Here is a 57671-nt window from a genome sequence, read left to right on the forward strand (position 1 = left end):
ATAGTGAATGATAAAAAAAATTCAAAGAAAACACCTGTTCTTTTTAGGCGTGAGTTTTTGAAAAAAACATTCTCATGTCTAGTATATTTAACATTTTGTTACTTTTTGACTGAAACGAATGTAAAAAAACCGACATTTAAGGGCTAATCAAGGGTTAGAAAACGGTTTCTCAAAAATAAAATCCTGTTTTTTTAACTTTTTTTCGCAAAATATAAACAGGATAATATCAAGCTTCCAGCAGCTTTTTATTACAAAATGTAACAAAACCGACATTCTAGTAATAAATTGTCACGAGATATTCACCTACGGCCGGCCATTCGATGATAAAGTATGTGAAGTCGTTTCGATAAAGCGAAGCAGACGTGGTTGTTGCCGAGTGCTAAGAGCAACAATCAAATATTTTTAATTACAAAGGAGAAACATACATGAAATCAATCAAAACGATTTTACTTGGAACAACTTTGGCCGCAGGTTTAGGATTATTCTTAGGAACAGACGCAAACGCAGAAAGCTTATATACAGTTAAAGCAGGAGATACTTTATCAACAATTTCTCATCAATTTGCAGGAGACAATAGCTTAATTCAAAAAATTGCTTCTGATAACAAATTGCCAAACCTTGATTTAATTTTTGAAGGAGAACAATTAGTTATTCGTTCAGAAAAAGAAGTTGCTAATACTCCAGCACCAGCTGTAGAAGTTGCACCAGTGCAACAAGTAGTTGAACAACCTGTTGCACAACCAGTACAACAAGAAGTACAACAACCTGTTGCTCAAGAAGTAGCGCAACCAGCAGCACCTGCCGCAAGCAGTGATGCGAAAGAGTGGATCGCACAACGTGAATCTAGTGGTTCTTACGATGCAACAAACGGCCAGTATATCGGTCGTTACCAATTATCTGCCTCTTATTTAAATGGTGACTATTCACCTGCCAACCAAGAACGCGTGGCAGATCAGTACGTAGCAGGTCGCTATGGTTCATGGGATGCAGCTAAATCATTCTGGTTAGCAAATGGTTGGTACTAAAATTAAATAAACGAAGTAATCTAATTACTTATTAAAAACCATAAACAAAAAAACAGTAACCTGTAAAGATTACTGTTTTTTTTGTCGATTTGTTAAGGTACAACGCCCCACGCTCGTCAATTGGTGGTCTGCGTTATATATTTTTGCTTCCCAAACTTGAAGGGTCTTTCCCGAGTGATCGGGCGTCGCAATCACGGTAAGGCTACCATCATGGACACTACGAAGATGATTTACTTGTAAGTCTATGCCGACAGCAAAAGTGTTTTCAGGAACGTTTTCGTTCGCACCTAAACTACAGGCAGTTTCAATTAAGACGCCGTTTAAGCCCCCGTGGACAAGGCCATAGGGTTGTTTATGCACGTCTTTTACCGCTAAAGTAAGCTGACATTTCTCAGCAGAAACGTGTTGAATCGTGATACCTAAATACTCTAAAAGATGAATAGTAATCAGTCCTTTCTAATAAAAGAGAGAATAAAAGGTTTTTTATTTATTATACAGGAATGAAGAAAATTTGAAATAGCCATGTTTTTTCTTAAAATTCAAGCGACTTTTTCTCTAAAGTGCCGATTCTTGTGTATAATAGAAAAGATGAGATTAATGAAGGAGGTTTCCTAATGAGAAACTGGACAACAATTAAAGAATATGATGAAATTTTATTTGAGCAAGAAGGCAAAGTAGCAAAAATTACTATCAACCGCCCGCATGTTCACAACGCATTCACACCAAAAACAGTCATGGAAATGATTGATGCATTCAACATTAGTCGTGATAAAGAAGATGTCGGGGTTATTATTTTAACAGGCGCAGGTGACCAAGCATTCTGTTCTGGTGGCGATCAAAAAGTTCGAGGTAATGGTGGTTATGTTGGCGAAGACAATATTCCACGTTTAAATGTGTTAGATTTACAACGGTTAATCCGTGTCATTCCCAAACCAGTCATCGCAATGGTGAAAGGCTGGTCCATTGGCGGCGGCAATGTTTTACAATTAGTTTGTGATTTAACAATTGCGGCTGAAAATGCTAAGTTTGGGCAAACAGGACCAAATGTCGGTAGCTTTGATGGTGGATACGGCTCAGGTTACTTGGCGCGCGTTATCGGCCATAAAAAAGCGAAAGAAGTTTGGTTTATGTGTAAACAGTATTCTGCTCAAGAAGCTTTAGATATGGGCTGGATTAATACCGTTGTTCCATTGGATCAAGTAGAAGATGTGACAATGGAGTGGGCAGAAGAAATGTTAACCAAAAGCCCGATTGCTTTACGGATGATTAAAGCCTCTTTAAATGCCGATACAGATGGCTTGGCTGGTGTGCAACAATTAGCTGGTGATGCGACACTTCTTTACTATACAATGGCTGAAGCACAAGAAGGCCGAGATGCATTTAAAGAAAAACGGACACCAGATTTCGATCAATTCCCTAAATTCCCATAAACCAATGACTTGGTTAAATAAACAAGTACAAAAACGTCCCGATCATCCTGCTTTTTATTTTCAGGATGAATCTTGGACGTTTTTAGAAGTGCAACAAGAAGTCAGCCATTGGGTAGCCACATATCAACAGGTGCTTGCACCAGAAGAAAAACGTGTGGCTTTATTCAGTAAGAACAGCAAAGAGTTGTATTTTTCAATTCTAGCCTTATGGGAATTGGGGAAAGAGTTATTATTTTTAAATACGCATTTGACACTTGCTGAACTGACTTTTCAGTTAAAAGATGCGCAAGTTAAAACGATTATTGGTGCGCCTGAAACGCAGGCTTTGTTAGAGGAGATTTCTTTTGTCGACGTTCAGCCAATGGTTAAAAAACAGCATAGTCTTTCACGTCAGGAGTTTCAACAGCCAAGTGACTTAGAGTCGGTGGCTTCTATTATGTATACATCTGGAACTACAGGACAGCCTAAAGGGGTCTTGCAACGGTTTAAAAATCATTTGGCCAGTGCTAGAGGCACTCAAGAAAATATGGGGATTACTGCTGAAGATTGTTGGTTGTGTGCAGTCCCATTATTTCACATTAGCGGATTGTCGATTGTTGTTCGACAACTCGTCTTAGGTTGTAGTATTCGCCTTTACGATAAATTTGATGAACAGCAAGTGACACAAGATTTACAAGAAGGCCGTGGCACCGTCATTTCAGTGGTTGCGACAATGTTGCAACAATTATTGTCTGTCTATCCTGAGGCTGGCTACAGCGCCAGCTTTAAAGGAATGCTATTGGGTGGCGGACCGATTGCACCGGATAAATTAGCGCAGTGTGAGGAAAAAGGGATTCCAGTCATTCAATCTTACGGGATGACGGAAACGTGTTCGCAAGTTGTTGCCTTGAAATTTGAAGATGCGGCGCTGAAAATCGGCTCTGCTGGGCAACCGTTAAAAGATATGCAGATCAAAATTGTTGATGAACTAGGACAAGAACAGCCAGAAAAGCAAGTCGGGGAAATTTTACTTAAGGGACCAAACGTTGTTTCAGGTTACCTTAACCATCGTCAATCTGAAAAATGGACAGCAGATGGTTGGTTTAAAACAGGCGACATGGGCTATTTAGATGCACAAGGTTACCTGTATTTGGTTAGTCGTTTAAGTGAACTCATTATCTCTGGTGGTGAAAATATTTACCCCACTGAGGTTGAACAGGTGTTACAGGCGATAACAGGAATTAAAGCAGCGGCAGTTGTAGGAGAACCAGATGCGCAATGGGGAGCCGTCCCAGTTGCATATGTGATTAGTGACCAAGAAATCACCTTAGCGCAAATTCAAGACCAGTGTTCACGAAAACTGGCAAAATATAAACGACCGAAACGCATTTATTTTTGTCATTCTTTCCCGCAAACAGCAAGTGGAAAGATTGCCAAACATCGTTTCATGACAGAAGAAAGAGAGGCGTTTTTAATCAGATGAAATTGCCTGATGAATTACGACAAGCCTATCAGAAGAATGCCCGTCAGTTCAGTTGGGTTTTTCCATTAGAAACAGAACAAACAGCCTTGGCAATTTTTGCCGCTGGTGAAAAGGCATACCAAGGAGAACGTTTTTTTTGGCAAACGCCGAAAAAAGATTTTGCTTTGGTTGGCTTCGGATATGAAACTATCTTAAAAGGCGCAGAAACAGAAACGCAGCAATTGAACAACTTTTTAAAAAAAGAGGCGGCAACTCGTTTTCAAAATATGTCTATTTCTGGTACGGGGGCTCTTCTGTTTGGCGGTTTGCCTTTTGATACAGAACAAACGCCTACTGAGGCCTGGGGAGAGTTAGGGGAAGGTTGGTTTTATCTACCAAGTATTCTATTTACTTTTTCAGGTTCACGTATTTATGGAACGCTGAACTTTTCAGGTTCTAGTGAACAAGAAGTCGAGGAACGTTGGTCGACTTTGGTGGCTCAGTTTGATCGCTTGTTAGCTACCTGTGAGGAATTGCCAGCTGTAGCGGAAACAAAGATTGACAAGGAAGAAGTTGCCGTGACTGAATGGCTACAAGCTGTTAACGAAACCGTAGCAGTCTTAAGAGAAGATGGCCCTTTAAAAAAAGTGGTTTTGGCTCGACAACTTGCTGTGAGCAGTCCTGAAAAAATTCGAAGTAACCAAGTGCTCGTTAATTTAATGGCACAACAACAAAATACGTATTTGTTTGCTTTAGAAGCCAAAGACACAAGTTTCATTGGTGCAACACCAGAACGACTTCTGTTGGGTACTAAAGAAGCGTTTGCGACCGCTTGTATTGCAGGAACCATTAAAACGGGTCAAACACCAGAAGAAACGAAAGCTTTAGGAGCACAACTTTTACAAGACCGCAAAAATACCGGAGAACACCAAATTGTGGTGGAACGTTTAGAGAAAGAGTTGGCGAAGATGACGACTTCTGAAAACAGTATTCAAGCACCCATTATTTTGGAAAATCGAGATGTACAACATCTTTATGTGCCAATCTCGGGTCAACGTAAACCGGGAATTTCGTTTTTGGAAAGTGTGATGCAGCTACACCCAACGCCAGCTTTAGGCGGTGAGCCCAAAGAGTTGGCAGTCGAATGGATTCGACAATATGAGCCAGGGAGTCGTGGGTTATATGGTGCGCCAATCGGTTGGATTTCAGGGAATGATGATAGTGGCGAGTTCGCTGTGGCCTTGCGTTCAGGTGTCTTTGCTGGTCAGCAAGGCGTTCTTTATGCAGGTTGTGGTATTGTTGCGGATTCCCAAGCAGAGCTAGAAAGAGAAGAAACGAAAATAAAATTTCAACCGATGTTACGAGGAATTGGAGGGCAGGTTTAATGAATCATCAAGAAACAATGACCGATTATTTAACGGCCTTTATTGAAGGCTTAAAAAATAGCGGGGTTGAACAAGCAGTCATTAGTCCAGGGTCCCGTTCCACACCACTGGCTTTATTACTTCATCGGGAAACCGCAATCCAAACTTTTGTCGATGTCGATGAACGTTCCGCTGCTTTTTTTGCTTTAGGATTAAGTAAAGCGAGTCAAAAACCAGTGGTCTTACTTTGTACCTCTGGAACAGCAGCTGCAAACTATTATCCAGCAATTTGCGAAGCCAATATTAGCCATGTACCCTTAGTCGTTTTAACAACGGATCGGCCGCATGAGTTACGTCAAGTTGGCGCTCCTCAAGCCATGGACCAATTACAAATGTATCAAAATCACGTGAAATTATTTGTTGAAATGGCTTTGCCAGAAGCAACAGAAGAGATGTTGAATTACGCCTATTGGCAAGGCGCTAAAGGAGCAGCATTCGCGCAACAAACGCCTGCTGCACCTGTTCATTTGAATTTTCCTTTGCGGGAACCATTATTACCTGACTTAGAGAGAAAAACAAAGAGTTCTCAACAAACGGCTTTATTCGCTGGTCAATCAATCCTTTCTACAGAACAAGTGCAACAGTTAGCGGATCAATGGTACCAGAAAAGCGGCGTCTTGGTTGTCGGTGGCAGTCATACAGAGGAAGAAGCGACGTTATTTATTCAATTAGCCGAAGCTTTGCAATGGCCGTTACTAGCGGATCCTTTAGCAAACATTGTGACACATGGGCAAAATAGTGAAGTTGTTATTGCACACAGTGATCTGTTTCTAAATGTGGCGACCTTGCCACAAGAACCAGAAGTGGTAGTGCGTTTTGGTTCGCTGCCAATTTCTAAAAACATCATGTTATGGTTGAAACGCTTAGCAACGACAGAGACTACTTTTTATTTTGTGGACGAAAATGGGCAATGGCAAGAGCAATTGAAAAAATCACAAACCGTTATTCAGGCAAAGGAAACCACGTTTGTAGAACAACTGTTAACGGTTGTCAAACCAACAGAAGCGACTTGGTTAGCACAATGGCTCCTGCTGGAAAAAACGGTCTCTGAAGTTCTTCTAGAAACGCTGAACGCGACAGAATTAAATGAAACAACAGCCAGCTTAGCTGTTCACCAAACGATGAAAGAGAACGGTCAGTTATTTGTATCTAATAGTATGGCTATCCGCTACTTAGATCGATTTATGGATAGTCGCCCTTATCGGATGTTTGGAAATCGCGGCATCAACGGGATTGATGGGATTGTTTCAACTGCTTTAGGAATGAGTGCCGTAGCACCGACACAGCAAAACGTTCTACTGATTGGTGATTTAGCGCTATATCATGATATGAATGGTTTATTTTTGGCTAAACGTTATCAGTTGCCGTTAACAATTGTTTTATTAAATAACAATGGTGGCGGGATTTTCTCTTTTCTATCTCAACGAACTTTACGTGAGGACGATTTCGAGCCTTTATTTGGAACACCGCTTGATTTAGATTTTTCGTTAGTTGCTGAACTTTACGGTGCTTCGTATCAAGAAGTCAAAACAATCGCGGAGCTCAAGCAAATTTTACAAACAGCGGCTGAAGAACCACAATTTCAAGTGATCGAAGTCAAAGGAAATCGTCAAGAGAATGTTCATTTGTACGAATCAATTTTAGCTGAAATTGGTAGACGAGTAGAAAGACAGGGGATTTCATGGAACGGTTAATTCGGGGGATGCAGTACCATTATCAATGGTTAACACCTTTTGATGCAAAGCGAACGACTCTAGTCTGTTTACACGGTTTCACAGGAACGTTAGCCACGTTTGCAGCCGTTTTTCCCAGTCAAACACCTTATAACGTTTTAGGAATTGACTTACCTGGGCATGGCGCGACTGCTAGTTTGGTAGCACCAGAGCGTTATACCATGAAACAGGTTTGCCATGATCTTGCTGAACTAACCGAATCGCTAAATTTGCCTTGCTTTTGTTTATTAGGCTATTCAATGGGCGCTCGAACAGCTTTAGGTTTTGCATTACATTATCCACAAAAGGTACAGCATCTTTTATTGGAAAGTGGATCACCAGGTTTGGCCACCGCCGCAGAACGTCAGGCTCGTATCTGTCAAGATCATCGTTTGGCGGAACGTCTCTTAGAGGAACCGCTTGTGGATTTTATTGATTTCTGGCAAGAATTACCGTTATTTCAAACGCAAAAAGCCTTGCCTGTGGCACAGCAAATGGCCATTCGTCAGGAACGTTTGAGCCAATCGGCCTTTGGGTTGGCTAGTAGTTTGTGGTATATGGGTACAGGAGCGCAAGAGAGTTACTGGGAACGTCTAGCAGAATTGCAGCCGATTCCTACCGATTTATTGGTAGGCGGCGAAGATCAAAAATTTATTGGGATTGCGAAAAAAATGCAGGCACGTCAACCGTTGTTGAGGCTGACAATTTTTCCTGAAGCAGGACATTGTATCCATTTGGAACAACCAACGATTTTTTATGAAAAGGTGACAGCGTTATTGGAAGGAGCCATCTGAATGAACATTCAATCAATTGAAACCTATCAGGTTCGTTTGCCTTTAAAAATGCCGTTTGTCACGAGCTATGGTCGCCTGGAAGAAAAAGCGTTTGATCTATTTGTAATAACGGATGAGCAAGGAAATCAAGGGTTTGGCGAATTAGTGGCTTTTGAGCAACCTGATTATGTGCAAGAAACGTTGGTAACCGAACGCTTCATCATCCAACAGCATTTAATTCCGTTACTTTTAACAGAAGCGCTTGAACAGCCGCAAGAGGTTTCAACAATTTTTGAAGAAGTTAAAGGGCATTGGATGGGAAAAGCTGCGTTAGAAACTGCCATCTGGGATTTATATGCCAAACGGCAACAGAAGAGTTTAACTGAATTTTTTGGACCAACGCGGAGGAAAATTCCTGTAGGGATTAGTTTAGGGATTCAAGAAGACTTACCTCAATTGCTTAAACAAGTTCAGTTAGCTGTAGAAAAAGGGTATCAACGAGTGAAGCTGAAAATTCGTCCCGGTTATGATGTGGAACCCGTTGCTTTGATTCGTCAGCATTTTCCTAACTTGCCTTTAATGGTCGATGCCAATTCAGCGTATACATTGGCTGATTTGTCTCAATTGCAACGTTTAGATCACTATCAATTAGCGATGATTGAACAGCCTTTTGCTGCAGATGATTTTTTAGATCACGCACAATTACAAAGAGAACTGAAGACAAGAATTTGTTTGGATGAAAATATTCGTAGTCTCAAAGACTGTCAAGTGGCGTTAGCATTGGGCAGTTGCCGTAGTATCAATTTGAAGATTCCTCGTGTAGGTGGGATTCACGAGGCGTTGAAGATTGCCACATTTTGCCAAGAAAATGATTTATTGGTTTGGTTAGGTGGTATGTTTGAGTCTGGTGTTGGTCGCGCATTGAATTTGCAATTTGCGTCACAGCCTACCTTTTCCTTTCCAGGTGATATTTCAGCAACGGAACGCTATTTTTATGAAGATATCATCACGGAACCTTTTATTTTAGAGCAAGGGACAATGACCGTGCCTCAGGGACTTGGTATTGGTGTTACACTTTCCCAGACGAATTTGCTAAAATACAGTCAGTATCAAAAAATCATGTAATGATAACAAAATTGCGCCTATGACTATGCAGAGAAGCATAATCTAGGCGCAATTTTTTATTTTTCTAATTGACTCGCTGCGGCTTCATCCAAGAGAACCGTTAAATTTGGATGGAGTTGAAGAATAGAAGCAGGATACGTTTCTGTGACAGGTCCTTGGAGCACTTGTTTGACCATCTGAGCTTTTTGTTCACCATTTACAATTAGGACAAGATGCTTAACTTTCATGATGCTGGCTGGCCCCATCGTAACAAAGGTCATGCCTGGCTGCATCATTTCAGGAACAAACCAAGGCTCTGAACCAGTGACGGTCACTTGATAGGTTTCATTTTTAAAATGAGTGGTAGTGGGCATGTTCCCGCAAAAATGACCATCTGCTCCTAAGCCAATTAACATCAAATCTAAGCCGCCTGCGTCAGCAATCCGTTGTTCTTGTTGTTGAAAGTTTTCAACAGTTAATGGATGGATGTTTTGCTCGGATATTTCCGCAGGTGTCAAATACAGCGTCCGCAAATCTGTCAGAGTAATGCCTTCCTTTTGATGAGGAACGGGGATTTCATCAAAGTTATAATAATGAACATTATCAAAGTCAGATGAATTTTTCACAATCGAGGCTAATTTTTGGTAAACAAGTGCTGGCGTTTTACCAGCGGTAATTGATAAATTCACTCGTTTATCTTGGCTCATCGTGCTTAGAAGTAACATTTTTGCCCATTCGCTCATCGTGTCGAAATCTTGTTTAATTAAAATTTTCATACTTGCTCACTCCATTCTTTGAATAAGCTAAGTATAATTTGTGGGAACCATCCCATGTCAAGCTCTTCACAAAAAGGATTTAATTAACGGTAGGCAAAAGAAAGAGGAGCAGCCGTCAAAACGATGGCTGCTCCTCTTTTTAAAACTTAAGATAACCTACAACGAGTTAACTTTTTAGCTTTCTGCTCCACTTGCTCCAACGCTGGTCTAAACGTTCTTTTGACCAACACTGTTTAACAAAGAATTTTATTTTATTGTTCTTTTAACCATTTTTCTAGTTGTAAACGTTGCACTTTCATAGTAGCTGTGTGAGGGATTTCGTCAAAAGCCATAATGATAGGTTCGTTTAAATGTGGTAAATCGGCTACTTGTGTCCACCAAGCGTCCCAATCCATTTCTTCCCCAGGGACAACCGCTAAAATTGGCTGAGGTTCATTTTCTTTGCCACGGACAATAATCACTTCTTCTAAGAAATCTAATGCATCCAATAAATGATCTTCAATAGCTAAATTACTGTCGATGTTTTCAATTAGATCTACTTGGCGATCTTTCAAGAATAAGTGGCCGCGTTCATCTAACATTCCGTAATCGCCGCTGTCCCACCATTCGCCGTAGACATTTTCTGCAAAGCGGGCATCTTCTTTGTAATATGTTAAGGCCCGTCCTTTTGATAAGAATTGGATATGGCCGTCCGTCATCGCAGGTAAAACTTGTCCTTTTTCATCAGTAATTCGAGCTTGTGTTAAATCCTCTAAACCAACGCCCATGTCACGAGCATCTGAATCTTTTAGAGATTCTAAAGTATGCGCTCGTAAGATCATTGGCCCGCATTCACTTTGTCCATAAACTTGTAGGAAAATTGGTTCATTGGCAGCAGATGCTTTTAAGAAAGCCACCATTGTAGCGTTGTTAATTGCATCAAAAGTAGAATGATAATAATGGACACTAGCGAAAGCTTCAGGTTTTTCTTTGGCCAAACGAACCCATTGAACGAAGTTATTGGGGTGTGTTTCTACAGCGATTGGTTGATAGGTGCTGAACATTTCAGCGACTTTTTCGCTCGAAGCATTTGCTAAAGGCATCATAGGGAAGCCCATGGCCATTAAAGAAGACACGCCAATGTTAAAACGAGAATGAACTGGCGAAATATGAAAGCCAACTAATTTCTTTTCAGCAATTTTTGTAAAAATGGTTTTTTGCCATTTTGTACGCCAACCCATAGAGTGATTGGAATGACAGATAAGTTTAGGAATACCTGTTGTTCCAGAGGTGTGGGTCATGTAGGCAATTTCGTCTTTAGTCAGTTCGTCTTGAGGAACTTCCGTGGCATCAGCTTCTAAAAGAGAAGCAACCGAAAGTTTTTTATTGGCAGAGCTATTACGAACAGCTTGAACTTTTTCAGCAGTCACATCATCAAATAAAATATAAGGATCTTCTAAACGATCAACGAATACTTCAATTGTTTCAAAAGGTAAATGGTATGAAACCATTACAGGAACGGCTGCTAGATATGAGGCTGCAACAGCTAGTAAATACGTGTCGAATTTAGGACTTTTATAAATAATAATTTTGTCGCCTTTTTTTACACCTAAAGCGGCTAATTGATATGCCCGTTTCAAAATTTCTTGATGGCTTTCACCATAAGTTGTTTCTAAGCCAAGTGCAGGAAAAGCAGGCAAAGATTCATCAAAAATAATTGGAACAGTTGGTGTTTTTTCTGCGGCTTCTTGATAGTTTGTGTAGAGGTTTAATGGTTGATAATCAAGTAAGTGTGTCAAGGGAAAGTCTCCTTTGTAAAATAGTTTGTGTACAAATGTACAAGTTCACTTTATCCTATCATAGAATGGGTTCTTTTTCTACGTCAAAAATACAACGTTAAATGTTATTTTTTATTATTCACAAGCACAACGTTTGCTGTATCTGACAAAGTTTCCTACAATAATTATGTAAGTAACAAGTTCTCAGAAGTGTAAAACTTTACAAAGGAGAGGAATTTACATGAAAAAAATCTATGAAACAACTATCATTAATACGGGTGGACGTGCAGGAGAAGTTCACTCACCGGATAAATCATTTTCTTATGCGGTTGCTTCGCCAGGTGTCAAGAAAGAAAATACAACAAATCCAGAACAATTATTCGCAGCGGCTTACAGTGCTTGCTTTAACGGTGCATTAGAATTAGTGATGGATCAAGAAAAAGTCGAAGGTAAAAGTACAGTAACTGCACGTGTTTCCTTATTCCAAGGAGAAGATGGATTTAGCGTTGGTGCTGAATTAGAAGTTCATATTGATGGGGTAGATCAAGCTAAAGCAGAAGAACTTGTTAAAAAAGCCCACGAAATTTGCCCATATTCTAAAGCAACAAGAAATAATATAGATGTTAAATTAACAGTGATTTAATTAAAAAAGAAGCGCTTTGTCTATACGACAAAGCGCTTCTTTTTTAGATAACAGTCCACAAATTATACATATTTAACAAAATAACTAAAAAAACAACTAAACTATAAATTTGGGCGACCCGTTGTTGAGATAATTTTTTACTGAAAAGACCGCCAACATAACCACCGAATAAAGCGGCAGGAATAATAGCCCAAAGCATTGTCAAATCAAAAACCGCAAACCCTGTGGTCAAGCCGATATTGCCAAGTTTGGCGAGTTGGGAGAAAAAAATAGTAATGATGGAATAAACAGTTGCTGATTTGATATCCATTCCAAAAAAGAGAATAAGGCAAGCTACATTAATGGGACCGCCACCGATGCCTAAAAAGGTTGATAGAATCCCTAAGCCTAATCCGATAATCAGAAAAATGCTCAATCCGTTGAGGTGTAAGTGCCAGTTGGAAAATTGATTGTAGAGAAGAACCAAAACCAAGGTCAGCAACATGATGATATATTGGATTAGTTGTACTTTTTCTTCATTTGGCGCTAGTGCAATCGCCTGATTAAGAAGTAAATCACCTAACATGCCGCCGACTAAGGAACCAAACGAAATACTCGCGGCTTTTTTCCATTCAATTTGGACACCATTTTGATACTGTTTATAAGTCGAAGAAATGGACATGACAAAAACAGCGACACTTGAATAGAACGCAATACTATTTAACGAATGGAACCCAAGAAAATCCAAAACAGGCTTAATAATGACGCCTCCACCCATCCCAGAGAGCGCCCCAACTGTATTGGATAGAAAAATAGTTATGAAATAAATCAGCAAAACCCGCACATAATCACTCCTAAACCGTTTTCTTTTAGTATAGCACAAAAATTATATAAGAAATGTAATTTCATTTAAAAATATTTTTAAAAAGAACTTGAAATGATATTTCTTTAATGGTATTCTACAAATACAAAAAAGAAAACGCATTCAAGGAGGATGAGAAAGCATGACAGTATCGATTGGTATTATTTTGATTTTATGTCTTTACACAGTTGTTGGTGTACTTGACCAAATTTCTATTCAGATTGGTCCATATACACCATTGTTTGCTGCAACGTTTACTGGCCTGGTCTTAGGGGATGTTCAAACAGGTTTGATGATTGGGGCAACGCTTCAATTGATGACATTAGGTGTAGCGACTTATGGAGGAGCAACAGTCCCAGACTTTCTTTCGGGGGCCATTATGGGAACGGCTTATGCAATCATTTCAGGGAAAGGGGCAGAGTATGGTATCGGAGTTGCGGTTCCGATTGGGTTATTATTAACACAACTAGATATTTTAGGCAGAATGGCTAATACGTTTTTCCAACACAAAGCAGATCGCTATGCGGAAGAAGGCAATTATAAAGGGGTCGAGCGCTGCAATGTTTTAGGAATTTTTCCTTGGACGATTTCTCGTGTCATCCCAGTTTTTATTGGCCTAGCTTTTGGTGAACAAGTTGTAAACGCTATCAACAATTGGATTCCTATTTGGGTGATGAATGGGCTAAAAGCAGCAGGCGCTATTTTACCAGCGATGGGGATTGCTATTTTAATGCGTTACTTACCAATTAAAACATACTGGCCCTATTTTATTATTGGGTTCGTGTTACTTGCTTATGGGGCCCAATTCTTCTCAGTTTTAGGTGTCGCACTGGTTGGCTTGGCTTTAGCAGCGATTTATGTGATGAATCATAACAAAGGCGGCGCAGCTACAACAAGTGGCACGGTTATTTACGAAGATGATGAGGAGGTTGAGATTGATGACTAACAAATTAACAAAAAAGGATATTAATAAAGTTTACGTCCGTAATCTTTTTGGCTATCAGTGGGGCTGGAACTATGAAAAAATGCAAGGACTTGGTTACGCTTGGGTGATGATGCCTGCATTAAAGCGACTATACAGTGAAGATCCAGTAGCTATGAAGAAAGCCTTGAAGACACATCTTGGCTTTATGAATACAACGCCAGCCATGTCGCATTTAATTGTCGGAGCTGATATGGCTTTGGAAGAAGAAGTCGGCATTGAAGATGAAACGGCCATTACTGGCTTGAAAACAGGTCTAATGGGTCCGTTTGCTGGTGTTGGTGATACCATTTTTATCGCGATTTATCGTGCGATTGTTTTTTCGATTGCAGCTTACATGGCGCAAGGGGGCCAGGTTGTTGGGTTACTGATCCCGTTAATTGCCGGAGCAGTGGTCCTATGGGTTCGCTATAAATTCACTTGGATTGGTTACCATCAAGGGAAAAAAATTGCGACAGAATTTGCGGATAAAATGAAATTGTTTACGCAAGGTGCAGCTATTTTAGGGTTAACGGTGGTCGGCGGTTTGATTCCTTCGGTAATTACTTACAAATTAGATTTAACTTATAAAATGGGAGATGTAACATTATCTGTTCAAGAAATGTTGGATAAAATTTTACCCGCATTAATTCCTTTAGGGATTGTTCTTTTATCCTATTGGTTACTAGGGAAAAAGAAAATGAATTCAACACGGCTAATCTTTGTTTTAATTTTAATTGGCATGGTTTTAGGCAATTTACAACCAATGTTGGCTTGGGTTGGCGGTTTATTTTAAAAAAATAGTATATAATAGGAGAGATTTATTATGACAATTGTACATGCAAGAGTAGATGAGCGTTTAATTCACGGACAAGTTGCAACCGTTTGGACGAATACGGTTGGCGCACAAAGAATCATGGTAGTAAATGATGCCGCTGTCAAAGATCAATTACAAATTGGTGCCTTAAAAATGGCTAAGCCTGCAGGAGTTAAATTATCCATTTTATCGAAACGTAAAGCGATTGAAAAAATTTTAGCAGGCAATTATGATGAAGAGAAAGTCTTTTTAATTACGAAAGACATTGCAGACATGGCGGCTTTAATTGATGGCGGTGTTCCGTTGCAGAGCTTCAATGTCGGCAATATTTCTCAAAAAGAAGGCAGTCGAGCAATTAAAAAATCTGTTGCATTAACCGATGAAGATATTCAAACCGTTCGTCGTTTAACAGATAATGGGGTGACTATTACCGCACAGATGATCCCTTCTGAACCAAACGAAGTAATTTTAACTTTCATAAAATAGAAATGGAGATGAGAAGATGGAGCCAATCCGTTCAATCAGACAAAAATATAAGGACTTTTCCAAAGTAAATAAGAGAATCGCAGACTATATACTGAAGGATCCGACCCGTCTTCTCTCATTAACAGCAAACGAAATTGCTAGCAATAGCGAAACTTCTCCAGCATCAGTTACCCGTTTTTCTAAACAATTAGGGTTTGACAGCTGGGAAGAGTTAAAACTATCCATTGCAGCGGTACAAGCTGCCAGTAACGGTAAAAAAGATATTGATCCAATTGTAGCGGCGGATGATTCGGTGGATACTATTTGTATGAAAGTGGAATCTTTATTAAATGCTACGATTGAGGATTTATTTTATACAGTGGATAAACAAGCCTTGGAACGAGCAATCGCGCATGTTAAAAAAGCGGAAAAAATTCATTTGGTTGGAATTGGTGCCTCTTCTTTAACGACTTATAATCTTTATCACAAGTTTAACCGCGCTGGTCGCCAAGCGATTTTTAATTATGATAGTCACATGATGTTGGAGTTTTTAAATTATGCAACGGCACAAGACATTTTGATCACGGTCTCCTATAGTGGTTTGACAAAAGAAGCCTTAATCGCCTGTGAAATTGCCAAAAATAGAGGCGCAACGGTTATTTTTATTACCAGTAACGATGGAGAAAACGTGCGATCATTGAGCGATGAAGTTCTTTTAGTCCCCAATAATGAGCACCTCATTCGAGTTGGGGCTATTTCATCGATTGCTTCGTCAATGGCAATTGGCGATGTTCTGTATTTAGGTTCAATTCAAGATGATTTAGACACAGAAATCGAACGAAATATGATTGAAACGAGTCAACTTGTCAGCCGTCTAAAAGAGAAGTAGGGGTGTGCAAGCAAATGAACTTAGAAGGATTAACGACAGAAGCCAGAAATGAAGCGACTAAAAAGATTGACCAAGTGTCAACATTAGAAATGGTGACTTTAATAAATCAAGAAGACCAAAAGGTAGCGCAAGCAATTGAAAAGGTGCTTCCGCAGATTGCTACAGCAATTGATGCAGCGGCAGAACGATTTAAAAAAGGGGGCCGTTTAATCTATTGTGGTGCAGGAACGTCTGGACGTTTGGGTGCTTTGGATGCGATTGAATTAACGCCCACATATAGTGTGTCGCCAGAACGCGCATTTGGTATTTTAGCTGGTGGTGAAAAAGCAATGTATCAAGCAATTGAAGGCGCTGAAGACTCGAAAGAATTAGCTATCGAAGATTTAACGCAACATCAATTGACCGCCCGAGATGTTGTAATTGCGATTGCTGCTAGCGGTCGGACACCATATGCTGTTTCCGCAATTGAATACGGAAAAAAAGTGGGCGCTCTAACCATCTCCGTGACCTGTAATAATCAAAGTCCGATGAATCAATTGGCGGAAATTGGGATTGCGCCAATTGTCGGACCGGAAGTCATTACAGGGTCAACTAGAATGAAAGCGGGTTCAGCACAGAAAATGGTGTTAAATATGTTTTCAACAGGGATTATGGTTAAAGTAGGGAATATCTATCAAAATTTGATGGTCAACGTACAACCAACGAACGAAAAATTAATTCAACGTGCCACGAATATCATTAAAGAAGCAGCAGAAATCGAGGAATCGCAAGCCAAAGAATACTTGGAGGCAGCGCAGCTAGAAGTGGCACCAGCCATTGTAATGGCGAAAGCCCACGTTGATTTTCAAAAAGCCAAACAACTATTAGCAGAACATGACGGACGGATTTCAGAAGTTTTAGCATAGAAGTGGTGAACAATGAATCAAATCGCAATTCAAGAAACAATTCAGAGACTGATTAATCAGCAAGTCGTTCCGGGTGTCGCTTGGGGGACGATCACAGAAGATAGCTTATCAGAACAGTATACGGGCTTTTTAGGTAATACTGGTCCATTTGCAAGACAAAAGATTTCATCAGCTAGCCTGTATGATTTAGCGTCCTTAACGAAAGTTATTGGGACAACAAATCGAATGTTACAATTAATCGATACAAATCAGCTTGCTTTTTCAACCACTGTGGGGGAAATCCTACCTGATTATCAAGGACTATCTTGTTCGATTGGGGAGCTTCTACTGCATCAGAGCGGACTGCCAGCTGATGTTGCCGATAAGAAAAATGTCACAAAAAAAAGCTTGCAAGAAATCATTTTGACGCATTCGTTATCTGAACGAGGAAAAACCATTTATTCTGATTTAGGGTATTACTTATTGGGAGAAATTATTCAAGTATTGGATCGCTGCTCATTAGAAGAGAGTTTTCAAACATACGTATTTCAACCAATGAACCTACAGCATACAAGTTTTACGGTCAGCGATTTTGCCCAGGCAGTGCCCACAGAGATTACAAAACAACGCGGCGTTATTCAGGGAGTGGTCCACGATTCGAAAGCCTATCAACTAAAAGCGCCAATCGGCAGTGCAGGTTTATTTGCAACTTTACCAGATTTACTCACTTTTGTTCAGTGTTTTATGAACAATCGCTACCCGTCTGGCAAACCATTATTTTCTGAAAAAATGTTCGATACTCTCTGGTCTATGAACCAAGGGGGACGTACATTTGGTTGGGAAGTGAAAAAGACGCAAGCCGGGGCAGACTATTTGTATCATACTGGCTTTACTGGAACGGCGATTGGTATGAAAAAAGAGACCAAAGAAGCCCTAATTTTGTTGACGAATCGGATTCATCCCACTCGTGAAGAACGTGGTTTTCTGAAAGCACGAACAAAAATTTATCAGCAGTATTTTTAGGAGGATATGATGAAACCAAAATTAATTTTAATGAGCCATGGACGGATGGCAGAAGAAACCTTAGCTTCTACTCAAATGATTGTCGGGGAATTAGCAGATGCTGCGATTGTGTCAATGACCGCAGAAGATGGCTTGAGCGGCACGCAAGCAAAACTGGCAGCAATCTTAAAAGAAGCTGGCGATGTCCCGACGCTTGTATTAGCTGATTTAAAAGGAGGAACACCTTGTAATGTGGCTATGATGGCCATGGGCACTTATCCGCAATTGCGAGTAGTCGCTGGACTTAATTTAGCAATGGCAATTGAAGCAGCCGTCTCACCTGTGGAAAATGTGGATGAATTAGCTGCATATTTAACGCAAATTGGCCAATCTGCGGTGACTACGATTGACTTACCTGAATTAACAGATGAAGAAGAATTTGAAGAATAGGAAAGAGGTCGGGACGGAACCGTTTAGCTCCGAGAAATAAGAAGGAATTTCCGAAAATTGCTTTTTAATTTTTGGAGAATTTCGGCTTATTTCCGAAGGAGTTGGTTCTGTTCCCGCCGTTTATCAGGTTTTGAGCCTGGAACAAAAATCCAAAGTGATTTTTGTCCCAGGCTCTTTTTTTAAGAACCAGGGATATTCCGCGGTTCGTTTTTGGTTGTGACAAAGAAAAAGAATAGACTCAGTAAAATAACTAGGATGCCATCGTTAAACATCGGATTTACGAAGTTTAAAATAGCACTTAAGATAACTGGCACGGTAGCACAATACGTAATAATTTTTAAACAATCAATCAAACGTAAAGAATAAAAACGTAATTTTGAATAGAGAGATGCACCGATAGCGGCAATCAGTAAGTCTAAAACTAAACCGATTAGAACAGGGTAGATAGCCACTAAAAAGACAATGAGTTTTGTCCACCAAGGGATTGCTGCTTCGCTTAGCGCAGTCTTGATACTCTGAGCGTTAACGCCATCTAAGGTTCCTTTACTATAGGGGAAGATAAATTGGTCGGTGCCTAGAATTGATTCAGTTGCGCCTGAATTTGGTAAGGCGACTACAAATTCATCTTGTAAAAAAGCCAAACCAAACGCATTACCAATTAAATCTTTTTGGACATCAGCGGCTGTACGCTTTCCATCTGGATCAAACGTAAAAATAATCGAGTCGGTTTGATAAATAAAGCCAGATTCTTTGGCCTTTGTTTGCAACGTGCCATTTTCAATAGAAAAGTCAGGCAACTTTTCTGCAATTTTTTGGCCATCTTGTTGCACCTCTTGTAGTACAGAAAAGACTTGTTTGGTAATAGGTAGTGCTAAAATAGCACTTAAAAAAACAGCATAGAGAATTACTTTCCAAAACGCCATTTTTTTCGCATGCCGTAATTCTGAAACTGAAAAAAAGGCCTGCTTAAATAATTGCAATGTATTCATTTATTTACTCCTCACATCGTTCTTCTACAGGTCATTCTAGCGAATTTATGAGGGAAACACAAGGTAATCTCCCTCTTTTGTAAAACTTTTCTTTTGGCAAGCAAACTATTTTGTAGAAAGCGGTTCACTCTGTTATCATAATAGTTGTATGAAAGACGTATGTTACATACTAAAAAATAGGGGGATTTAAAAAATGACTTACACATTACCAGAATTACCATATGCTTATGATGCATTAGAACCTTACATTGACGTGGAAACAATGCACTTACACCATGATAAACACCACAACACTTATGTGACTAACTTAAACGCAGCGATTGAAAAACATCCAGAATTAGGCGAAAAATCTGTAGAAGACTTAATTTCAGATATGAATGCTATTCCTGAAGATATCCGTACAGCCGTGCGTAACAATGGTGGCGGTCACGCAAACCATACATTCTTCTGGGAAATTATGGCACCAAATGCTGGTGGACAACCAACTGGCGCTATTAAAGAAGCAATCGATGAAACATTTGGTAGCTTTGATGAAATGAAAGCTGCTTTCAAAACAGCTGCAACTGGCCGCTTTGGTTCAGGTTGGGCTTGGTTAGTTGTGAATAACGGTAAATTAGAAATCACTTCAACACCAAACCAAGATTCACCATTAATGGATGGTCAAACACCTGTTTTAGGTCTTGACGTTTGGGAACATGCGTATTACTTAAAATATAAAAACGTTCGTCCAGATTACATTGAAGCATTCTGGAACGTTGTTAACTGGGATAAAGTAAACGAACTTTTTGCAGCAGCAAAATAAGTTTGCCAATTGTGAAGGAAAGAGTCAAATGACGGCTGTCATTTGACTCTTTCCTTTTACAAATCAAGGGTCGAAATAGTTGTTCGTTTATGGCATACTAAAGTAAGTAGGGAAAGATAACGGATACATAAAGAAGGAGCTAAAAAAATGAATGTTATGATGCAAAAAGTACACGGGTCAGAAAATGATTTCTTTTTATTGGATGAAACACAGTTTGAGCGTTCTTTAACCGCTGAGGAAATTGAGCAATTGCGCATCCAGTTATGTTCACGGGAAACAGGATTATTGGCGGGAGCAGATGGGTTACTTTTGGTAGGAGAAGGGACTCACGGCACGTCCAATGCTAGAATGCGAGTGATTAACAGCGATGGTAGTGAAGCAAGCATGTGCGGGAACGGCTTGCGTACGGTTGCCCGTTATTTAGCTGAAAAAAACCAAGAAAAATCATTTACAGTTGAAACAATGTTTGCAGATTTGAAAGTACGTCAAGCCCCCAATTTAGCTGAAGAAGTAGCGACTTACCAAGTGGAAATTTCGCCAGTAAGTTTTGAAGCAGTCACTATCCCAATGCATTTAGGGGTCCAAACATTAATTGATGAAATCGTACCAGCATTATCTAAAACCATTCGCTTTACAGCGGTAGCAGTGCCTAATCCGCACCTTGTAGCATTTGTGGATCACGAAACCTTAAATGGTCCAGAATTTGAACGAATCGCTACCTATGTAAATAATGAAAATCCATATTTTCCGGAAGGGATAAATGTGAGTTTTGTTGAAATTCTTGGCAAAAATCAACTATTTGTTCGAACGTATGAACGTGGTGTAGGTTTTACAAGTGCTTGTGGGACAGCTATGTGCGCAAGTAGTTTACTTTATACGTTATTGAAAGATGGTGTTTTTTATGAAGAAATAACCGTCAAAAATGCTGGAGGTATGGTGAAAACAGTCGTCCACGAAACGTCAGATGGCAGTTATTGGATGGAATTAATTGGGAATGCCACGATTACGCATTTGATTGAAGGATCACTGACTGATTTACTAAATGGTGCATTTGAGAAAATAACTATCACTGAAACGAATGAACAAAAACATTATCAAGAATTTCTGCAAACACTTTCTCAAAAATAACAATTGTTCCTTGGTAAAGCGCTCTTTTATTTTACAATTGTGTTAAGTTCTTGTTCCAAAAAATAAAAAATATTGCTTGAATAAGCAAACTATGAGAAAATAAAGGGCATGAATTAAGAATTATTCTTAGATAAACGAGGAAGTGTCTTATGAAACTATGGAAAAAAGTAGTACTGGGCTTCTTGAGCGTCTTGCTAGTGGTAGTAGCTGGGGTATGTGCTTACGGGATTAAGATGTATTCAGATGCCAATTCAACAATTAATGGGATCTATCAATCAGTTAACCGTAAGTCCAATAAAGGAGCCACGGCCAATATTGATGCGCAAGAACCATTCTCTGTTCTTTTAATGGGGATTGACACAGGCGATTTAGGCCGAACAGAACAAGGTCGTTCAGATACTACAATGGTTGTAACCATCAACCCGAAAGAAAACAAGTCCACAATGATCAGTTTGGATAGAGATATTCTAACAGATATTGTTGGAAATGACACACAAGACAAATTGAACCATGCCTATGCATTTGGTGGCGCCGAAATGGCGATTAATACAGTCCAAGAATTACTGGATATTCCCATCCATCACTATGTATCCATCAATATGAAAGGGTTAAAAGACCTGATTGATGCGGTAGGCGGTATTGAAGTAGATAATACGATTGGTGAATTTACGTTGGACGGTATTACTGTTCCAGCAGGTAAAATCAAGTTAGATGGCACGACAGGTTTGGCATATGCGCGGATGCGTCACGAAGATCCTGAAGGAGATGTGGGTCGTCAACGCCGCCAACGAGAAGTTGTTGAGAAAATTGTGCGCAAAGTCATGAGTTTTGACGGTGTTTCAAAATATCGAAAAATTCTTGATGCTGTTGAAGCCAACGTAAAAACAGACTTAACTTGGGATGACATGATGGACATCCAATCAAAATATTTATCTGCCTTTAAAACAATTGACTCTGAACAATTACAAGGATACAGTGCAACCATTGATGATATTTATTATCAAGTCCTAGATCCAAATAGCTTATACAAAACACAAACAACGCTTAGAAAACAACTTGGTTTAAAAGAACATGCTTCTGAACGTGAAAAAGATTTAGCCTTTTATAATCAGTTTAGCTATGCTGTTACAGATACTGCACTGATTGGTGAATCTGGTGATTCAAGTGCCAATAGCTCTACTAGTTCGAGTAGCACAGCGGACACCACAGCCGGTCAAACAGAATACAACGGCAATACGCAACAAGCAGCAGAAGGAGCCTATGATCCGAATACGTACGTTGACCCAAATACGTACACAGATCCAAACGCTTATGCTGATCCAAATACGTATGTGGATCCCAACGCACCACAATATTAATCTGTTAAACAAGCTCGAAAACTTCTATTTCTGATGGAAATAGAAGTTTTTTTCTTTTATTCTAGAAATTTTTTTCAGAAGGTGTTATAATTGGACTATACCAAAATAAACCGTAAGGAGCGTGTCAAAATGCAAATTATCCGTGTAGCAAATGCAGAAGAAGGCGGCAAAAAAGCGTTTGAATTAATTAAAGAAGGTATGAACAATGGTGCGAAAGTTTTAGGCTTAGCAACAGGTAGTACACCAGAAACATTATATAAAGAAATGACAGCAAGTGATGTCGACTTTACAGAAATGACTTCTGTAAACTTAGATGAATATGTTGGTTTAGGTGGCGAAGATGAGCAAAGTTACCGTTATTTCATGAACAAACACTTATTTGACAAAAAACCATTTAAAGAAACATTTGTACCAAATGGTAAAGCAGAAGATTTAGATGCTGCTTCCGCAGAATATGAAAAAATTATCGATGCACATCCAGTAGATATCCAAATCTTAGGTATTGGTCAAAATGGACACATTGGTTTCAACGAACCAGGCACACCTCTAGATAGCTTAACACATGTCGTTGAGTTGACTGAATCAACAATCAACGCAAACAAACGTTATTTTGACAAAGTAGAAGATGTCCCAACACGTGCTGTTTCTATGGGGATTGGCTCAATCATGAAAGGTAAAAAAATGATTTTAATGGCTTATGGCGAAGCAAAAGCAGAGGCCATTAAAGGAATGATTGACGGACCAGTAACAACAGACATGCCAGCAAGTGCATTACAAAACCATCAAGATGTTGTTGTAATCATTGATGATGCAGCTGCAAGTAAATTATAATCGTTGATTAAAAAGAACTTGAAACATAAGGATTTCCTTATGTTTCAAGTTCTTTTTTTGTTATACTGGAAGTAATAGAAGAAGAGGTGAAAAGGATGTTACAGCTAACAATTCCAGAAATTATTTTACGGTTAGTCCTAGCGATGGTGATGGGTGGCGCAATTGGTTTTGAAAGACAATATAAGAATCGCCCAGCAGGGATGCGCACTCACATTTTAGTTTGTATGGGCGCGGCTATTATTGCGTTAATTCAGTCGCAAATTGCAATCAATGCATTGAAAGATGCGTTAGCTAATCCGGCTTTGACGGGGGTCATTCGTTCAGATCAAGCAAGATTGATCGCACAAGTTGTAAGTGGAATCGGCTTTTTAGGTGCTGGAACCATCATTGTAACGAAACAAAGTGTCACAGGATTGACGACAGCCGCGTCGCTATGGACCGTTGCTGGTTTAGGGATTGCGGTGGGCATGGGCTACTATACGATTGCCTTAACAAGTTTTATCGGTGTATTATTTGCCTTAACCATTGTCAAACGAATTATTCACGTACCAACAATCAAAAAATTAGAAATTCGCTATCAACATAAACAAGAAACCAAAGAATTTATTAATCAGTATTTTGAAGAAAAACATATTGAAATTTATGATGTGAACTTCAATGTTTCTTGGGTGGATGATACAAAAATCTATACGAATATCTATACTATTGATTTGCCTAAAGGCCTAACGTATGCCGATGTTATCGAAGACCTATCTGTTTCAAATAATGTAACAAAATTACGATTGATTAATGTGTAGAAACATCTATTTATAATTAATGACAACCGCTATAAGTTAAAATGCTTATGGCGGTTTTCTTCTAGGACCTAGGACTGATTTTTTAAGTTTAATATTTCAAAAAGATTACAAAAGAGTTATGATTGTATTACGAGTTAGAAAGAAAGGTGATAAGTAAGATGAATAAAAAAAATAAATTTCTTAGTATTATTGTTGTTGTCGTTGTGATTATTGGTGCATTTGTGATGAAAGCTTATAATCAATTGATTACTTTAGATAATAAAGTCGAAGCAGAATGGTCACAAGTAGAGAATGTAATGCAAAGACGTGCTGATTTAATTCCGAATCTTGTCAGTAGTGTTCAAGGCAGTATGACTCAAGAAAAAGAAGTTTTAAAAGAAATAACGGAAGCACGTAAAGCATACGCAGGAGCAAAATCTTCTTCTGAAAAAGGGCAAGCAAATGAGCAAATTGAAAAAGGATTAGGTAATTTTGTTACAGTATTGAATGAAGATTACCCAAAGTTAGCTTCTTCTGAAAATGTCAAAACCTTAATGACTCAATTAGAAGGATCTGAAAATCGAATTTCTGTTGAACGCCGTAACTATATACAAGCTGTTGAAACATATAACCAACAGATTTCAAAATTCCCTGATAAAATAATTGCAAAACTTTTAGGATTTGAGAAGAAAACTAACTATGTTGCGACAGAGCAGGGAAAAGAAGTGCCACAAGTAAAATTTAAATAAAAAAATTATAGAAAATTTGGGTTAAAAAGAAAGAAGTGAGGAAGGTTGGATAAAAAAGTCGAAAAAATTCAAGAAAAAGTTCGTTTGTTTTATAAAAAGCATCAGCGGAATACAACGATTGTTGTGGTAATTAGTTTAAGTATGATTTTAATATTAGGAATGGCTGCTTGGCATGAAGGAAAGGGAATCTCCTATGAAGCAAAACAAACTGCACTGAGAGAGAAGCAACAAGTCTTACAAAAAAAGAGAGACGATATTTTAGCAGGGAAAATGACTGAAGCGTCAACCCAGACAACAATAAATAACTTTTCTAAACAAGAAATAACTGGTGAAAATGAATTAGTGACAATTACTGGAACGAATGGGCAGTTGAACATTAATGATGCTAATATCTATGTTTCAGATAATGCAGGTATTGTCTCAAATCAACTTAAACAGAAAATGTTTCAATTGAATCAACAATTGTTGGAAAATGCGAATGGCGCACAATTTATGCTTATTACCGTTCCTGCGTTACCTAGTGGGGAATCTGTTGAATCTTACAGCAATAAGATTGCTAATCAATTAGGTGTAGGGGATCGTGAAAAAAATAATGGTGTGGTTTTTCTAATGGCAATTGAGGATCGCGAGTCTCGCTTGGAAGTTGGATATGGCTTAGAGAGTATTTTAACGGATAGCTATGCGGATGATATTATTAATAATGAAGAAGTAAAAGAGGCTTTTAGAGACGAGGATTATAATACAGGTCTCAATAAAATTATTGATCAAGTATCGGCTGCAATCAATTCAAAAACCGCACAAGTGGATAATGAATTAACAAATATACAAGCAGAGTTAAACACTAACACAACGAAAAGAAATGTTCTTTTAATGGCAAGTATTGCTGGGATGCTCATTTGTGCTGTTTATATTTTACAAATTTTAAGAACAAGAAAACTTGTTAAAAAAATGTATCAAGATTATTTGAATTGTTTACCAACAAAGGCTGTCCTAAATAACTCAGAACAGACAAAGAAAGTATTAAATAAGATGAAAAAGACTTCTTTTTATTGTTTATATCTTAATGGAGCAACGTTATTTGCCACAAAAGGGAAAATAAGACGTGCCACTAAGCGTGGTTCTTTACTAAGTATATATCCAAATGCAAAAAAACAATCTTTTGGGCGTTTATTAGTAGGAGATACTTTATATAGTTATGATGGTAGTGTTTTGACGTATGCTTATTTAAACTCACAATACAATCCGTCTAATCATAGTAGTTCTGGTAGCAGCAGTGGTGGTTCATTCGGTGGCGGCTCATTCGGCGGTGGCGGTGCCTCTGGAAGTTGGTAAAATAAAAAGCTAGAAACGTTAATCGTTTCTAGCTTTTTGCTATTTATCTAAACCGTAAAGATAGTCATCATCTTTCATGGCTTCAACTGTTCCTAGTAAATAGCCATTTCCTACTTGAGAGAAGAAGTCATGGTTGCTAGTTCCTGTCGAAATACCATTCATTACAATCGGGTTCACATCATTGGCTGTATCCGCAAATAAGGGATCCATACCTAAGTTCATTAAAGCTTTGTTGGCGTTGTAACGTAAAAAGGTTTTTACTTCTTCGGTCCAACCTAAGTCATCATATAATTCTTCTGTATAACGTTCTTCGTTTTCGTACAATTCGTAAAGTAAATTATACATCCAGTCTTTTAGTTTATCTTGCTCATCTTCTGGTAATTCATTAAATCCTAATTGGAATTTATAGCCAATATACGTGCCGTGCACTGATTCATCACGGATAATCAATTTAATAATTTCAGCGACGTTCGCTAGTTTATTGTTTCCTAAATAGTAAAGGGGAGTGTAGAACCCAGAATAGAATAAAAACGTTTCTAAAAATACACTAGCAATTTTTTTCTCTAACGGAGTACCGTTTTTATAAATTTCGTTAATCCGTTCTGCTTTATATTGCAGATGTTTGTTGGTATTTGTCCACTCAAAAATATCATCAATCTCTTTTTTTGTATTTAATGTACTGAAGATAGAAGAATAACTTTTGGCATGGACAGATTCCATGAATTGGATGTTATTTAAGACGGCTTCTTCATGAGGCGTCCGCACATCATTTCTCAGTTGATCCATGCCGCTTTCTGATTGAACAGTATCTAATAAAGTTAAACCGCCGAAAACGTAGCCGACAGTAGTTTTTTCTAAATCGGAAAGAGTCCGCCAATCATCTAAGTCATTGGATAACGGAATCCGTGTATCTAACCAAAATTGTTCGGTTAATTTTTCCCAAGTGGATTTATCAATGACGTCTTCAATGGCGTTCCAGTTAATTGCTTCATAATACGTTGCCATGGTTATTCCTCCTGTATGCTGGGACAGCAGTCTATTTGACTAGTTGTCTCGTTTCTTCGCTTAAAACGTTCTACAGAGTCCAAATAGGAGCGTGCAGCCGTTCTTCTTTGTCCAGTATATCTGAAAATGTCCTGTTTAAAAAGAGAACATTCCTAAAAAATAAGACGCTCAAGCAGAACGCCTTATTTAAGTGCTTTTCATTAAATCACGCAAGACTCACATTGATTGCTGCCAATTTCTTCAGCATCATCTGTAAATGTACGAATATAGTAAATTGATTTAATCCCTTTGTTGAACGCATAATGACGTAAAATGTTCAAGTCACGGGTTGTTTGTTTTGGTGTTTCTTTCCATTCATACAAGCCTTCAGGGATTTCTGAACGCATAAACAAGGTTAAACTCATTCCTTGATCAACGTGTTGTTGCGCTGTTGCGTAGACATCAATCACTTTGCGCATATCCATATCGTAAGCAGAAGTATAGTAAGGGATTGTATCATTCGCTAAATAAGGCGCTGGATAGTAAATCTTACCAATTTTCTTCTCTTGACGTTCTTCAATCATGCGAGTAATTGGATGAATGCTGGCACTAGTATCATTAATATATGAAATTGAACCATTTGGCGCTACGGCTAAACGATTTTGATGATAAAGACCATCTTTTTTCACAGCATCGCGTAACGCAGCCCAATCTTCAGCTGTTGGAATCTGAATGTCTTTGAAGATTTCTTTCACTTTATCAAATTTTGGTGTAAAGTTGCCTTCAATATATTTATCGAAGTAAGCACCAGAAGCATAATCTGATTTTTCAAAATTGTGGAAGACTTGGTTACGTTCTCTCGCAATTTGGTTACTTTCCATTAAAGTCCAGTAATTTAATAACATGAAATAAATGTCTGTAAAGTCTAGTGATTCTTCAGAGCCGTATTCCATATGATTTTTAGCGAAGAAGGTGTGTAAGCCCATTGCGCCTAGTCCGATTGTATGGCTTAAACGATTTCCATTTTGGATAGTTGGCACGACATCAATTTCAGAAGCATCTGTTACAAAAGTTAACGCACGCGTCATAGCGCGGACAGATTTTCCAAAGTCAGGACTTTCCATTAAATTAACAATGTTAGTTGAACCTAAGTTACAACTAATATCTGTTCCTAAAACTTCATATTCTTGTTTCCCATTAATAACAGAAGGCGTTTGAACTTGAAGAATTTCAGAACATAAGTTACTCATGATAATCTTGCCATCAATCGGATTGTTTTTGTTAGCTGTATCAATATTGATGATATAAGGATAGCCAGATTCTTGTTGTAATTTAGAAATTTCATTTTCTAAGTCACGGGCTTTAATTTTACGTTTACGTATGTTTGGATTGGCCACTAGGTTATCATATTCTTTGGTGATATCTACATAGGAATAAGGCACACCATATTCGCGTTCCACACTATAAGGACTAAATAAATACATATCTTCGTTGTTACGTGTTAATTCGTAAAATTTATCAGGAACAATAACACCCAGAGACAACGTTTTTACACGGATTTTTTCATCAGCGTTTTCTTTTTTAGCAGATAGGAACATTTCAATATCTGGATGGAAGACGTTTAGATAGACCACACCAGCACCTTGACGTTGACCTAGTTGGTTAGAGTAGCTAAAGCTATCTTCAAATAATTTCATAACAGGGACAACACCACTTGCTGCGCCATCGTAACCTTTGATTGGTGCGCCCGCTTCACGTAAGTTGGAAAGAGTAATCCCTACGCCACCGCCGATTCGTGATAATTGAAGGGCAGAATTAATTGAACGCCCAATGCTGTTCATATCATCTGTTACTTGAACTAAGAAACAAGAAACCAATTCACCTCGACGTTTACGCCCAGCGTTTAAGAAAGAAGGTGTGGCTGGTTGATACCGTTGATGGATCATTTCATCCGCCAATGTTAAAGCCAACTCTTCATCGCCATCCGCAAAATACAAGGCATTAAAGGCAACCCGATCTTCATATGTTTCTAAATACTCTGTTCCGGCGTTGTTCTTTAAAGCGTATTGAGAATAAAATTTATAAGCCGCCATGAAAGACTTGAATTGGAAATGTTGTTCATCTAAGAAAGCATACAATTTTTCAATAAAGTCCATTGAATATTTTTCGATGAATTCAGTTTCAATAAAATCTTCTTTCATTAAAAAGTTGATTTTTTCTTCAGCAGAGCTGAATTTACGTGTATTCGGTTCTACATTTTCTTTAAAGAAGGCTGCGAGTGCTTCTTTATCTTTATTTAAAGGGATTTGACCATCAACAGGACGGTTAATCTCGTTATTCAGTTTGAAATAGCTGACATCTCTAATTTCTTTTAGACTCAATTTCTTCCACTACTTTCTTAAAGGTCTCCACGTCTTCGTCTGTTCCGCTAAACTCAAAGGAGTATAGAAGCGGAACGTGGTAATCGCGGGCAATATCTTTGGCGGTATAGACAAATAATTCAGCAAAATTACGGTTGCCCCCACCAGCTACACCAACTAACAGTTCTTGGTTACTTTTATAATCAAGAAAGTCATTCACTACCTCTGTAATTTCTGCATCATAGGTAGGAATGACAAGAATAAAAGGCTCATTTATTTCAAAAAAAGGATTCGCTGGCTCAAGTTCATAAGCAGGCAAATCCAATTTTTTAATAAAGCGCCTTGTTTGACCGGTGACTGAAAAATAAACAAGTTTCATCTTAGCTAGCCAATTGTTTTAATTGGTCTGGACGGAAGCCAACAACGGTTGTTGCTTCAGATGTGATTACCGGTACGCTTTGGAACCCTTGTTCTTTTAACCAGTCGATAGCATCTGGTTGTGCGTCGATATTGATTTCTTCAAAAGCGATGTTATTTTCACTTAGGAAACGTTTCGCCATTTTACATTGGATACAGTTATTTTTTGAAAAGATTTTTACGTTCATTGAAAGTTCCTCCTCTTTTTTTCTACATAGACTAGTATAAATCTATGTAGAAAAAAGTCAACACTTTAACACTATATATTGTGGTGCGTTTTTCTCATAATACTAGTTTTTGTGTTTTTGAAAGAAAAATGAAAACACGTGAATCCTCGTTTTTGGGAGAAAAAACACATTGGTCAGTGTTTGACAAACAAAAAAATTAAAATTTTGAAAGAGAACATTTAGTGAAAAAACACTAAATATTGTGTTGACATTTGAGTTAGGCACAAGAAGAAAAAATAAGCGGATTTGTTATTGAATGAGTGGAATTTTATAGTAGCTAGTAACATAAAAAACAAGAGCTGACTTTTTTCAAAAATGGTAACCTGAAAAAAGTGTCTCTATATAGAAGGAAAATAGAAGAAAACAGGAGATACATCCAGAAATTCATTGACTTTCCGTGTAAGCAAGCGTATTCTTTTAATTGAGAACGATTCTCATTTTCGTTTGAAACTTTTTCACATGGAGGAAAGTAAATGATTACGTTAGCGCAGGCAGAAGTTGGGAAAGTCTATACAGTCGAAAGCGTCCAAGCAGATGTTCAGACAAAGAAACATCTGAACAATTTAGGTGTCGTTGCAGGCCAAGCAGTTGTCCTTGTCAATTATCAAAATCAAAATGGTATTGTTTTATTACATAATAGTCGAATTGCGCTGACAGATACGATTTTACAAGCGATTCATGTGGAGGAGCGCTCGGCGAATGAGAAAGTTTGGGTCTCCTTAGATACCTTGAAAGTTGGAGAGCGCGCTACAATAGTAGGGATCCACGGACAAGGAGCGGTGAAACGTCGGTTGATGGACATGGGCTTAACAAAAGGAACAGTAATTTTTATTCGCAAAGTAGCTCCTTTAGCTGATCCAATTGAAATCAATGTACGTGGCTACGAACTAACGTTACGAAAAAGTGAAGCGGAACTAATCTTGGTTGAAAAGGAGGAAAGCGAATGACTCAGCAAATTGCACTAGCCGGCAACCCTAATAGCGGTAAAACGACAACGTTCAATATGTTAACAGGAGCCAACCAATATGTTGGAAACTGGCCAGGGGTGACTGTGGAACGCAAAGAGGGGGTGGCAAAGAAAGATAAGACACTCATTATTCAAGATTTGCCAGGGATTTACTCTCTTTCTCCTTATACGCCTGAAGAAATTGTGGCACGAGATTATCTTTTGGAGGACCAACCTTCAGTGATTTTGAATATTCTCGATGTGACCAATTTGGAACGGAATCTTTATTTAACAACACAATTAATTGAAACTGGATTACCGGTTGTTTGTGCGTTAAATATGATGGATTTGTTGGAAAAAAACGGCCAAACATTGAATAGTGAAAAGTTAAGTTATGGCTTAGGCGTGCCTGTCGTTGAGATTAGTGCTTTGAAGAATCGTGGGTTGGATCATGCTTTAAAACAAAGTAAGCAGCGAGCGAATGCCATAGAGACAGAGGTTATTTATCCTTCTTATGATAATCGCTTAGAAGCAGCACTTGCTGAAATTGTTGATATTTTAGGAAATACTGTTCCTGAAACGCAACAGCGTTGGTATAGTTTAAAACTTTTTGAACGAGATGTTCGAACCAAAGAGCAATTATTATTGAGTTCTTTTCAAGAAAAAGAAATTGAAGAAGTCATACAAATTACCGAAAAAATCTTTCAAGATGAAAGTGAAGCCATTATCATTAATGAACGCTATGCCTTTATTGCTCGATTAATTGCTTTGTGTGCGACGAAAAAAACAGAAATGACATTTACTCACAGTGATAAGATTGACCGAGTGGTAACCAATCGGTGGTTGGCGTTGCCAATCTTTGCGTTTGTGATGTGGTTGGTCTATTACTTGTCTATTCAAACGGTTGGTACAATGGGGACAGACTGGTTAAACGATGTCTTTTTTGGGGAATGGGTTCCTCAATTTGTGGGAAATTGGTTGGCGCAATGGCAAGTAGCGCCATGGATGCAAAGTTTAATTTTAGATGGGATCATTGCAGGTGTTGGGGCTGTGTTAGGATTTTTACCACAACTGGCCGTCCTGTTTTTATGTTTAGGTTTTTTAGAAGATTGTGGCTATATGGCACGGATTGCCTTTGTCATGGATCGCTTGTTTCGGAAATTCGGCCTATCTGGTAAGTCGTTTATTCCAATGTTAATTGCGACAGGTTGTGGGGTCCCAGGCGTGATGGCTAGTCGAACGATTGAAAACGAACGCGATCGGCGAATGACTATTATGGTCACGACTTTTATGCCATGTTCGGCGAAGTTGCCAATTATCGCTCTGATTGCAGGTGCATTTTTTCCTAACCAAAGTTGGGTCTCGCCCTCTGCTTATTTCTTAGGGGTTGCTTCCATTGTGTTGTCAGGGATTGCTTTAAAAAAGACCAAGCATTTTTCGGGAGATCCAGCACCATTTATTATGGAACTTCCCGCCTATCATTTGCCACAGCTTAGAAGTGTGGTTCGGCATGCCTATGAACGATGTCGCTCATTTGTAAAAAAAGCAGGAACGATTATTTTTGTTTCCAGTATTCTCATTTGGTTCATGTCACATTATTCTGTGACGTTTCAACCCGTTCCAGAAAGTCAAAGTATTCTAGCATTTCTAGGTAAAGGGTTGGCGGTGCTATTTATCCCATTAGGCTGGGGTAATTGGCAAGGGGCAGTTGCCACAATTACAGGATTGATAGCGAAAGAAAATATTATTGGTACCTTAGGCATTTTATTTGGCAATGTGAAAGATGTTTCTGAAAACGGGGTAGAAGTCTGGGGCGCACTGCAACACACCTTTACGCCAGTCGCGGCCTATTCGTTCTTAACTTTTAACTTATTATGTGCACCTTGTTTTGCTGCAATTGGCGCAATTCGTCGTGAAATGGGAGACCTCAAATGGACATTAGGAGCCATTGGTTATCAATGCGGTTTGGCTTATATGGTTAGTTTTGTGATTTATCAATTGGGCCATGTGTTATTCGAAAAAGGCACACTAACTCTGGGGACTTTTTTAGCGATGGGTGTTGTTTTAGCTGGCTTTTATTTCCTTATAAGAAAACCAAAGCCAGGCAAAGAAAGTGTCCAAGCAATCACTTCTTTAGAAAGAGGGTAATAACGGATGGCAACAATTATTTTATCCATTTTAATTTTTGGAACAGCAGGAATCATCACCTATCGACGAATCAAAAAAGGGGAAAGTTGTGAAGATTGTCAAACAGCTTGTCCTGTAAAAAAAGAACAATCTTCACAAGAATAACAACTGAAAAAAATTCCCTCTTGTATAAATAATAGCGGAGTGCTACAATATTGAGGTAGCTGAAAAGCTATTTTATACAACGGGGGCATAGCTCAGTTGGTTAGAGCATCTGACTCTTAATCAGAGGGTCTAGGGTTCGAATCCCTATGCCCCCATTGGGTGCCAAACCCACGAGAACGGTATTCTGTCGGCGTCTTAGGACGTTTCGAAGACGGAGTACGCGTTCTCTTTTTTTGCATAAAATGTCGTGTGTCGTGAGGGATATACTAGTTAAATCATTTAAAGAATGCTACGCTTAGAAGAGAGAAAAAGTATGTTATATAAAAAAAGTTAAAAATTTTTTAGGCTAAAAAAGCGAATTTAACAAAAAGCGCACTTTTTGGTTCCTATGAAACGAAAAAGTACGTACTATACAGCATGTACGGCACGGTATATGATGATATCAGAAAACGTTAAAGGAGCGAATCAAATGATTACATCACTAGCAGATACAGTAACATTAAACAACGGCACTAAAATTCCAGGAATGGGTCTCGGGGTATTCCAAATACCAGATGAAGAGACAGCAAAAGTGGTCGAAGAAGGGATTATCAATGGTTATCGTTTAATCGATACAGCGCAAATCTATGGTAATGAATCTGGCACAGGAGCGGGAATTAAAGCAGGCTTAGCGGCAACTGGTTTGAACCGTGAGGACTTATTTGTTACCTCGAAAGTTTGGAACGCGCATATTTCCTATGATGAAACAATTCAAGCTTTCAATGATAGTTTGGAACGTTTAGGTTTAGATTATTTAGATTTGTATTTAATTCATTGGCCAGGAAATAATTCTTACAAAGAATCATGGCAAGCTTTAGAAACTTTATACGCCGAAGGAAAAGTGAAAGCAATTGGTGTCAGCAACTTCCAAGTTCATCATTTAGAAGATTTACTTTCTTATGCAAAAGTTGTTCCGGTAATTAACCAAGTGGAACTACATCCAAAATTGGATCAAAAAGAAGTGCGTAATTTCTGTGAAAAACATGATATCAAAGTCCAAGCTTGGTCACCATTGATGCAAGGCCAATTATTATCTAATGAAACCATTTTGGCGATTGCTGAGAACCATAATAAATCAGCAGCCCAAGTGATTTTACGTTGGGATATTCAACAAGATATCTTATTAGCCGTGAAATCTGTCCACAAAGAACGGATGATTAGCAATGCAGCGGTCTTTGATTTTGAACTAAGTGCAGAAGAAATGGCACAAATCAACCAATTGAATGAATCGTTACGTGTGGGACCAGATCCAGACACGTTTGATTTCTAAAAATTAACTAGGAGGAGATACAATGAGTGAAGCAGTTAAAGGTTTTTCAGTAGTCAACCACGTGGGGATTACAGTCAGTAATTTGGATGAATCAGTGAAGTTTTATGAAGCATTAACAGGAACAAAAATCGCAAATCGTGATGAAATTGGTGGAAAACGGATGGCCCAAACACAAGGGTTAGATGATACATTAATCAAGTATGCCAATGTGCATCTAGAAAACATCAATATTGATTTATTAGAATATGTTAAACCAAAATCAGAAAAAGCTTCTTATTCCAACGAACAAATTAGTGCAATGCATATGTGTTTCGAAGTGGAAGATATTGATGCAGCTGTTGCACGTTTAAGAGCGATTGGCGTAGAACCTGATGGAGAGCCGATTACATTCCAAGAAGAAGATGGCTTGAAGAGCGGTTTTGGTACAGGGGTTGCTTACTTTACCGATCCAGATGGTACAAATTTAGAATTGATTGCTCCTAAAGGTCCATTTACACGAAATTAAGTTAAAAGACTTTCAAACAAACATCAAAAAGACCCCCTCATTCTAGTTACTGGTACTAGAATGAGGGGGTCTTTTTATTTTTTGAGACAGAAGCAGCTAAAGAAAAGATATTCCAAATCCGTAATTGATGGTATACTAAAACGTAACAAATAAAGGAGGAAGACAATTGATTCTTAGCGTCTTAACAGTTATTTATTTTATTAATGCAATTATTGCGGGAATTACCATTTTGTTAAAACCTCGAGATGTAGCAGCAATTTGGGCATGGCTACTCGTACTGATTGCTCTACCCGTTTTTGGTTTTTTCTTATATTTATTCTTTGGTCGCGGTTTAACCGACAAAAAGAAATTTTATTTGCAACAAAGTGATTTGCGGGAATTAGAGAATTTTCAGAATTTCCAAGAAGAAAGTTTTGAACTTTATAGTCAAAAGATGCCGACGGAGGAGCAACAACAGTTTACAGACTTTTTTTCCTCGTTAAATAGGATGCCTCTGACTAAGAAAAATGATGTTGAAATTTTTACGGATGGTACGGAAAAATTCAATGCGTTGATGGCGGACATAAAAAAAGCTCAGCACTCCATTCATATTGAATATTATGCCTTTGTAACGGATCATATCGGCACCAAAATTTTGAACTTATTAGAAGAAAAGGCGGCTGAAGGGGTTGAAGTGCGGTTGCTTTACGATGCCTTTGGCTCAAAGGGCACCAAGGTTCATCATTTGAATGAATTGAAAAAAAACGGCGGTTTTGTCCAAACATTTATTACTTCTCAAAAAGCACTTTTGAAGTTTCGTTTGAATTATCATGATCACCGGAAAATTGTTGTTATTGACGGAAAAGTAGGCTACATTGGCGGCTTTAATGTTGCCGATCAATATGCTGGAACGACTAAAAAGTTTGGCTATTGGCGGGATACGCATTTACGGATTCAAGGGCCAGCAGCCTCATTACTGCAAATGCGTTTTTTAATGGATTGGAACGTCTCTTCCCCCGAGAAAAATCGTGTGGCGTATCAATTGGATTATTTCTTTAAACTTGAAGCATTGGTGCCAGAGGCAAATACATCCATTCAGATGATTGCCAGTGGTCCTAACAGTGACCGTGAACAAATTAAATTGGCCTTTATTAAATTGATTACTTCTGCCAAGAAAAGAGTCTGGATTCAAACGCCGTATTTAGTTCCTGATGATAGTGTCTTGGCTGCTTTAAAGGTTGCTGCGGCTTCAGGAGTAGATGTTAAAATTATGATTCCAGATAAGCCCGACCATCCGTTTATTTATCGAGCAACACAGTATTACGGCCGCTTATTGATGAAAGAAAATATTGAAATTTTAATTTATAACGGTGGTTTCTTACATGCGAAAACAATGATTATGGATGATGAAGTCTGCACAGTTGGTTCAGCCAATCAAGATATCCGAAGTTACAAATTAAACTTTGAAGCAAATGCTGTGTTATATGATAAAAAAATCATTGATCAATTAGAAGCAATTTTCTTAGAAGATCGAAAAAAATGTACAACAATGACTCCAGAAGTTGTTCGCGACATGTCAAAATGGTTGATTTTTAAACAACAAATTTCACGATTATTTTCACCAATTCTTTAAAACTGTTTTTCACAAAATGACGAACTTCTGATCCGAAGTTCGTCATTTTTCTTCGGGAATTTTATAAAAGTATAGAAAATCACAAAAAAAGTCAAAAAAATTTTAAAGAATATTTTTTAATTTTATTCGTTATTTTTTTATCTGTATTTGCTGTTAAAACGAATAAATCTTATTGTTAATTTGTTATTTTATTTTTGTGAAAAAGGGACATCTTTTGTAAAAGTAAAAAAAATTAAGCAAAGAGTGTTGACAAAAAAAACGAAAAGGAATATGCTACATGTACAAGTTAAATACAAAGCAATGACAGAAAAGCAGTAGAGAAATAACCACTGTTACAGAAAGCTAGTGGCGCTGGAAACTAGTACACGTTATTTATCGAATTACATTCTTGAGCTTCTGCCTACAGGGCACGGGTAACAGCGTTATTTGTTAAGAGGTATATAGTATTTTAAATAAATTAAACTATGTATAAATTTGGGTGGTACCACGAGAAATTCGTCCCTAAGTCGTTTTGACGGCTTAGGGATTTTTTGTATTCTTTTTTTGAATACGTGGCAGACCAAAGAAAATTTCGTGAACCCGTGTATACATAGAAATAAACACGGGATATCGTGTAAAAACAAGTGTGTTAATCGTTTATTTCGTTAAATGAACGATTTCCTATAAAGAGATAATTATAAATATGGAGGGTGATAACATGAATATCATTGACGAGCTAGCATGGCGTGATGCAATCAATCAACAAACAAACGAAGAAGGACTAAGAGAACTTACAGAAAATACGAGCATTTCGCTATATTGCGGTGTCGATCCAACTGGAGATAGCATGCATATTGGACATTTAATTCCTTTTATGATGATGAAACGATTCCAATTAGCAGGTCATCACCCATACATTTTAATTGGTGGCGGAACTGGAACAATTGGTGACCCAAGTGGACGAACAACCGAACGTGTCTTACAAACGATGGAAGCTGTGCAACATAATGTGGACAGTCTTTCAAACCAAATGAAAAAATTATTTGGTAAAGATGCTGAGGTAACAATGGTGAACAACTACGATTGGTTATCAGAACTATCTTTATTAGATTTTTTAAGAGATTACGGGAAAAACTTTAATGTCAACACGATGTTGGCAAAAGACATTGTCGCTAGTCGTTTAGAAAGTGGCATTTCCTTTACAGAATTCACATACCAAATTCTTCAATCAATTGACTTTTACACATTGCATAAAAAACATAATATTCAATTGCAAATTGGTGGTGCTGATCAATGGGGCAATATCACTGCAGGATTAGATTTGATTCGTAAAAAAGAAGGACCAGAAGCCAAAGTATTCGGGTTAACTATTCCTTTAATGCTAAAAGCAGATGGTACAAAATTTGGGAAAACAGCGGGTGGCGCTATCTGGTTAGATCCTAAGAAAACCTCACCATTTGAATTCTACCAATTCTGGTTAAACCAAGATGATCGTGATGTCATCAAATACTTGAAATTCTTTACTTTCTTAGATAAAGAAGAAATCGATGCGTTAGCTGAAAAAGTTGAAAAAGAACCAGGTAAACGTGAAGCACAAAGACGCTTAGCTGAAGAAGTGACACGATTTGTTCACGATGATGCAGCATTAGAAGAAGCGCAAAAAATTTCAGAAGCTCTTTTCTCAGGCAATATTAAAGACTTAACGATTGAGGAAATCGAGCAAGGGTTAGAACATGTGCCAACTGTTGAAATTACCAAAGATGCTAAAAACATCGTAGATTGGTTAGTTGACACAGAAATCGAACCATCAAAACGTCAAGCTCGCGAAGATGTGAGCGGAGGAGCTATAAGTATTAACGGTGACCGAGTTACCGATTTAGATTTTGCAGTCGATCCAACACAACATTTCGATGGAAAATTCGTTGTTGTACGGAAAGGGAAGAAAAATTACTTTTTAGCAAAAGTAATGGATTAGAAATTGATAATAATTTCACGAAGAGAAGACGTGTGATTATTTGATCAAAGTTAAAATTCTATTTCTCCTTACAGGTAGTGGTGAAACCGTTAATACACCTAATAAGAGTGGGATTGTACACACAATCCCACTCTTATTTTTTTATATAATGGTTCTGACAAGACACCTTGTGAAAAAATTATAAAATTAAAGAGCTATGATAACCATTGTTATTTTTCTTCTTTACACTTTAGCCGTTTGGGTGTAAGTTGTGAATGCAAAATCTAATTCATTAAAATTTGTAAGGAGGAATTTTCGTATGAAAAACGAAAAATTAGCAAAAGGCGAAATGAACCTTAATGCACTATTCATTGGGGACAAAGCCGAAAACGGACAATTATATAAAGACTTGTTGATCGACTTAGTAGATGAACATTTAGGATGGCGTCAAAACTACATGCCACAAGACATGCCAGTTATCTCTTCTCAAGAACGCACATCTGAAAGCTACGAAAAAACTGTCAACCATATGAAAGATGTATTGAATGAAATCTCTTCTCGCATGCGTACACATTCAGTTCCATGGCATACAGCAGGTAGATATTGGGGACATATGAACTCAGAAACATTAATGCCTTCTCTATTAGCTTACAACTTTGCAATGCTATGGAACGGGAACAACGTTGCCTATGAATCTTCTCCAGCAACTTCTCAAATGGAAGAAGAAGTAGGACATGAATTTGCTCACTTAATGAGCTACAAAAATGGTTGGGGACACATCGTTGCTGATGGTTCTTTAGCTAACTTAGAAGGCTTATGGTATGCCCGTAACATTAAATCATTACCATTTGCTATGAAAGAAGTAAAACCAGAATTAGTTGCTGGCAAATCAGATTGGGAACTATTGAACATGCCAACAAAAGAAATTATGGACTTATTAGAATCAGCTGAAGATGAAATTGATGAAATCAAAGCTCATTCAGCTCGTTCAGGTAAACATTTACAAGCAATCGGTAAATGGTTAGTCCCACAAACTAAACACTATTCTTGGTTAAAAGCTGCTGATATTATCGGTATCGGTTTAGATCAAGTTATCCCAGTACCAGTTGACCATAACTACCGTATGGATATCAACGAATTAGAAAAAATCGTTCGTGGCTTAGCAGAAGAACAAATTCCAGTGCTAGGTGTTGTCGGTGTAGTTGGTTCTACTGAAGAAGGTGCCGTTGACTCAATCGATAAAATTATTGCTTTACGCGATGAATTAATGAAAGACGGTATTTACTATTATGTACACGTGGATGCTGCTTATGGTGGTTATGGACGTGCCATCTTCTTAGACGAAGACAACAACTTCATCCCTTACGAAGATTTACAAGATGTTCATGAAGAATACGGTGTCTTCAAAGAGAAAAAAGAACACATTTCAAGAGAAGTGTATGATGCATATAAAGCAATCGAATTAGCAGAATCAGTAACAATTGACCCTCATAAAATGGGTTATATCCCTTATTCAGCTGGTGGTATCGTTATCCAAGATATCCGTATGCGCGACGTTATTTCTTACTTCGCAACTTACGTATTTGAAAAAGGTGCCGATATTCCTGCATTACTAGGTGCTTATATCCTTGAAGGTTCAAAAGCTGGTGCAACAGCTGCTTCTGTATGGGCTGCACATCACGTTTTACCTTTAAACGTTGCAGGTTATGGTAAATTAATTGGTGCTTCAATTGAAGGATCACATCATTTCTATAACTTCTTGAATGATTTAACATTCAAAGTTGGCGACAAAGAAATCGAAGTCCACACATTAACTCATCCAGACTTCAACATGGTTGACTATGTGTTTAAAGAAAAAGGCAACGATGATTTAGTAGCAATGAACAAATTAAACCATGATGTATATGACTATGCATCATACGTTAAAGGAAATATTTACAACAACGAATTCATTACTTCACATACTGACTTTGCTATTCCAGATTATGGCAACAGCCCATTAAAATTTGTAAACAGCTTAGGATTTAGTGACGAAGAATGGAACCGTGCAGGTAAAGTAACTGTGTTACGTGCTGCTGTAATGACTCCATACATGAACGATAAAGAAGAATTTGATGTTTACGCTCCTAAGATTCAAGCTGCTTTACAAGAAAAATTAGAACAAATTTACGACGTAAAATAATTGAATCTTAAACGGAAAAAAGAAATGGTAACCGAACGAGGGAACGTTGGTCTGGTTGATTTATTCAATAGATAAATCAACCAGACGGCTAACCTCTTAACCAATTCTTTGTCTGGGTAAGAGGCAGTCGAATGACTGTTTTACTCAGCGTATAACAGTCATTCATGCTCCTTATCCAAAATCTTATAAGGAGTGTACAAAATTGGATAAACAACAAGTTAAAAAAATTGAATTAGGTACTTTTATCGGTTTAACAATGGCATTGTGTGCAACTGTACGTAGTATCCCAACACTTGCTGCTGTTGGTTGGACATTAATTTCTTACACAATTTTCGCGGTCTTATTCTTTGCTGGTCCAATCGCATTGATATCTGGTGAATTATCTACGATGCTTCCTCAAGAAGGTGGCCCTCAACTTTGGGTTAAAACTGCCTTAGGTAGCAAATGGGGTTTTGTTGTCGCTTGGTTACTATGGGTGCAAATGTTCCCAGGAATGGTAATGGTTGCTTCTACATTAGGCCCTTTGCTAGGTAATACATTTGGTAATGTTCATTTAGGTGAAAATCATTGGTTCGTATTAGGTTGTATCTTAGTGATTTACTGGATTATTACAATCTTGAACTTGAAATTTGACATGGCGAAAGTTGGCGGAAATATTGGTGTTTGGCTAGGTGTTTACATCCCAGTATTAGTTATGTTTGTTTTAGGTCTTCTTTCAATGATTAAAGTAGGCTTAACACCTGGCGGCTATTTAGGTGCCTTCTCTTGGTCAAAAGTTTTACCAAACTTAGAAAATATGGACACATTTAAATATCTAGCAGGGATTGCGTTTATCTTTGTTGGGATTGAAATGTCTTCTGTTTATATTCCTCGTTTGAAAGATGCAACAAAAAATTATACAAAAGGCGTTTTCATTTCATTAATTGGTTTAGTTTTATTAAACGTTATTAATGCAATGTTTGTTGCTAATATTGTTCCAAATGGCAAAATGGAATTGTCTAACATTACACAACCAATTTTGCTTTATTGTGACGTTTTAGGTTTACCAACAATTATTGGTAATATCTTTAGTTTCATGGTCTTCTTAGGTGTGTTATTACAATTATCTGCTTGGGTTACTGGACCATCAAAAACAATTATTCAAGTTGCTCGTGATGGCTTATTGCCACCAAAATTTGGTTTCCATCGCGAAAATAAATATGGCGTTTCTCGTAACGTTGTGTTAACACAATCTGTAGTTATCTCATTATTCGCTTTACTTTATGGGGTAATGGATGATGTCAACGCTGTATTCTTAACTTTAACAAATGCAACAACAATTATTTATAGTATTGTGTATGTATTGATTGCGATTTCCCTAATTAAATTACGTAAATCTCAACCAGATACACTACGTCCTTACCGAATTGGTAAAAAAGGTAATGGCTTAGCTTATTTAGTGGCAGCAATGTTAATTTTTAGTGTTATCATTGTTATTTTCGCCACATTAGGTACAACAACCGTGACTGATGCAGTCTTAGTTGCATTAATCACTATTGTTATGTTTGTGATTCCGTTAATCATTAATCGCTTTAAAAAAGCAAGTTGGGCAACGGAAGTAAAAGAAGATTTAGGTGAATAAAAAGGCTAGCAATTATTTTGCTGAGTGCCTCTTCACCTGATGACTATAGTAAATTGTCGTTTGGAAACTGAAGCAAGTTCGATTATTGCTTCAGTTTTCGCTTTCCATAAAAGGAGGTTTTCATATGAAATCAACGAAACCCACTGTTTCGTTCGCTGAAAGTTTAGGCATTTTGATTGCCTTGTTAGCGATTCTCGGGTACTTAATTATTGGTCAAAAATTAACCCCTCACATACCGATTCTTTTTGTGTTCATGTTGTTGTTGCTTTATGGCAAATGGAAAGGATTTTCTTGGGATGAGATCCACGAAGGCATTGTGGAAGGGATTAAACCAGGGATCATTCCGATTATTATTTTCTTGTTGATAGGTGTCTTAGTTGCTACTTGGATCTTGTCTGGGACGATTCCAACAATTATGGTCTATGGTTTTAAAATTATCTCAGTGAAGTTCTTCTTACCAACCGTTTTTGTGGTCTGTGCACTAGTTGGTGTGACGGTAGGGAGCTCCTTTACGACTGTTTCAACTATGGGGATTGCCTTTCTAGGTATTGGACATATTCTTGGATTCGACAATGCGATGACAGCTGGCGCAGTTGTTTCAGGTGCCTTTTTAGGGAACAACATTTCACCGTTATCTGATACAACAAACTTAGCTGCTGGAATTGGTGGCGTGAACCTTTTTGAACATATACTAAACATGATGTACACTGTTATTCCGGCGTTTATTATTTCGATTGTCGGCTATATCTTCTTGGGGCATCAATCTGGTTCAGCGGATTTACAATCGGTTGATGCAATGGTCCAAACGTTACATCAAGGATTCTGGATTTCACCGATTACATTGTTGCCAGTAGCGGTTTTATTCTTATTCGCCTGGAAAAAGGTACCGGCTATTCCAACGTTACTAGTCGGCTCTACAGTGGCGGTCATCTTAGCTTTTATAAATGATCATCACCTAAGTTTAGCGAAAGTTTCTACCATTTTAATGAGTGGTTATGTGGCAGATACAGGGGACCAAAGTATTGATACACTTTTATCTCGTGGTGGGATTGAAAGCATGTTAGGTTCTGCTGCGTTGATTATTTTGGCATTAGGTTTGGGCGGCTTGTTGATTAAGTTTAACATCGTGGCTACTTTAATTGATAAAATTAAAGGCTATGTGAATAATCCAGCCAAATTAATCGCTTTAACTGCTTTAAGTTCTGTGGGAATTAACTTACTAGTTGGCGAACAATATTTGTCAATTATTTTACCAGGGGAAACATTTAAATCCTCATTTACTCGTTTAGGTATTGATAAAAAATATTTAACTCGTACTTTGGCAGATGCTGGGGCGGCAGTCAACTCGTTAATTCCTTGGGGAGTTAGTGGTACCTTCATTATGGGAACGTTAAAAGTTGGTGCACTAGAATACTTACCGTATGCCTTTTTCCCATTGCTTTGCCCTATTATCACTGTCATTTTGGGGATATTCTTAAAAAAACAACAAGGGGAAAACAAAAAAGCACCAGGGACTAACGTTGAATTGTGAGTTTTTTCAGATAATTAAACAATTGGTTACGATTGAACCTCAGTGTCTCTGCTGATTGGTTCAATCGTTTTTTCGTCACAGATTTTTTACAATTCTTCATATAATCTTTGAAGCTCCTTAAAGGCAATTTAATTATTCTAAGTTATGATACAAAGGATCAATCAAATAGGTGGATGAACGTGGTGTTAAACTCATAGAGACTAACAGTAGTTTATTCTTGCTCAATGTTGAGGTGTAGGTTCGAATCCTACCGTCCACTTTCTGTTATTTAAACCAACTAGAACGAAACACAAACAAGTGACGGATACACATGATTAAGGTACAATAGGGGTAGGGAAAACAAGGAGGAATTCTTATGAAAAAGATAGGGCTTATTTCTAGTGCTTTTCTTTTAACCCTTGCTTTAGCAGCATGCGGCGGCGGAAAAAGTACAGAAAATACGGATAGTCGTTCCAGTGCTGCGGAAAGTACCACAGTCGAGAGTACAAAAGCATCTGCTACAAAAGAATCAAGTAGCAAAGCAGCAACGAAATCTAGTGATGCGAAACCGTCAGGAACAACGACAGCTGATTCGAAAGCAACAGCTTCTTCTACGAAGGAAGCGGTAAATAATGGCTCAGCAGAAAAACAATCACCCGCGAAAAATGCGAATCCAGATGACCAAGCCAAGCAAGTGCTTAACCAGCTAGCAAACATGTTTCCTGGTCAAGGCTTACCGCAGGCAATTTTAACGAGTCAAACGAATAACTTTTTAACTGCAGCGACAACTTCACAAGCGGATCAAAACAATTTCCGTGTTTTATATTATGCAGAAAAAGAAGCGATTCCAGTGAATGATGCACGTGTTAATCAGTTAACGCCAATTAGTTCTTTTGAGAAAAAAACATATGGCTCTGATGCCGAAGCAAAAAATGCAGTGAACCAAATCATTGACAATGGCGGTCAACCAGTAGATTTAGGTTACAATATCACTGGTTATAAACAAGGGGCGGCAGGTTCTAGTTACTTATCTTGGCAAGAAGGCAATTGGAGTTTAGTCGTACGGGCCTCAAATATCAATGGTGAATCGCCTGATGATTTAGCGAAAAATGTTGTCAACATTTTGGAACAAGAAACGTTGCCAGCACCGAATACCGTTGGTCAAATCACACTGAACGTGGCAGAAACCACTGACTATAATCGAAACTCAGTAGTTTGGCAAGCCGGTACAGTCGTTTACTCTGTCCATCATTTTGACCCAATTCAAGCAGTGAAGATGGCAACATCGATGTAATTAATAAAAAGAAAGCGTGCGACAATGCCCATTGTCGCACGCTTTCTTTTATTATTTTTGTTCTGTATAACCTTGTGACTCCACCAATTCTTGGCTTTTCTTCATGCTAATTCCCTTAGAAGAATCTCCATCAATCTGGATACCATCTACTTTTTTGGCTTTATCATAATCAAGTTTTTCATAATTAATCGTCAATTTTTCGATGGCTTGTTTGTCCTCATAGGTCAGTTTGTAATTAAGCCCTTTGATGTCCTCATATTGTTTAGAAACGGGTTCCAACGCTGTTTTTGCCTCTTCTTTTGTAATCCCCAATTTGTCATAAGAAACAATGTTTTTAGCCGTTTGCGTTAAGACTTTATCTCCTTGGTACGTATAGGTTAAGGTGGAATCAATCCCATCTTGTGGCGAACCTACAAAGGTTTTTGTCTCTATTTTTGAACCGCAACTTGCAAGAAAAAATACCCCAATAAAAATTAAAAATACGCGTAAAAACTTTTTCATTTCTAGATAACCTCCTTTAGCTGTTTATTCTTGAGTGTAACATAACACGGCAAATAATTACTGTTAAGTAGAAAGCTTGTGAGAAGTCCAGCAAATAAAACTAAATAAAAAAACTTGCCTCTTCATTTTTATGAGAAGAGGCAAGTTTTTTTATTTAGTAATATCACTTAAATCTGGTTGTGAGTGAGCCAACCGACTGGCAGCCGCAGCCGCAATTGCGCCCACGATATCATCCAAGAATGTGTGGACATGTTCGCCATCATGCGCATTTAACTCTTTTAAAATGCCTGGTTTTACCTTGTCGATATACCCATAGTTCGTAAAACCGATAGATCCATAAACATTTACAATGGAGAGCGCCATAATTTCATCAATGCCATAAAGCCCTTCATCTTCCGTTAAAATTTCTTGTAACGGTGAAAGTAGCTTGTTTTCTTCCGCCAGAATATCCAGTTGGACACCTGTAATAATCGCGTTGTGTACTTCACGCTTTGTTAACACGGCATCAACACTTTCTAAACAAGTATCTAATGTTAAATTGTCAATATAATCTTTTTGTAAAAATAACACAAGTTCAGCTAAATCATTCATTGTTACGCCACGTTCTTGCAATAAACGACGTGCGCTATTTTCTAACGTATCTCCTTGGATTACCATTTTTTGTCCTCCTAATTTCTGCTTTAGTTGAAGTTCTTCTTTCATGGTACCAAAAAGAACGATAAAGGGGAATTAGAATCTATTTTGGTAGAGAATAATTTAGTTGAAGTATTATTTTTAGTTAAAAATTACTAAGCGTTCGGTTGTAACGATGCCATCACTTGTTTTAATTGTGTCACTGATTTTTGGAAGAGTTCTTTTTCAGCGGCATTCAGATTCAATTCAATAATGTCAGTCACACCTTGATTGCCAACGACTGCAGGAATCCCTGTAAATACATCTTGTTGCCCATATTGCCCATCTAAGTAAGCTGAGACAGGTAAAATAGCTTGTTCATTATTTAAAATGGCTTTAACAATGCGTGCAGTACTCATACCAATCCCATAATAGGTCGCTTGTTTGCGATCGATAATTTCATAAGCTGTATTTTTCACTTTATCAGAAATGATTGGTAAATCGTCACTAGTTAAGCGCTCTGTCGTATCCACAATTTCTAAAATAGGTTTTGTTCCAATCATGGTATGAGACCAGACAGCCACTTCAGAATCCCCGTGTTCGCCAATAATATAGCCGTGAACATTGCGTGGATCAATCGCTAAACGTTGAGACAGTTCTTTGCGGAAACGAGTTGTGTCCAAAGTTGTACCAGTTCCAATTACTCTTGAAACAGGTAAACCAGAAGCTTGCCAAGCCACATAAGTCAGTACATCGACAGGATTTGAGGCAATCACTAAAATTCCATCAAAACCAGATTTCATGATATTGTTAACAATTGTTTTCATAATTTCTGCATTGATTGAAACCAAATCTAGACGACTTTGCCCAGGTTTTTGATTAGCGCCAGCTGTAATCACGACGATATCGGCATCTTGGCAGTCTTGATAGTCGCCAGCCCAGACGTTTACATTTTCTTGACCCCAAGACACACCATCTAATAAGTCAATTGCTTCGCCTTCAGATTTGGCTTTGTCAATATCAACTAAGATTAATTCATTCGCAATCCCTTGGTTGATCATGGAATAGGCAATACTTGTGCCAACAAAACCAGTACCAATAATTGCGACTTTTTTGTTAAATACTTTCATCGTTCATCTCTTCTTTCTGTAATATTTCTTTCTTAGTGAATTATATCACGAACTTTTTAGGTGTGGTTATACCAATCTGTAATAGTCTTTATTAACAATTTAAATAAGGGAAGCGTGCTTTTTTTGTTATGATAAGAGTAGGAAAATAGAGGAGATAAGGAGGCAAAATGACAACGACAACAGTGTATTATGCAAGCAATAATGAAAAACAGCCGAACCGTTTTCAACTAGTTATCGGTAGCTGTAGCTATGAACTTCCAAAAATAGAAATCTACGAAATCCTGGAATGTGTCGCTTCAGCATATGGCTATCAAAAAGAACCATTCATTGAAGAACAAACAGAATGTTTTGTTAAAGGCAACCGTTGTATACATGTTTCCCAACAAGCGACGACGTTGACTTTTGTTGTGAATGATCTGCGTTTAGTAATGGAAAAACAATGCCGGAATCACGAAGAAGTCTTTCAAGAAGTTAATCATATTTTATTGAATATTTTTGAGGAGACCCCTTGTGTTTTTCTCGAAAAGTAGGAAAGAAGGATTAAGATGAAACAGGTGAAAATAACAACTACCTCAGACTTGATTAATGGCGGCTGCAATGCCTGTCCGAATGTGAAGTGTACGAATTATCTTGTTCATGTAGAAGATGAAACAATTGCGTTAGAAACGCTAACGGTTGCAGATTTAGTAACTTTATTAGCACTCAAAGAAGGGTTTCGTCAAAAATTAGTTATGGAAATGTTCGAAGAATATACGATGTTTGAAAGGGAAACTCATCAAGTTGTATTTAAGGAAGAGGAAACGAGAATTCTTTTTCAATCAAAAAAACAGACCATTCAAAGCACTCTTTTGTGTAAAGAGCCACAACAAGTGTTCCAAGAAACCCAGCAAATTTTACACCAACTATTTGAGTTAGAACCTTTTGAATTTGAATTGGTAGAGGAAACTGATAAATAAAAAACAGGAAAACGATTTAGCGAAAGCTAAGTCGTTCTCCTGTTTTTTAGGCTTGTCGTTCACGAATTTTTTCAACGATTCGGTTATAAACTTCAGAGAAGGAAGTATTGGCATGGTGATCGGTCTGGACAATGAAAATTTTTCGAGAAGCAAAGGACTGATCAATTGGTTGACAAGGGATCTCATCGGAAATAGATAATCGAGAAACAATTGATTGCCCAATGTTATTTTTTAGCAATTGTAACAGGACTTCGTTGTTGTTTAATTCGATAATTGGTAAGTTGATGCTGTGTTCGTTGAGATAAAGCTCATTGAAAAAACGTAAGCCAGAGTTCTTTTCTCTTAAGAGCCAAAATTTTGAAGCGGCATCTCCTGCTAGAACTAGTTGGTCTTCATAAACAATTTCTTTGTGTAGATTTTTGGTTTCAATGGGTTTTTCAATTAGCCCAATGTGGGCATGATTATTTTGAACCATATCCACGACTTCGTTTGAATTCATCAGTTGAATCGAAAAGTTGATGAGTGGAAAAGCGGTAACCAAACTCTCCATAATATCTGGCAATAAATAAATAGCAACTGTATTTGAAGAGGCTATAATGCAGTCTTCTTTAAAATTCTCTTTTTCTGCAGCTTGCGCAAAAGAAGTAGTTAAGCTTTCAATAATCGAGAGCATTTTTGGATATAAAAAATCAGCTTCTTTGGTAGGAATAACCGATTGTTTTCCATTACGATAGAACAGCTTGATCGAAAAGTGTTGCTCTAATTTCTTGATTTGCAAAGAAACAGTTGGCTGAGAAATATACAATTGTTTGGCCGCCGCACTAAAATTTTTGGTTTCATACACAGCAATAAATGTTTTGATCCATTCGAACATAAAATCGCCTCTTTCTATTTACTATCTTAATAGTTGGTATTGCAAATATTTATTTTACAAATATAAATATTTCATTTAGTATAATAACATACTTTTGATTAATATCAATAATAATAAATAAAGACGGAGTGTGACTACATAATGGTAGAAAGTGCGAAAAAATTCTTGCGGAAAGTCCCGATTCCCATTTGCGGACTAATTTTAGGGATGGTTTCTTTGGGGAATTTACTTTATTCCTTGGGATATGCAACAATTGGGACCATTTATTGTGTACTTGGCAGTCTCTTAATGATTTTAGTTATTTTAAAAATTATTTTTACAATGAAACATGCATTAAGCACCTTAGATGATCCAATTATTGCTTCGGTATCACCAACATTTACAATGGCTTTAATGGTTATCTGTGTTTTCTTAGATCGGATATTTACCAATGCTGCTTGGATTAATGTGTTGTGGATTGGCGCAGTGATTTTACATTTTATTTTAATGATTTATTTTGTAGCGGTGCATATTTTTCCAACAAAAATCGAACTGGAACATATTTATCCAAGCTGGTTTATTACGTTTGTCGGCATTGGCGTTATTCCTAATACTTCTCAATTGTTTATCAATGAGTTGGGAAAAATTGTTTTTTGGGTAGCGTTGTTCTTTTATTTACTCTTGTTACCAATTTTAATCAAGAGAATTACGAAGTCGAAAGAAATGCCTGAATCGACCATTCCTTTATTGACGATTATGACAGCGCCAGGTTCGTTATGTTTAGCTGGCTATATTTCAATGGGTGGTCATTTGTATATGCCATTAGTTGTTTTCTTGCTAATTTTATCTCAATGTATTTATGGGATTGTAGTTGTGAATCTATATAAAATTATGCAAGTGACATTCTATCCAAGTTATGCTGCCTTTACATTCCCATTAGTGATTTCTGCGACAGCATTAGTCAAAGTTAAACCTTTATTTGCAGAAAAGGTAGGCCTAACGAGTCTGCTAAATATTTTGTCTACTTTTGAACTTTTATTAGCTGTGGCTATTGTAAGTTATGTGTTCATTCGATATTGCATTTTTTTATTCCAAAGAGAAAATAACACGAAAAAAGTGGAATTAAATTAAAAAAGAGAGGAAGCAAAGAGGTGAAGAAACTATTAATTACTGGAGGAGCTGGCTTTATTGGTTCTAATTTGGCTAATTTTTATAGTCAACAGTATCAAGTTTTTGTGATTGATGATTTGTCCATGGGGCGAGTGTCAAATTTGCAACAAACTGAGCAGTTGGTTTTTATTAAAGGAAGTGTGACGGATCAGCAATTATTGGACGAAGTACTTTCAAAGCATTCGTTTGAGTATATCTTTCATCTTGCGGCCGTGGCAAGCGTGGCAAGTTCTGTGGCACAGCCTCTAGAGACCCACGAGGTCAATTTTTTAAGTGTATTGAAAATATTGGAATCAATAAAAAAATATCAAAAAGAGCTCAAACGTTTTGTTTTTGCTTCGTCGGCAGCCGTTTACGGTGCAGAGCCAACGTTGCCTAAAAGAGAAACTTCGGTGATTTGCCCTTTGAGTCCCTATGCTATTGATAAGTTTGCTGCTGAACGTTATGTTCTCAATGAATACCATTTACACGGGGTACCCACGAGCGCAGTTCGCTTCTTTAACGTCTATGGTCCCAATCAAAATCCTTCTTCACCCTATTCTGGTGTCCTGTCCATTTTGATGGATCGTTATATCCAGTTAGAACAAGGGCAAGCGAGCCAATTTCAAATATTTGGAGATGGTCAGCAAACACGTGACTTTATCTACATTGAGGATGTCCTAACTGCATTAGATTTAGTAGCAACCAAAAGTGAAGCGTTGGGACACGTTTATAATGTGGGTACCGAAGTTGCCATTTCCCTTAATCAATTAATTGAAGAAATGAACCAATTAGTGGGACTTTCTTTGCCAGTTTCTTATCAAAAGGAACGAGATGGCGATATAAAATATTCTCTTTCAGATAGTTCTGCTTTGAAAGGCTTAGGTTTTTCACCCGTTTATTCAATTCAAGAAGGACTTCAAAAATATCTTAAGTTTACCCATAATACCCAAAATAGATAAAAAAAGAGCCTGGGACAAAAATCACTTTGGATTTTTGTCCCAGGCTTAAAAATTGATAAACGGCGGGAACAGAAGCAACTCCTTCGGAAATAAGCCGAAATTCTCCAAAAATTATAGAACAATTTTCGGAAATTCCTTCTTATTTCTCGGAGTTAAACACTTCTGTCCCGACCTCTTTTTTGTGCAAATGTTTCGCCCCAATGGCAAAGTGAAGAGAGGGCATCGTAAAGAGCATATCCTTCCGGAGTGAGCGTATATTCCACACGCGGGGGTAGTTCGTTAAAGGATTCTCGATGGACTAGGCCATCTTTTTCCATTTCTCTCAAGCGATCTGTCAGGACGCGCTGAGTGATTCCGTCGAGCGCACGCATCAATTCACCGTTGCGCTTGGTTCCTTGGAATAATTCATCCATTAATGATAATTTCCATTTGCCGTTAATGGTGGAAAGGGCTAAGTTGATACTGGTTTGTTTATCAGTGGTCATAGTTTCTCCTTGTGACACGTAATGGTTACTTTTTTCTTCCTAGGTGAATAAAAAGTGCGTACTTTTTTTCTCCATCATAGTGAGTAATAATAACTATGTCAAGTAAGGCAAGAGGAAGGAAGAAGAAATATGATGTATCAAGATGTTGTTCGCAGCCGCCGCTCAGTTCGGGATTTTATGCCAGATGTTGAGATTCCTAAAGAGGAATTAATGGCCATAATTGAGGAAGCGATGTTCGCGCCAAATAGTACCAATTTAAATTCATGGCGTTTTTTAATTGTCACAGAAAAAGAACAAAAAGAGGCCCTTTACGAAGTTTCGATGCAACAACCAGCAGTTAAAGGGGCAGCGGCGGTGATTATTTTATTAGGTGATTTGACTGCTTATACAGTGGCCAATGCAGATGAAATCAGTGCTAAAGCTGTCGCACAAGGAACGATGACGGAAGAAATTCGTCAAGGAATTAATGAAAATGTTTCTTGGTACTATGATGTTAGCGAAGAACAAAAAAGAGAGTGGCTAATGTTAGACCAAGGCTTAGTTGCGATGCAGCTGATGCTTTCTGCAAAAGATCGAGGCTATGATACTGTGGCGATGTCTGGTTTTGAAACAGAAGCTGTTCGCAAGTTATTTAATATTGAGGATCATTTAGTGAACGGACTGATTATTCCGATTGGCAAAGCTCAAACACCCGGCTTTGAAACAGTCCGACGAGATGTTTCAGAAGTAGTAACTTGGTTAGACTAAAAAGCTAAACAGTTCTGTAATTGCTGTTTATTAGATTTTGAGCGTGGAACAAACATCCAAAGTGATTGTTGTCCCACGTTCGTTTTTTTGTTGATCATCCGCTTTTGAGAATGGCCAGAGAAGACGTTTAGTGAACCAATTTTGAAAGAAAGTGATACACTAGAAGAAAAAGAAGTGGGGCGACCTTATGCGTTATGTCATAATGCAGTCACGAGATATTCGTGAAAATTTAGCAACGGAAGATTATCTATTAAACACTCTCTCTTTTGAAGAGCCCTTAGTATTGTTTTATATTCAGGAACCCTGTGTTATTTTAGGCCGAAATCAAAATGCTTATGAAGAAATTGACTTAGCTTATGCTAGAGAGAAGGGAATCGTTATTACTCGCCGTTTATCGGGCGGTGGTGCTGTTTATGATGATCTCGGGAATGTCAGCTTTAGTTTTGTTGTTCAGGAAGGACATCAAGCTTTTGGGGATTTTAAAGCGTTCACTAAACCAATTATTGAAGCATTACATAAAATGGGCGCAACGGGGGCCGAGATTAGCGGTCGCAATGATTTATTAATTGATGGGAAAAAATTTTCTGGCAATGCCATGTATACAAAAAAGGGGAAGATGTATACTCATGGTACCTTGATGTATGATGTTGATTTGGCAGAAGTTCAACGTGTCTTAACTGTTTCTAAGAAAAAAATTGAATCAAAAGGGACAAAATCTGTTCGGGGACGCGTAACCAATTTACGGCCGTACTTAGACGAAAAATATCAACAATTAACCATTGAGGAATTTCGCAATCGTTTACTGATGGAGCTCTTTGATGTCGAATCTCTAACTGAAATCGCGGAGAAAGAATATGCCCTAACCAAAGCAGATCAGCAGGAAATTAGGAAATTGGTCGCTGAAGTGTATGGCAATGAAGCTTGGGTTTTTGGTGAAGCGCCTAAATTTACGATCAAAAAAGAAGAAAAGTTTAAAGGCGGCATTGTGGATGCACGTTTGACTGTTGAAAAAGGTAAAATAATTGAGTTAACGATTTATGGTGATTACTTTGCCAAAAAAGAAACAGCGGAAATCGTTGCGGCTTTATTAGGTGTGGACTATCAGTATTCATCAATTTGGCAAGCATTAGCAGCGTTTAACTTTGAAGACTACTTTGTAAATATCACCAAAGAAGAATTTGTTCATTTATTGGTGGATTAATAAACGTGCTGGGACAAAAGTTAAAGAATCTTTTGTCCCAGCACGTTTATTTAATGATAGTTGGCTCTTGCTAGAAAAATTTCCCATGAACGTCCCAATTGCCAGTATCTTTGGCTTTTTTCAATGTTTGCATTCGACGAAAGCCAACAGGATGATCGGATAAGAAGTTACTCAATTTAAGCCAGATGGTATCATCATGTAAATCAATACTGTGAAAGTATTCTTCTAAATCCACACGACTGCCCATGTATTTTCCTGAAAATAAATAAATCATGCTTAAAGCACCTTCTTCGGCGTAGTATAAACCTGCGCGATCAGCGGTATATTCTTGCGTTCTTGTAAAACTTTTATCTAACGCAACTGGTTTCAAAATAATGGATAACATTAGCCGCCATAAATTAGTGTGTCCACATTTATGGTGTCCTAGCTCGTGTGCCAAAATAAAGCGAATCAGCGAAAAATCGCCTGTATTGTACGCGATATCCAACAAATCACTGTGAATGACAACATAGCGTCTGTGTAAAGAGCATTTTGCCGCAAAAGCGTTTAAGACACCATTCCCGTTGATTAAATAAAGACGTGGCATCCTTAATTTTTTAGTGCCAAAGCCCATTTCTTTTGCCAAATCAATATACAAGGAATAAATTTCTGGTAACTGATTTTCTGTAATTTCCACTCCGTTAGAAGCAGTGTCCATGTACATATAACGAATGGTAAAAAAAGCAATGACTGGCGCAATTGGCGCAATTAAGACAATTAATAACCAGTCAGGAATCGGCAAATCACTCAATATTAATAAGGCAACTAACCCCAATGCGAAAAACAATAAAACAAAACCAATGATAATCATTGGTACTTCAAAACGATAACGTAACTTAGCAACAGAAATTTCTTTCTTTTTTTCCTGCGGTTGACACATAAACATTCCTCCCCAAACATTTCCCAAACACTTTTTCAAATAAAATGACTTATCTGTTACTTCTAATATACCATTGGTTAATCGATAATGACAATGGTAGGAACTTGAATAAAGGTAATTATATCAAGTGATTAATGAAAGGGACTCGTTGTACGCGGGGAATTGGTCTATCTTGATTAAATAAAATTTTAATAATCTAACTGTTTTAGACGTAATAAAGTAGTTTCTGGAGTTAATTTTTTAATAACATACAAACGCAAAATCGCATGTTCAATTTTTTGTTCTTCTGGCGATAGCTCCGAATTTATATAGGATAACTTCTCGATTAAATAGGTTAAAAATGAGCCAGCACCTTGGCTGCCCACTAAAAAGCCAATTTCTTCCGTTTCGGTTAATTGTTGTTTTTTTAAGTGGTAAATTTCTTGTGCAAGTGCCCTCGAGGCTGAGACAAAAGTGTTTAGCTCCAAGAAATAAGAAGAAATTTTTGAAAGTTGCTTTTTGACTTTCGAGGAATTTCAGCTTATTTCCGAAGGAGCTACTTTTGTTCAGCTGATTATCTTAAAAGTTATAAAAGAGTTTGCTTGTTCAAATTCGTTAGTAAGTCGCTTTTTGTTGCTACTGTAACAGTTTCCATTGCACTCATCCTTTGCTTTTATATGATACATCTAGTATAACATGGTCTCACTTTTTTTTATTTTTCCTCTTGCTCTGGTACGCGTTTCATAAGGTAAGCTATGTGTATCAAAATATTGGAGGGCATGAAAATGAATGTTATAGTGGAGATAAGCGATAGACTTGGTATGGATTACTATTTTGTCTCGGTGACTACGACGGCCAAAAGTCTGCAGTTAAATAGTCCCAAAAAATACTATAAGATTTGGCATCAAGAAATTCCGTACCATCAGATAACGGAGTGGCACTTGACACAGCAGGAGGATATTCAGGAAATTTCTTTTGCTTGGCAGGAGACCTTTTATCGTTTTGTTGATTACGGAACAGGGATTGTGCCTTATTTAACTCAATTTTGTAAAGTAATGAGGTGAAAGTATGACAACAATTCGAGAAATTGCGCGCCTTTCAGGATCTTCAGTTACGACTGTTTCGCGTGTGATTAATCATCATCCTTATGTTTCTGAAGAAAAACGACTGAAAATCCAAGCAATTATCGATGAGTTGGGCTATAAGCCCAATATATTAGCGAGAAATCTTAGCTTTGGGAAAAGTAATACATTAGGTGTCATGGTTCCTTATACGAATCAACCTTATTTTGATGCTATTTTAAGTGGGATTATCCACCAAGCATTTCAACAAGGGATGATGGTCAGTTTATTACCAACGGATTATGATAAAGAAGTTGAAAAAAGTTACTTGGAAAAAATGGCCACGGGTGCGTTTGATGGCATAATTGTTTTGTCAAAGGCAAATCCTTTAAGTGTGTTTGCTCCGTATAAAGAGCAAGTTGTTTTTTGTGAAAAAATAGAAGACCCTAGTTATGCTAGTATCTATATCGATCGTTTAACCGTTTATCGGCGGGTCTTCCAAGCGTTGAAACAACAAGGATGTAGTGAAGTGGCAATTACGATTAACCGTGCACCAGAAAAAAGTACAAGCGCACGCTATTTAGTTGACGCATATCAGGAAATTTATGGAGCGATTCCTGAAAATCGGTTATTTAAGGACTGTTTAACCTATGAAGATGGGTGTGAAGTAGGACGTCACTGTGGGCAAGATCCAACGCTCCAAGCGGTTGTGACCAACGGTGATGAAATTGCCGCAGGGATTCAAGCCGTTATTGAAAGACCACTCTTTTTAGTGGGACAGGAACAAACTTTATTAAGTGAAATTTTAAATTTTTCAACAATCTGTCATCCATTAATGGAATTAGGGGAAAAAGCCACACATTTATTTCAAGAAAAACGGCCGAAAACGATTCAATTGACTTCTACATTTATTAATCGACAACCAGATTTTTCTTTTTCTTAGAAAAAAGCTGGTTGTTTTTTTCTTTGGTAGAATAAGGTTTTTCGCTAAAAAATAAAAAAACTTACAAAAAGTAAGACAAAAAGCTTTACTTACTTTTAGTAAGGTAGTATAGTAAGCATGTAAACAAAATTAAATGAATTTACTGAGGAAATTCGAAAGGATGAACATATTATGTCAAAATTTACTGAAATGATGAAAAACCGTCGTTCAATCTATGCTTTAGGAGAAAACTTACCAATTTCAAAAGAAGAAGTAACTGCTTTAGTAAAAGAAGTTGTTAGAGAAAGTCCAACAGCTTTTAACTCTCAAACACAACGCGTGGTGTTCTTATTCGGCGATGCTCACAAAAAATTATGGGCAATGACTGAAGATGCCTTAAAACCATTAACTCCAGCAGAAGCATTTCCAAACACACAAGCTAAATTACAAGGTTTTGCAGCTGGTGCGGGTACAATTTTATTCTTTGAAGATACAGATATCGTGAAAAACTTACAAGATAGCTTCCCATTATATGCGGATAACTTCCCTGTTTGGTCTGAACAAGCAACTGGTTTAACACAAGCGAACGTTTGGACTGCCTTAGCGCAAGAAAATATTGGCGCAAACTTACAACACTACAACC

58 protein-coding genes, 1 tRNA gene and 1 other annotated feature (1 of these 60 cut by a window edge) are annotated in these 57671 nt (G+C 37.9%); of the genes, 43 read left to right on the forward strand and 16 right to left on the reverse strand.

All coding sequences use genetic code 11. The annotated features are described in order from the left end of the window. The first annotated feature begins 425 nt into the window (after nucleotides 1-425). On the forward strand, nucleotides 426-1025 hold the full coding sequence (locus IGK03_RS01670) for a LysM peptidoglycan-binding domain-containing protein (RefSeq protein WP_002355317.1): 600 nt from the start codon (nucleotides 426-428) through the stop codon (nucleotides 1023-1025). A 69-nt stretch (nucleotides 1026-1094) separates the two neighbouring features. On the opposite strand, the gene IGK03_RS01675 is transcribed toward IGK03_RS01670, so the two are convergent. Continuing rightward, nucleotides 1095-1475 carry a PaaI family thioesterase gene (locus IGK03_RS01675; protein WP_002361187.1) on the reverse strand — a complete coding sequence of 127 codons (381 nt, stop codon included), beginning with the start codon at nucleotides 1473-1475 and terminating at the stop codon, nucleotides 1095-1097. A 110-nt stretch (nucleotides 1476-1585) separates the two neighbouring features. Between IGK03_RS01675 and menB the strand changes: the two genes are divergently transcribed. From menB to menC, 6 genes are read left to right on the forward strand one after another with little or no spacing between them, the layout of a single operon-like run. Further along, nucleotides 1586-2455, forward strand: coding sequence for a 1,4-dihydroxy-2-naphthoyl-CoA synthase (menB, locus tag IGK03_RS01680; protein ID WP_002383695.1), 870 nt, complete (start codon nucleotides 1586-1588; stop codon nucleotides 2453-2455). Between the two features lie 4 nt (nucleotides 2456-2459). Further along, nucleotides 2460-3917, forward strand: a complete 1458-nt coding sequence (locus tag IGK03_RS01685; RefSeq protein WP_025192074.1) for an o-succinylbenzoate--CoA ligase — start codon at nucleotides 2460-2462, stop codon at nucleotides 3915-3917. Next, nucleotides 3914-5281, forward strand: coding sequence for an isochorismate synthase (locus IGK03_RS01690; protein WP_156210159.1), 1368 nt, complete (start codon nucleotides 3914-3916; stop codon nucleotides 5279-5281). The genes IGK03_RS01685 and IGK03_RS01690 overlap by 4 nt, the downstream gene beginning before the upstream one ends. Then, nucleotides 5281-7014 carry a 2-succinyl-5-enolpyruvyl-6-hydroxy-3-cyclohexene-1-carboxylic-acid synthase gene (menD, locus tag IGK03_RS01695; protein ID WP_156210158.1) on the forward strand — a complete coding sequence of 578 codons (1734 nt, stop codon included), beginning with the start codon at nucleotides 5281-5283 and terminating at the stop codon, nucleotides 7012-7014. The genes IGK03_RS01690 and menD overlap by 1 nt, the downstream gene beginning before the upstream one ends. Further along, the gene (menH, locus tag IGK03_RS01700) at nucleotides 7002-7826 is read left to right on the forward strand and encodes a 2-succinyl-6-hydroxy-2,4-cyclohexadiene-1-carboxylate synthase (protein WP_010707853.1); all 825 of its coding nucleotides are present in this window, start codon (nucleotides 7002-7004) and stop codon (nucleotides 7824-7826) included. Before menD ends, menH begins: the two co-directional genes overlap by 13 nt. Further along, nucleotides 7827-8930, forward strand: a complete 1104-nt coding sequence (gene menC, locus IGK03_RS01705; RefSeq protein WP_033625291.1) for an o-succinylbenzoate synthase — start codon at nucleotides 7827-7829, stop codon at nucleotides 8928-8930. Between the two features lie 56 nt (nucleotides 8931-8986). Here the strand turns inward: menC and IGK03_RS01710 are convergent, their stop codons facing one another. Together IGK03_RS01710 and IGK03_RS01715 are read right to left on the reverse strand one after the other, a co-directional pair. Further along, nucleotides 8987-9685 (reverse strand): glucosamine-6-phosphate deaminase, encoded by a 699-nt coding sequence (locus IGK03_RS01710; RefSeq protein ID WP_002355326.1) that lies wholly within the window; start codon nucleotides 9683-9685, stop codon nucleotides 8987-8989. A gap of 251 nt (nucleotides 9686-9936) precedes the next feature. Beyond that, the gene (locus tag IGK03_RS01715) at nucleotides 9937-11463 is read right to left on the reverse strand and encodes an AMP-binding protein (protein WP_002361196.1); all 1527 of its coding nucleotides are present in this window, start codon (nucleotides 11461-11463) and stop codon (nucleotides 9937-9939) included. Nucleotides 11464-11683: 220 nt separating this feature from the next. Between IGK03_RS01715 and IGK03_RS01720 the strand changes: the two genes are divergently transcribed. Beyond that, nucleotides 11684-12085 (forward strand): organic hydroperoxide resistance protein, encoded by a 402-nt coding sequence (locus IGK03_RS01720; protein WP_002355332.1) that lies wholly within the window; start codon nucleotides 11684-11686, stop codon nucleotides 12083-12085. 43 nt (nucleotides 12086-12128) lie between these two features. On the opposite strand, the gene IGK03_RS01725 is transcribed toward IGK03_RS01720, so the two are convergent. Beyond that, entirely contained in the window at nucleotides 12129-12899 is a 771-nt protein-coding gene (locus tag IGK03_RS01725; protein WP_202397338.1) for a sulfite exporter TauE/SafE family protein, read from the reverse strand. 169 nt (nucleotides 12900-13068) lie between these two features. On the opposite strand from IGK03_RS01725, the gene IGK03_RS01730 reads away from it, so the two are divergent. From IGK03_RS01730 to IGK03_RS01760, 7 genes are read left to right on the forward strand one after another with little or no spacing between them, the layout of a single operon-like run. Continuing rightward, nucleotides 13069-13872 (forward strand): PTS mannose/fructose/sorbose/N-acetylgalactosamine transporter subunit IIC, encoded by an 804-nt coding sequence (locus tag IGK03_RS01730; protein ID WP_002358431.1) that lies wholly within the window; start codon nucleotides 13069-13071, stop codon nucleotides 13870-13872. After that, nucleotides 13865-14683, forward strand: coding sequence for a PTS system mannose/fructose/sorbose family transporter subunit IID (locus IGK03_RS01735; RefSeq protein ID WP_002355336.1), 819 nt, complete (start codon nucleotides 13865-13867; stop codon nucleotides 14681-14683). Before IGK03_RS01730 ends, IGK03_RS01735 begins: the two co-directional genes overlap by 8 nt. Nucleotides 14684-14713: 30 nt before the next feature. Continuing rightward, complete coding sequence (locus tag IGK03_RS01740) at nucleotides 14714-15190, forward strand: PTS system mannose/fructose/N-acetylgalactosamine-transporter subunit IIB (protein ID WP_010775540.1); 477 nt, start codon at nucleotides 14714-14716, stop codon at nucleotides 15188-15190. 16 nt (nucleotides 15191-15206) lie between these two features. Beyond that, the gene (locus tag IGK03_RS01745) at nucleotides 15207-16058 is read left to right on the forward strand and encodes a MurR/RpiR family transcriptional regulator (RefSeq protein WP_002355339.1); all 852 of its coding nucleotides are present in this window, start codon (nucleotides 15207-15209) and stop codon (nucleotides 16056-16058) included. Between the two features lie 14 nt (nucleotides 16059-16072). After that, nucleotides 16073-16963 carry an N-acetylmuramic acid 6-phosphate etherase gene (murQ, locus tag IGK03_RS01750; protein WP_177218702.1) on the forward strand — a complete coding sequence of 297 codons (891 nt, stop codon included), beginning with the start codon at nucleotides 16073-16075 and terminating at the stop codon, nucleotides 16961-16963. Between the two features lie 12 nt (nucleotides 16964-16975). Then, complete coding sequence (locus IGK03_RS01755) at nucleotides 16976-17965, forward strand: serine hydrolase domain-containing protein (RefSeq protein ID WP_010823409.1); 990 nt, start codon at nucleotides 16976-16978, stop codon at nucleotides 17963-17965. A 9-nt stretch (nucleotides 17966-17974) separates the two neighbouring features. Beyond that, complete coding sequence (locus IGK03_RS01760) at nucleotides 17975-18394, forward strand: PTS sugar transporter subunit IIA (protein WP_010708253.1); 420 nt, start codon at nucleotides 17975-17977, stop codon at nucleotides 18392-18394. Between the two features lie 179 nt (nucleotides 18395-18573). Here the strand turns inward: IGK03_RS01760 and IGK03_RS01765 are convergent, their stop codons facing one another. Beyond that, on the reverse strand, nucleotides 18574-19383 hold the full coding sequence (locus IGK03_RS01765) for a DUF1189 domain-containing protein (RefSeq protein WP_002355344.1): 810 nt from the start codon (nucleotides 19381-19383) through the stop codon (nucleotides 18574-18576). Nucleotides 19384-19576: 193 nt separating this feature from the next. Here IGK03_RS01765 and IGK03_RS01770 point away from each other — a divergent pair, with 193 nt between their 5' ends. The 7 genes from IGK03_RS01770 to IGK03_RS01800 all read left to right on the forward strand — a co-directional run bounded on the left by IGK03_RS01770 (nucleotide 19577) and on the right by IGK03_RS01800 (nucleotide 26359). Next, complete coding sequence (locus IGK03_RS01770) at nucleotides 19577-20185, forward strand: superoxide dismutase (protein ID WP_002361201.1); 609 nt, start codon at nucleotides 19577-19579, stop codon at nucleotides 20183-20185. A 147-nt stretch (nucleotides 20186-20332) separates the two neighbouring features. Continuing rightward, complete coding sequence (gene dapF, locus IGK03_RS01775) at nucleotides 20333-21313, forward strand: diaminopimelate epimerase (protein ID WP_002370226.1); 981 nt, start codon at nucleotides 20333-20335, stop codon at nucleotides 21311-21313. A 149-nt stretch (nucleotides 21314-21462) separates the two neighbouring features. Next, nucleotides 21463-22671 carry an LCP family protein gene (locus IGK03_RS01780; RefSeq protein WP_002383706.1) on the forward strand — a complete coding sequence of 403 codons (1209 nt, stop codon included), beginning with the start codon at nucleotides 21463-21465 and terminating at the stop codon, nucleotides 22669-22671. A 129-nt stretch (nucleotides 22672-22800) separates the two neighbouring features. Next, the gene (nagB, locus tag IGK03_RS01785) at nucleotides 22801-23502 is read left to right on the forward strand and encodes a glucosamine-6-phosphate deaminase (RefSeq protein WP_002355352.1); all 702 of its coding nucleotides are present in this window, start codon (nucleotides 22801-22803) and stop codon (nucleotides 23500-23502) included. 95 nt (nucleotides 23503-23597) lie between these two features. Then, the gene (locus IGK03_RS01790) at nucleotides 23598-24299 is read left to right on the forward strand and encodes an MgtC/SapB family protein (RefSeq protein ID WP_002355354.1); all 702 of its coding nucleotides are present in this window, start codon (nucleotides 23598-23600) and stop codon (nucleotides 24297-24299) included. A gap of 158 nt (nucleotides 24300-24457) precedes the next feature. After that, on the forward strand, nucleotides 24458-25027 hold the full coding sequence (locus IGK03_RS01795) for a LemA family protein (RefSeq protein ID WP_002385314.1): 570 nt from the start codon (nucleotides 24458-24460) through the stop codon (nucleotides 25025-25027). Between the two features lie 45 nt (nucleotides 25028-25072). Then, nucleotides 25073-26359: a TPM domain-containing protein gene (locus IGK03_RS01800; protein ID WP_016617053.1), complete on the forward strand. Its 1287-nt coding sequence runs from the start codon at nucleotides 25073-25075 to the stop codon at nucleotides 26357-26359. 39 nt (nucleotides 26360-26398) lie between these two features. On the opposite strand, the gene nrdF is transcribed toward IGK03_RS01800, so the two are convergent. The 4 genes from nrdF to IGK03_RS01820 all read right to left on the reverse strand — a co-directional run bounded on the left by nrdF (nucleotide 26399) and on the right by IGK03_RS01820 (nucleotide 30308). Then, the gene (nrdF, locus tag IGK03_RS01805; RefSeq protein ID WP_002355357.1) at nucleotides 26399-27364 is read right to left on the reverse strand and encodes a class 1b ribonucleoside-diphosphate reductase subunit beta; all 966 of its coding nucleotides are present in this window, start codon (nucleotides 27362-27364) and stop codon (nucleotides 26399-26401) included. Nucleotides 27365-27564: 200 nt separating this feature from the next. Then, nucleotides 27565-29724 carry a class 1b ribonucleoside-diphosphate reductase subunit alpha gene (gene nrdE, locus IGK03_RS01810; RefSeq protein WP_033625396.1) on the reverse strand — a complete coding sequence of 720 codons (2160 nt, stop codon included), beginning with the start codon at nucleotides 29722-29724 and terminating at the stop codon, nucleotides 27565-27567. After that, nucleotides 29705-30082, reverse strand: a complete 378-nt coding sequence (gene nrdI, locus IGK03_RS01815; protein ID WP_002355359.1) for a class Ib ribonucleoside-diphosphate reductase assembly flavoprotein NrdI — start codon at nucleotides 30080-30082, stop codon at nucleotides 29705-29707. Before nrdI ends, nrdE begins: the two co-directional genes overlap by 20 nt. Nucleotide 30083: 1 nt before the next feature. Continuing rightward, nucleotides 30084-30308 (reverse strand): redoxin NrdH, encoded by a 225-nt coding sequence (locus IGK03_RS01820; RefSeq protein WP_002355360.1) that lies wholly within the window; start codon nucleotides 30306-30308, stop codon nucleotides 30084-30086. A gap of 512 nt (nucleotides 30309-30820) precedes the next feature. Between IGK03_RS01820 and IGK03_RS01825 the strand changes: the two genes are divergently transcribed. The 12 genes from IGK03_RS01825 to IGK03_RS01880 all read left to right on the forward strand — a co-directional run bounded on the left by IGK03_RS01825 (nucleotide 30821) and on the right by IGK03_RS01880 (nucleotide 45551). After that, on the forward strand, nucleotides 30821-31294 hold the full coding sequence (locus IGK03_RS01825; protein ID WP_002355361.1) for a ferrous iron transport protein A: 474 nt from the start codon (nucleotides 30821-30823) through the stop codon (nucleotides 31292-31294). Next, a complete protein-coding gene (feoB, locus tag IGK03_RS01830; RefSeq protein WP_002364927.1) occupies nucleotides 31291-33441 on the forward strand; it encodes a ferrous iron transport protein B in 2151 nt (716 codons plus the stop codon). The genes IGK03_RS01825 and feoB overlap by 4 nt, the downstream gene beginning before the upstream one ends. A 6-nt stretch (nucleotides 33442-33447) precedes the next feature. Further along, entirely contained in the window at nucleotides 33448-33585 is a 138-nt protein-coding gene (locus IGK03_RS01835; RefSeq protein WP_002355364.1) for a hypothetical protein, read from the forward strand. Nucleotides 33586-33666: 81 nt separating this feature from the next. Further along, nucleotides 33667-33740 (forward strand) — tRNA-Lys (locus tag IGK03_RS01840). A gap of 278 nt (nucleotides 33741-34018) precedes the next feature. Then, nucleotides 34019-34894 (forward strand): aldo/keto reductase, encoded by an 876-nt coding sequence (locus IGK03_RS01845; RefSeq protein ID WP_002392650.1) that lies wholly within the window; start codon nucleotides 34019-34021, stop codon nucleotides 34892-34894. 22 nt (nucleotides 34895-34916) lie between these two features. After that, a complete protein-coding gene (locus tag IGK03_RS01850) occupies nucleotides 34917-35399 on the forward strand; it encodes a VOC family protein (protein WP_002355441.1) in 483 nt (160 codons plus the stop codon). 166 nt (nucleotides 35400-35565) lie between these two features. Further along, nucleotides 35566-37011, forward strand: a complete 1446-nt coding sequence (gene cls / locus IGK03_RS01855) for a cardiolipin synthase (RefSeq protein WP_002361214.1) — start codon at nucleotides 35566-35568, stop codon at nucleotides 37009-37011. A gap of 291 nt (nucleotides 37012-37302) precedes the next feature. Next, nucleotides 37303-37517: a binding site (T-box leader), on the forward strand. A 191-nt stretch (nucleotides 37518-37708) separates the two neighbouring features. Next, a complete protein-coding gene (gene tyrS, locus IGK03_RS01860; protein ID WP_002355444.1) occupies nucleotides 37709-38965 on the forward strand; it encodes a tyrosine--tRNA ligase in 1257 nt (418 codons plus the stop codon). 298 nt (nucleotides 38966-39263) lie between these two features. Next, nucleotides 39264-41126: a tyrosine decarboxylase gene (tdc, locus tag IGK03_RS01865; protein ID WP_002355450.1), complete on the forward strand. Its 1863-nt coding sequence runs from the start codon at nucleotides 39264-39266 to the stop codon at nucleotides 41124-41126. Between the two features lie 202 nt (nucleotides 41127-41328). Then, entirely contained in the window at nucleotides 41329-42747 is a 1419-nt protein-coding gene (gene tyrP / locus IGK03_RS01870) for a tyrosine-tyramine antiporter (protein ID WP_002355453.1), read from the forward strand. 124 nt (nucleotides 42748-42871) lie between these two features. Next, nucleotides 42872-44278 (forward strand): Na+/H+ antiporter NhaC, encoded by a 1407-nt coding sequence (gene nhaC, locus IGK03_RS01875; RefSeq protein WP_002363118.1) that lies wholly within the window; start codon nucleotides 42872-42874, stop codon nucleotides 44276-44278. Nucleotides 44279-44633: 355 nt separating this feature from the next. Then, a complete protein-coding gene (locus IGK03_RS01880) occupies nucleotides 44634-45551 on the forward strand; it encodes a hypothetical protein (protein WP_088294347.1) in 918 nt (305 codons plus the stop codon). 51 nt (nucleotides 45552-45602) lie between these two features. Here the strand turns inward: IGK03_RS01880 and IGK03_RS01885 are convergent, their stop codons facing one another. The 3 genes from IGK03_RS01885 to IGK03_RS01895 form a co-directional block, all read right to left on the reverse strand. Beyond that, nucleotides 45603-46052 carry a YehR family lipoprotein gene (locus tag IGK03_RS01885; RefSeq protein ID WP_002382937.1) on the reverse strand — a complete coding sequence of 150 codons (450 nt, stop codon included), beginning with the start codon at nucleotides 46050-46052 and terminating at the stop codon, nucleotides 45603-45605. A 150-nt stretch (nucleotides 46053-46202) separates the two neighbouring features. After that, nucleotides 46203-46709 (reverse strand): phosphatidylglycerophosphatase A family protein, encoded by a 507-nt coding sequence (locus IGK03_RS01890; RefSeq protein WP_002355457.1) that lies wholly within the window; start codon nucleotides 46707-46709, stop codon nucleotides 46203-46205. A 131-nt stretch (nucleotides 46710-46840) separates the two neighbouring features. After that, nucleotides 46841-47794 (reverse strand): L-lactate dehydrogenase, encoded by a 954-nt coding sequence (locus IGK03_RS01895; RefSeq protein ID WP_002358635.1) that lies wholly within the window; start codon nucleotides 47792-47794, stop codon nucleotides 46841-46843. A gap of 167 nt (nucleotides 47795-47961) precedes the next feature. Between IGK03_RS01895 and IGK03_RS01900 the strand changes: the two genes are divergently transcribed. Together IGK03_RS01900 and IGK03_RS01905 are read left to right on the forward strand one after the other, a co-directional pair. After that, nucleotides 47962-48324: a DUF4809 family protein gene (locus tag IGK03_RS01900; RefSeq protein ID WP_002363122.1), complete on the forward strand. Its 363-nt coding sequence runs from the start codon at nucleotides 47962-47964 to the stop codon at nucleotides 48322-48324. Nucleotides 48325-48339: 15 nt separating this feature from the next. After that, nucleotides 48340-48750 (forward strand): DUF4809 family protein, encoded by a 411-nt coding sequence (locus IGK03_RS01905; RefSeq protein ID WP_002367972.1) that lies wholly within the window; start codon nucleotides 48340-48342, stop codon nucleotides 48748-48750. Nucleotides 48751-48796: 46 nt separating this feature from the next. Here IGK03_RS01905 and IGK03_RS01910 read toward each other — a convergent pair whose 3' ends face one another. Then, nucleotides 48797-49624: a LysR family transcriptional regulator gene (locus IGK03_RS01910; protein WP_010713921.1), complete on the reverse strand. Its 828-nt coding sequence runs from the start codon at nucleotides 49622-49624 to the stop codon at nucleotides 48797-48799. A gap of 141 nt (nucleotides 49625-49765) precedes the next feature. Between IGK03_RS01910 and IGK03_RS01915 the strand changes: the two genes are divergently transcribed. Continuing rightward, nucleotides 49766-50734, forward strand: coding sequence for a TDT family transporter (locus IGK03_RS01915; protein ID WP_002355462.1), 969 nt, complete (start codon nucleotides 49766-49768; stop codon nucleotides 50732-50734). 20 nt (nucleotides 50735-50754) lie between these two features. Continuing rightward, nucleotides 50755-51714 carry a GDP-mannose 4,6-dehydratase gene (locus tag IGK03_RS01920; RefSeq protein ID WP_033624811.1) on the forward strand — a complete coding sequence of 320 codons (960 nt, stop codon included), beginning with the start codon at nucleotides 50755-50757 and terminating at the stop codon, nucleotides 51712-51714. A 152-nt stretch (nucleotides 51715-51866) separates the two neighbouring features. On the opposite strand, the gene IGK03_RS01925 is transcribed toward IGK03_RS01920, so the two are convergent. Further along, nucleotides 51867-52217, reverse strand: coding sequence for a winged helix-turn-helix transcriptional regulator (locus tag IGK03_RS01925; RefSeq protein WP_002409129.1), 351 nt, complete (start codon nucleotides 52215-52217; stop codon nucleotides 51867-51869). Nucleotides 52218-52328: 111 nt separating this feature from the next. Between IGK03_RS01925 and IGK03_RS01930 the strand changes: the two genes are divergently transcribed. Further along, nucleotides 52329-52946 carry a nitroreductase family protein gene (locus tag IGK03_RS01930; RefSeq protein ID WP_002355466.1) on the forward strand — a complete coding sequence of 206 codons (618 nt, stop codon included), beginning with the start codon at nucleotides 52329-52331 and terminating at the stop codon, nucleotides 52944-52946. A gap of 187 nt (nucleotides 52947-53133) precedes the next feature. Continuing rightward, a complete protein-coding gene (locus tag IGK03_RS01935) occupies nucleotides 53134-54147 on the forward strand; it encodes a lipoate--protein ligase (RefSeq protein ID WP_202334752.1) in 1014 nt (337 codons plus the stop codon). Between the two features lie 70 nt (nucleotides 54148-54217). On the opposite strand, the gene IGK03_RS01940 is transcribed toward IGK03_RS01935, so the two are convergent. Continuing rightward, the gene (locus IGK03_RS01940; protein WP_002382951.1) at nucleotides 54218-55072 is read right to left on the reverse strand and encodes a M48 family metallopeptidase; all 855 of its coding nucleotides are present in this window, start codon (nucleotides 55070-55072) and stop codon (nucleotides 54218-54220) included. Nucleotides 55073-55254: 182 nt separating this feature from the next. Continuing rightward, entirely contained in the window at nucleotides 55255-55533 is a 279-nt protein-coding gene (locus IGK03_RS01945) for a hypothetical protein (protein ID WP_002409133.1), read from the reverse strand. Nucleotides 55534-55824: 291 nt separating this feature from the next. On the opposite strand from IGK03_RS01945, the gene IGK03_RS01950 reads away from it, so the two are divergent. The 3 genes from IGK03_RS01950 to IGK03_RS01960 form a co-directional block, all read left to right on the forward strand. After that, a complete protein-coding gene (locus IGK03_RS01950) occupies nucleotides 55825-56109 on the forward strand; it encodes a hypothetical protein (RefSeq protein WP_002366136.1) in 285 nt (94 codons plus the stop codon). A 4-nt stretch (nucleotides 56110-56113) separates the two neighbouring features. After that, entirely contained in the window at nucleotides 56114-57049 is a 936-nt protein-coding gene (locus IGK03_RS01955; protein ID WP_430602431.1) for a LacI family DNA-binding transcriptional regulator, read from the forward strand. 171 nt (nucleotides 57050-57220) lie between these two features. Beyond that, nucleotides 57221-57671 carry the 5' portion of a nitroreductase family protein gene (locus IGK03_RS01960; protein WP_002355475.1) on the forward strand. Its footprint extends 146 nt past the window's final position, so only the first 451 of its 597 coding nucleotides appear in the window; it begins with the start codon at nucleotides 57221-57223; the stop codon falls past the right edge of the window.

This window comes from Enterococcus sp. DIV2453a (assembly GCF_050533535.1).
GTDB classification, from domain to species: domain Bacteria; phylum Bacillota; class Bacilli; order Lactobacillales; family Enterococcaceae; genus Enterococcus; species Enterococcus faecalis.

Coding starts and splice junctions, on each gene's coding strand:
- IGK03_RS01765 (WP_002355344.1), bottom strand. CDS start 19,383: ATGAATACATTGCAATTATTTAAGCAGGCCTTTTTTTCAGTTTCAGAA.
- nagB (WP_002355352.1), top strand. CDS start 22,801: ATGCAAATTATCCGTGTAGCAAATGCAGAAGAAGGCGGCAAAAAAGCG.
- IGK03_RS01845 (WP_002392650.1), top strand. CDS start 34,019: ATGATGATATCAGAAAACGTTAAAGGAGCGAATCAAATGATTACATCA.
- feoB (WP_002364927.1), top strand. CDS start 31,291: ATGACTCAGCAAATTGCACTAGCCGGCAACCCTAATAGCGGTAAAACG.
- IGK03_RS01735 (WP_002355336.1), top strand. CDS start 13,865: ATGACTAACAAATTAACAAAAAAGGATATTAATAAAGTTTACGTCCGT.
- IGK03_RS01730 (WP_002358431.1), top strand. CDS start 13,069: ATGACAGTATCGATTGGTATTATTTTGATTTTATGTCTTTACACAGTT.
- menD (WP_156210158.1), top strand. CDS start 5,281: ATGAATCATCAAGAAACAATGACCGATTATTTAACGGCCTTTATTGAA.
- dapF (WP_002370226.1), top strand. CDS start 20,333: ATGAATGTTATGATGCAAAAAGTACACGGGTCAGAAAATGATTTCTTT.
- IGK03_RS01940 (WP_002382951.1), bottom strand. CDS start 55,072: ATGTTTATGTGTCAACCGCAGGAAAAAAAGAAAGAAATTTCTGTTGCT.
- nrdF (WP_002355357.1), bottom strand. CDS start 27,364: ATGGCAACGTATTATGAAGCAATTAACTGGAACGCCATTGAAGACGTC.
- IGK03_RS01950 (WP_002366136.1), top strand. CDS start 55,825: ATGAAAATGAATGTTATAGTGGAGATAAGCGATAGACTTGGTATGGAT.
- IGK03_RS01905 (WP_002367972.1), top strand. CDS start 48,340: ATGAAACAGGTGAAAATAACAACTACCTCAGACTTGATTAATGGCGGC.
- nhaC (WP_002363118.1), top strand. CDS start 42,872: ATGAAATCAACGAAACCCACTGTTTCGTTCGCTGAAAGTTTAGGCATT.
- IGK03_RS01710 (WP_002355326.1), bottom strand. CDS start 9,685: ATGAAAATTTTAATTAAACAAGATTTCGACACGATGAGCGAATGGGCA.
- IGK03_RS01720 (WP_002355332.1), top strand. CDS start 11,684: ATGAAAAAAATCTATGAAACAACTATCATTAATACGGGTGGACGTGCA.
- IGK03_RS01760 (WP_010708253.1), top strand. CDS start 17,975: ATGAAACCAAAATTAATTTTAATGAGCCATGGACGGATGGCAGAAGAA.
- IGK03_RS01790 (WP_002355354.1), top strand. CDS start 23,598: ATGTTACAGCTAACAATTCCAGAAATTATTTTACGGTTAGTCCTAGCG.
- IGK03_RS01880 (WP_088294347.1), top strand. CDS start 44,634: ATGAAAAAGATAGGGCTTATTTCTAGTGCTTTTCTTTTAACCCTTGCT.
- nrdI (WP_002355359.1), bottom strand. CDS start 30,082: ATGAAACTTGTTTATTTTTCAGTCACCGGTCAAACAAGGCGCTTTATT.
- IGK03_RS01850 (WP_002355441.1), top strand. CDS start 34,917: ATGAGTGAAGCAGTTAAAGGTTTTTCAGTAGTCAACCACGTGGGGATT.
- IGK03_RS01770 (WP_002361201.1), top strand. CDS start 19,577: ATGACTTACACATTACCAGAATTACCATATGCTTATGATGCATTAGAA.
- IGK03_RS01900 (WP_002363122.1), top strand. CDS start 47,962: ATGACAACGACAACAGTGTATTATGCAAGCAATAATGAAAAACAGCCG.
- menH (WP_010707853.1), top strand. CDS start 7,002: ATGGAACGGTTAATTCGGGGGATGCAGTACCATTATCAATGGTTAACA.
- IGK03_RS01890 (WP_002355457.1), bottom strand. CDS start 46,709: ATGGTAATCCAAGGAGATACGTTAGAAAATAGCGCACGTCGTTTATTG.
- IGK03_RS01835 (WP_002355364.1), top strand. CDS start 33,448: ATGGCAACAATTATTTTATCCATTTTAATTTTTGGAACAGCAGGAATC.
- IGK03_RS01915 (WP_002355462.1), top strand. CDS start 49,766: ATGGTAGAAAGTGCGAAAAAATTCTTGCGGAAAGTCCCGATTCCCATT.
- IGK03_RS01795 (WP_002385314.1), top strand. CDS start 24,458: ATGAATAAAAAAAATAAATTTCTTAGTATTATTGTTGTTGTCGTTGTG.
- IGK03_RS01955 (WP_430602431.1), top strand. CDS start 56,114: ATGACAACAATTCGAGAAATTGCGCGCCTTTCAGGATCTTCAGTTACG.
- IGK03_RS01825 (WP_002355361.1), top strand. CDS start 30,821: ATGATTACGTTAGCGCAGGCAGAAGTTGGGAAAGTCTATACAGTCGAA.
- IGK03_RS01930 (WP_002355466.1), top strand. CDS start 52,329: ATGATGTATCAAGATGTTGTTCGCAGCCGCCGCTCAGTTCGGGATTTT.
- murQ (WP_177218702.1), top strand. CDS start 16,073: ATGAACTTAGAAGGATTAACGACAGAAGCCAGAAATGAAGCGACTAAA.
- IGK03_RS01745 (WP_002355339.1), top strand. CDS start 15,207: ATGGAGCCAATCCGTTCAATCAGACAAAAATATAAGGACTTTTCCAAA.
- IGK03_RS01820 (WP_002355360.1), bottom strand. CDS start 30,308: ATGAACGTAAAAATCTTTTCAAAAAATAACTGTATCCAATGTAAAATG.
- tyrS (WP_002355444.1), top strand. CDS start 37,709: ATGAATATCATTGACGAGCTAGCATGGCGTGATGCAATCAATCAACAA.
- IGK03_RS01780 (WP_002383706.1), top strand. CDS start 21,463: ATGAAACTATGGAAAAAAGTAGTACTGGGCTTCTTGAGCGTCTTGCTA.
- IGK03_RS01910 (WP_010713921.1), bottom strand. CDS start 49,624: ATGTTCGAATGGATCAAAACATTTATTGCTGTGTATGAAACCAAAAAT.
- menC (WP_033625291.1), top strand. CDS start 7,827: ATGAACATTCAATCAATTGAAACCTATCAGGTTCGTTTGCCTTTAAAA.
- IGK03_RS01895 (WP_002358635.1), bottom strand. CDS start 47,794: ATGAAAGTATTTAACAAAAAAGTCGCAATTATTGGTACTGGTTTTGTT.
- IGK03_RS01685 (WP_025192074.1), top strand. CDS start 2,460: ATGACTTGGTTAAATAAACAAGTACAAAAACGTCCCGATCATCCTGCT.
- IGK03_RS01885 (WP_002382937.1), bottom strand. CDS start 46,052: ATGAAAAAGTTTTTACGCGTATTTTTAATTTTTATTGGGGTATTTTTT.
- IGK03_RS01935 (WP_202334752.1), top strand. CDS start 53,134: ATGCGTTATGTCATAATGCAGTCACGAGATATTCGTGAAAATTTAGCA.
- IGK03_RS01755 (WP_010823409.1), top strand. CDS start 16,976: ATGAATCAAATCGCAATTCAAGAAACAATTCAGAGACTGATTAATCAG.
- IGK03_RS01690 (WP_156210159.1), top strand. CDS start 3,914: ATGAAATTGCCTGATGAATTACGACAAGCCTATCAGAAGAATGCCCGT.
- tdc (WP_002355450.1), top strand. CDS start 39,264: ATGAAAAACGAAAAATTAGCAAAAGGCGAAATGAACCTTAATGCACTA.
- IGK03_RS01740 (WP_010775540.1), top strand. CDS start 14,714: ATGACAATTGTACATGCAAGAGTAGATGAGCGTTTAATTCACGGACAA.
- IGK03_RS01670 (WP_002355317.1), top strand. CDS start 426: ATGAAATCAATCAAAACGATTTTACTTGGAACAACTTTGGCCGCAGGT.